Genomic DNA, 56,417 nt, shown 5'->3' on the forward strand with positions numbered 1-56,417 from the left:
CGTGGCTGGGGTGGGGTCCACCGTGGGGCTTCCTCCCTGCTGTGGGGCGGGTGTCGTGGGGTTGTGCTGGGCGGGGCCGTTCATCGCAGCGCCGCCCCGAGCCACTCGCGCAGTCGGCCGGGCGTCATGTCGGCGACTTCGCCGGCCGCCGCGGCCACGTCCTTGTCGCCTCCGTGGGCGATGAACTTCTCCCGGGTCAACTCGGCGTGGTGCGCGCGGGTGTGCGGGCCGGCGCCGCCGAGCGGGATCAGTCGTTCCGCGCTGCGGACGCGACCGTCGGCCAGCCGTACCGTCACCCGTGCGCCCGTGGCCTTGGTGGCGCCGCTGAAGTCGGGGGCCCGGTGCCCGGCGGCGGCTTCGGCCGCGACCGCGGCCAGCCGGGGCCCGGCGAAGTCACGCAGCCATGGCACGGCCGCCTCTCCGGCGTGCCGCACCGCTTCCCCGAACGGCGCCTGAGAGGCGAACAGGGCACGGGTGAACCCCTCGTCGTGCACGAGCCGTACCCGCTGCGCCACCTGCCAGCGGGCACGCTCCGCCACCCGGGGCCCGGTGAGGTCGGCGACCGTCAGACCGCCGGTGAGCAGGGCGGTGGCCACCGGGTACGGGGTGTGCAGCACGAGGGCGCCCAGCGGGGCGTCCGGGCCGGTGACATAGCGCTCGGCCGTGCGCGCGGCCAGCAACGTGTAGAGCGAGGTCTCCACGACGACCTCGGCGATGTCGTCGGGTCGGGGGGAGCCGAGTTCGTGGTGGAGGTCGGCGGCGCAGTCGACGGCGGCGTCGATACCAGGCCCGCCGGGATGCATCTTGAAGGAGAGCGTCTCGGTGTGCCAGCGGGTGCCGAGTGCGGCGTTCACCGCGGTGGGCAGCGGAACGGCCGCGAAGTGGGCCAGGAATCCGTCGGGGTGCTCCATGACGTCGGCGGGCCCGCTGAGGCCGGCTCGGGCGGCGTCGCAGGCGTCCATCGCCGTGCGCACCGGCGTGAGGGAGTTGAGCAGCCTTCCGTCGCTCGCCAGGAAGGCGCGCATCAGCGGCCGGTTCGGCATCGAGAAGGCCATGCTCAGGGCGGCGGTCCACAGGGTGCGGTCGGCGCCCTCGCAGTGCAGTCTGCCTGCCACCGCACCGGCCAGGTGGGTGTGCACGGCGCTGTGTCCGCGCAGGGGACCGAGGGTGGCGGCGGCGGTGATCCGGGCGGCGCACTCGTTGGCCGCCACCACGGCCGTCAGCAGTGCCGCTCCGGAGAGTCCCAGCGCGTACGCGAAGGCGACGGGTACGGCCGCGGTCGAGTTGGACAGGTGTCCGGCGTAGGCGGTGTCGTCGAGGTTCAGCCAGGATCCGAGTCCGGCGAGCACACAGGCCGAGTTCCGCGCGTCCGGCTGGAACGGCGGTCCGAAGGCGTCGGTCATCCGGCGGCCGAGCGGATGGGCCGCGCCCGCGCGGATGGAGGCGAGCTGGGACAGCAGCTGGCTGCCGGCCAGGGCCCGTACCCGCTCGGGAACGTCCTCGGCGCGCAGCCCCGCCGCCCAGTCGCACAGGTCCTCAAGAACGGTCGGCACGAACCCTCCAGGGGCCGTCCTCGTCCGCCTCGGGCGCGGACCAGGCGGGCAGCGCGTGCGGGAGGACCTCCAGCGTCATGCGGTCCCAGCGTTCCGGTTGGAGTTCGCCGTCGTGCTCGAACACCAGCGGCCGGCCGTCGAGGCGCTCCACGGTGACGCGCCGGCCGCGGCCGTAGTGGACACCCGGGTGGCCGAGGTGCGCTCCGTCACGGGTCAGCTCGGGCACGTTCGCGGGGGCCACCTCGTCGCCGATGACGCAGACGTCCAGCAGGCCGTCGTCGAGCTCTGACCGCGGGAGCAGCAGGTACTGGCCGCCGCGGTGGCGGCCGCCGCCCACGTTGGCGAGCACCGTGCCGCCCTCGTGCAGAACGGTTCCGTCCACGCTCACGCGTCCGGGGTACGGGACGTAGGACCGGGCGGTCTCGCGGTACGCGCGCCGGTATCGGGCGTGGCCGGTCAGCGGCAGGGTCCGGGCGGTCGCCAGGGCCTGAGCGACCAGGCCGGAGCAGGCGCCGAGCAGCACGAGCGCACCGGTCTGCTCCAGCCGGGCGAGGTCCAGGCGGCGCCTCATGGCGCGGTCCTCGCCGCCGGTGAGGACGGCTGACAGCGCCTCCTGCCAGGGGCGCCGGCCCCACAGGGCGCGATACCCCGAGTTGCCGGTGCCGAACGGGGCGATGAACAGGGCCGCCGACGGTACGCGTCCTGCCTCGGTCAGGCCCTCGACGACCTCGCGCACGGTGCCGTCGCCGCCGACGGCGACGACCAGATCGACGGCGGGGCCGGCGCCGGAGCCGTACAGGGCGTCGCGTACGACTTCGGTGGCCTCGCCCCGGCCGCCCGTCAACCGCAGTTCGACCGTGGCCAGTCGCTCTCGGCACAGCTCGGTGAGCTCCGTCAGTCGGGTGTCCTGGAAGGTGCCGGCGGTCGGGTTCGCGACGATGAGGGCACCGCGCGGCGGCCGGGCTCCGGACGTCGGCGCGGTCTTGGTCGGACTGTGGGTGGTCATGCCGTCCTCGCACTCAGCGGAAATGAGCAAGTGAAATCCGTCGGGACTGCAGGAATTGATTCCAGACCATAAAAGATGCCGGCCCCCGCGGAGTTCGACCGAGACTCGGTACGTTATTCCGCTGCAATTTGTCAGGACTCTGGTCCATGGCACGGCACGGCGGAGAGGGCAGGATTCGAACCTGCGTGGGCGTACACCCAACCATGAGCTGAGCTCAGGTTCCCGATAAGCCACTCCGGGCACCTCTCCTCGCTCCCGGCCCGGTCCCCCGAGCCGTTCACGGAAATGACTCTACAGGCCCTCCCTGATACACCCCTGACGCAGGACTGACGTTTCATCAAACCCTTTTGAAGCCCTTTCGTTCGGAGCTGCACCGGTGTTTTACTCATCGCGTCGCCGTCTCTCCGACAAGGGAGCGTGCATATGTCTGCACCCGCTGCCGACCATCCCGTTCTGAGCGCGGTCCGCACGCATTCGCTCGCGGAGAATCCGAGTTCCTTCCTGGCACTCAACGCAGGGAACGACGTCTTCGCGGCCCCGGACGCCGAGGGTGTGATCGTCTATCGGCGCACCGGACGCCATGTGGTCCAGTTCGGCGGGCCGTTCGCGAGCCCGGACTCCTACGGCACGCTGCTGGAACGGTTCGTCGAACACGTCAGAGACCGTGGCCTTCGGCTGGTCGGCGTGCAGTTGCAGCGCGCGGACGCGGAGCGCTACGCCGCGGCCGGCTTCACCGTCAACCAGATCGGGGCGTCGTGGGCGGTCGGACTTGCCGACTTCGCCCTGCGCGGCACCCGTTTCATGCAGCTGCGCAACAAGATCTCCCGCGCGCTGCGCAGCGGCCTGCAGGTCAAGGAAGTGACCGCCGACGACTGGTACGAGGCGCTGGCACGGATCGACGGGGCGTGGCTGGGATCCAAAGGGGAGCACGCCCGCCCGCTGGAATTCCTGGTGGGCGAGGTCGGTGGCCAGTTCCAGGCACACCGGCGCCTGTTCCTCGGCACCATCGACGGCTCGCCGGTCGCCTACATCTCGTACTCCCCGGTCTACGGCAGTAGGGCCGGCTGGATGCACGACCTGAGCCGACGCGTTCCGGACGGCTCACCGGGGCTCATGGAGGCCATCAATGCCCATGCCATCGAGCAGTTCCGGTCCGAGGGCGTCCAGTGGCTCCACTTCGGATTCACGCCCTTCACGGGGCTGGACTCCCGGCACGAACTCCCCGGGCACAGCCCTTCCTTCCAGTGGCTGATGCACTGTCTGTGGGCGCAGGGCGAGCAGCTGTATCCGGCGCGGTCCCAACTGGCCTACAAGCAGAAATGGGCTCCGGACCTGGCGATCCCCGAATACATCGCCTTCGACGGTCAGGCGTCCCTCGCCTCCTTCGCCCATGTCTTCCGTGCCTGCAACGCCTTTTGAGGAGACCTTCATGAACGAGGAAAGCACAGCGGATCAGGGCGGTGGCGACCTCGACGCGATGAGGCTGTCGCTGGTCGACTACCTGATGCGCATCATCCAGGCACCCGACGACGAAGGGCTCGCGCGGCAGGCGGACACCGCCCTGCGCGACCTGGACGCCCTACCGGACGTGCCGGCTCCGGCGTCGCACACCAGGTGAGGAGAGCAGCACAGATGTCTCAACAGTCCATGGGAGCGTCGGCCACCTTCACCGAACTGCTGAAGCGGGTGAAGGACGAGGGGCTGCTGGACCTCGATCCGCGGTACTACGCCGGCAGACTGGCGCTGAACACCGCGCTCCTGGTCGGCGGCCTGGTGGCCTTCTTCCTGATCGGCGACTCCTGGTGGCAGTTGCTCGTGGCGCTGTGGATGGGCCTGTGCGGCGGCCAGAGCGGATTCATGTGGCACGACGCGGGGCACAAGGCCATGTTCCGCAACAAGAAGGCCGCCTCGGCGGTGGGCTACCTCCACGCCAACCTCGTCAACGGGGTGAGCTACGGGTGGTGGGTCAACCACCACAACAAGCACCACAGCAATCCCAACCACCTGAGCCTCGACCCCGACATCGGCCGCCGGACGGCGATCTTCCATGTGAAGCAGTACGCCACCCGCCGGCGCGTGCAGCGTTTCATCGTGCGGCACCAGGCGGTGCTCTTCTTCGTGCTGCTGGTGCTGGAAGCCTTCAAGATGCAGAAGACGGCGGTGCGCTCGATCGCGGCGGGAAACAGCAAGCGGCCGGTGCTGGAGGCGGGGCTGATCCTCGCCCGTGCGGCCGTCTATCTGACCTGCGTCTTCATGGTGCTGTCGCCGCTGCTCGCGGTCTGCTTCATCCTGGTGCAGCAGATGTCGATGGGCGTCTACATCGGCCTGCTCTTCGCACCGAACCACAAGGGCATGGAGGTTCGTGACGGCGAGGCGGAGACCCTGGACTGGCTGGAACGCCAGGTGCTGACCTCCCGGAACATACGCCCCTCCTGGTACGTCGACTTCCTCTACGGCGGGCTCAACTACCAGGTGGAGCACCATCTGTTCCCGGCGATGCCGCAGAAGAACCTGCCGCGGGCACGGGAGTTGACCCGCGCGTACTGCGCAGAGCGCGGACTGCCCTACCACGAGGTCGGGTTCTGGGCCTCCTACCGGGAGGTGGCCTCGTATCTGCACGAGGTCAGCGAGCCGATCCGCCGCGGCCGGCTGGACCGGGCGGGGCACCCGACGGGCGCCTGACCCGGCGTGCCGGGGCGGCCGCCGGGTTCCGGCGCGGCGCCGGACCGCGGTGGGCTCAGGGGCGGGCCAGGGGGTTCGGCAGCGGCCGGTAGCGGGCGTCCGCCCCGTCGGCGTTCGTCCAGCGCAGGAGCAGGTTCGTCTTGCCGGGGAGGGTCGCGGCCGTGAGCAGCCCGGCGACCTCGGGCAGGTCGTGGCGGGCCAGTTCACGGCGTACGGCGGCCCACACGTCCACCGCAGGGTGGCGTTCGGCGAGGGCGCCGGCCATCTCCACGAGGTGGTTGACGACCAGGCAGTACACCAGCCGTTCCCAGCCGGCCGCCCGCTCCACGTCCGTCAGCAGCTTCACGCCCTCGGCGTCCCGGAACAGGGCCTGCACCGGCATGCCCTGGGCGTCCACGGCGACCAGGGTGTTCTGCAGGTGTGCTTCCAGCACGACGCCGTGCTCGGCGAAGGCCTCGAGGGCCGGCGGCACGACCTGGGCCAGGTACGCCTCCCACCACAGCGCCGGGTCCGCGGCGCCGTCGAGCGGGCTCCCGTCGAAGCCCTCGACCAGCCCCGCGGCGAGCAGCGGGGTCGCGCCCGGCAGCAGGTGGCCGCGCAGCCCGTCCCGGACCAGGACGGCGAGTTCCTCGAAGGCGAAGTCGGCGGTGCGATAGCCGCGGTCGCTCAGCCAGGCCGCGCGGCCGGCGGCGAAGGCCGCGGTGGCCGCCGCGTCGGTGCGGCGCACTTTCAGCAGGTCGTGGCGCCACAGCCGGCGGATGTCGTTCGTGATCCGCACATCGAGGCTGAACTTCAGGAACAGATCGCGCTCGGGGGCGTACAGCGTGCGGATCGCCGCCGTCGGCCAGGTGTCGAACCCGGTCGTGCCGAGCCGGATCAGCCGGCCGTCGGCGAAGGCCGGCGCGAGGTCGACGAGGCCGAGCTGCCAGGGGTGGGCCGGCAGCAGGCGGTAGCCGGGCGGGGCCTCGCCGAGGGTGTCCAGGGCGGCGGTGTCGCCCTCCTCGACGACCGCGTCCGCGCGCACGCCGAGCAGTGTCAGCGGGAAACGGGCGTGCGCCTCGGGGGCGTACGGCAGCCAGGCGGCGACCGGTCCGCCGCCGCGCGCCTTGGGGGCCGGGTGGTGGGGGTGGCCGGTGAGCAGGGACTGCTCGGAGCGCTGGTACGGGTCGTCCGGGACGGTGGCACGCGCGCGTGCCGTGAGCAGCGCCGCCACCGCGTCCCGGCTGTCGATCATCTCCGCGGGCAGTTCGAGGTTGGAGACACCGGTGTACCGGCGCAGCTCGTCGGCGACGAGTTTGATCAGATCCGGGTGGCCGACGCGCTGCCACGCACCGGCCACCCGCAACTCCGGCTCGGCCGGCCGCCGCTCCCCGAGGACCCGCAGCAGACGGCCGGAGCCCGACAGCCGGTAGACCCGCCGTCCGTCCGTGCCCGGCCGGGGTTCCGCCACCTCACGCAGGAAGCAGTTGAGCAGGGGCGCGACGGCGTGGGCGTCGGCACGGGCCACGACGTCCTGGTCCGGGTCGGCACAGGCGGCGGAAGGGGGGCTGAGGTGCACGCGATCCACTCGTTCTCTACTGTCCGTATCTGCGGGAGGGCGATCAGTATGTCTGTCGTCGGCACCTGCCCGACGCCCTACTCGTACCCGAGGAGTTCGCCCTTGCACCGTCACCCCAGCGCCGAGGCCGAGGTCGCCGCCGAACTGGCCGATGTCCGCCCCGACCTCGCGTCCCGGTACGCGGCCGAGCTTCCCGGGGCCCGGGCGGCCGTGCTGACCCGTCTGTGGCGTGCCCTCGCACACGAGCCGCTGCCCTGGATCGCCGGGCGTGCGCCGGGCCGGGAGGGTCTCACCCTGCGCCTGGCCGACGGCCGCCGGCTGCACGGCCCGCACGCCGACCCGTACGCCACCGCCGCGTACGTCGGGGCCGTCCGGCTCGACGAGGTGTCGTACGACGATCCGGCCGGGCTGCTGACCGACCTCGCCGTACCGCACGGCACGTCCTTCGCGGCCGAACTCGGCCACAGCGTGGCCTCGCTGGCGCTGGCCCGGGCGGCGCAGGACGCTCACCGGGCCGAGTGGCCGCTGCTCGACTGGGAGTGGGAGCAGCGCGTGGTCGACGGGCACCCCTTCCACCCCAACTGCCGCTCCCGACCCGGCTTCTCGGTCGCCGAGCAGCTGGCGTACGGGCCCGAGCACCGGCCGGTGGTCACGCTGGGAACCGTGCCGGTGCGGGCGGACGAGTGCCTGGTGACGGGTCGGTGGCCCGGTGAGCTGCGAGACGGGGAGCGGCTGCTGGTCCCGGTGCATCCGTGGCAGGCCGAGCATGTGCTCAAACGCCCGAACGACTCCTACGGCGGCACGGTCGCCGCACACCCGCTGATGTCCCTGCGGACGCTGGCCCTCCCCGAGGGGCCGCATGTCAAGACCGCGCTGAGCGCACGGCTGACGTCCTCGGTGCGGGACATCTCGGTGTACTCCGTCGGCCTGTCCGCCACGTTGTCGGAGTTCACCCAGACGCTGGCGGCCCGCATGGACGGGCTGCTGCACGTCACCCGCACGCTGGGGGCCGCCACGGCCCACTCCCCCGACCTCGCGGCGGTGCTGCGGGAGTCGCCGCAGGCGTACGCGGGTCCGGGGGAGCGCGTCGTGCCGGTGGCCGCGCTCGCCACCACCGAGCTGCCCGCATCCGCCGGCTGGCTGGCCGAGTTCACGCGTCTCGCCCTCACCGTGGGGCTGCGGCTGCTGGAGTTGGGGGTCGCGCTGGAGGCGCACGGCCAGAACCTGCTCGTGGTGCTGTCCGCGAGCGGCGCGCCGGTGCGCCTGGTCTACCGGGACCTCGCCGACATCCGCGTCAGCCCGGCACGGCTGGCCCGGCACGGCATCGCGGCGCCGGAGCTGACCGGCCGGATCGTCACGGACGATGTGACGGTTCTGCGCCGCAAGCTGTTCGGCTCCCTGGTGGCCGGGGCGCTGGCGGGTACGGCCGGTTCGGGGGCGGCGCTGCGCGGGGCGCTGGAGTCGGTCGTACGGGATCTGCCGGGCACCGCCGATCGAGCCGCTCTGTTCGGTGAGCCGCTGCCCACGAAGGCGTTGACGCTGATGCGGCTGTCGCCGGGCACACCTGGGGACCAGTGGGCGGAGCTGCCCCATCCGCTGCTGACCGAGGTGTTCTGACCTCGTTTTGAAGCGGGCCGCCTCTGATCAATAAGATCCGCCGATGATCAGAACACTACGGTCGGCGGCCCGGGTCTTCGCCCTGCTCGCCGCGCTCACGGCCGGGATGGTCTTCCCGGCCGGAGCGATGGCCGACGAGACCACCGCCACGGCCCCGAAGGTCGATCTCGTGATCGACGTCAGCGGTTCGATGCGGGCGAAGGACATCGACGGCCGGTCGCGGATGGCCGCGGCGAAGCAGGCGTTCAACGAGGTGCTGGACGCCACGCCCGAGGAGGTCCAGCTCGGGATCCGCACGCTGGGCGCCGACTACCCGGGCGACGACCGCAGGACCGGCTGCAAGGACACCGCTCAGCTGTACCCGGTCGGACCGCTGGACCGCACCGAGGCCAAGGCGGCGGTGGCCACCCTCGCGCCCACCGGCTGGACGCCGATCGGCCCGGCCCTGCTGAAGGCGGCCGAGGACCTGGACGGCGGCGAGGGCTCCAAGCGCATCGTGCTGATCAGCGACGGCGAGGACACCTGCGCTCCGCTCGACCCGTGCGAGGTGGCCCGGGAGATAGCCGCCAAGGGCATCGGCCTGACCATCGACACGCTCGGCCTGGTCCCCAACACGAAGATGCGGCAGCAGCTGAGTTGTATCGCCGAGGCGACGGGCGGCACCTTCACCTCCGTGGAGCACACCGACGAACTCGCCGACAAGGTGAACCAGTTGGTGGACCGGGCGGCCGATCCGGTGGCCGTTCCGCAGGCCGTGGAGGGCGCCGTCACCTGCGAGAAGGCGCCGGTGCTGAAGTCCGGTCTGTACACCGACCGCGAGGAGTTCGGGCAGCAGCGCTGGTACCGCGTGAACGTTCCGGACGGCCACGAGCTGCGTGCCTCGGTGAGCGTCGCGGCCGACCGCGCGGTCGACCCGTCGTACGGGCTGCTGCTGCGGGCGGTGACCGAGCGCGGGCGGGAGATCGTGCGCGGTGAGGCGGCGGGCAACGGCCGCACCGACGTGATCTCCACAGGGCTGCGCCACCCGAGTGCCGACCGGGAGGACGAGGACGGCGCGCTGCCGCCCGAACCGGTGTGCCTGCAGGTCACCCACTCCTTCTCACCGGCGGCCGGTGTGAAGAGCAGCCCCGGCCTGCCCCTGGAAGTGACCATCGACGTCGTGCCGGGACCGGACGAATCCAGCGACGTGGCCTCCTTCGGCCTCGGACGCGGCTGGTGGCTGCTGGGCGCGCTGATCCTCGCCGGCTTCCTGGCCGGTCTCGTCTGGGGCTGGCTGTCGCGCTGGCGGATCGCGGTCTGGAGGACCAACTGATGCGGATCACACGAGTGCTGAGCGCGTCCCTGCTGATGCTGGGGCTGGCGACGGGCCCCGCGGCGGCCGACTCCTCGCCGTCGCCGAGCGCGCCGCAGGACGGCGGCGCGCCGACCGAGGCGGGCACGTCCTTCCGTACGGCGACCGAGATCGAGCAGGAGCAGACGGCCACGGCGAGCGCGTCCACGGGTGACTACCTGTACTGGTCGTTCCCCGCCGACGCCGGACAGCGCCCCACCGTGAAGGCGACGGTGAAGCTGCCGGACACCCACGCCGCCGAGACCTGGCAGATCGACGTGTACGACGGCCTGCGGCGCCGCCAGGCCTGTCAGTACGGGGCGCAGACGCGCACCGCCGGGGCCGACGCGTCCTCCGTGGCGCTGACCTGCGTCCTGCGTACCGTCCGTGCCTGGTCGGAGCCGTGGGCCGATGATCCGCTGCCGGGCACGTACTACATCCGGCTGACGGTGGTGGACCTGCCGGCCTCCGACCGGGGGCTGCCGGTCGGCGCCGAGGTCCGGGTCGGCTCCGAGGACGTCGGCGGTGCGGCGGCGGTGGACGGGGCGCTGGCGCATCCGCTGGTGCCGGGGGCCGGGGCCATCTCCGAGGGTGACGAGGAGGAGTCGACCAAGCAGGCCCTGCTCGCGAGTCTCGAACCCGACGGTGGGTGGGCGTCCGGCTGGTGGTCCGACCGATGGGTGTGGACGGGGATCGGCGGCGTGCTGGCCGCGCTCGCCGGAGTCGGCGGGTACGCCCTGACGCGCGGATCGGGACGGCCCGCGCGGGTTCCGCCGGGAGCCTGACGGCTTCTCGAACCGTCAGCGATGCCCGCCGTACCACCCGTACGGCGGGCATCGCCCCGCCCCGCCTCACCCAGCGACCGCGGCCCGTCAGCTCTCCCGCAACGCCTTGGCCAACGCCCCGTCCCCCATCACCTCGACCCGCCCGTCCCGCACGGCGTCCACGACCCCCGACTCCCCCCGGGCGAGCGCCTCGCACGTCCCCGAGTCCAGCACCAGACGCACATCGGGCTCCTCCGGAGCGGGGCCGTCCCCGTAGACCGGCCCGTCCTCGGCGCCGAGGTGCAGGTGGAAATCGCCCCCCTCCAGCCGGACTTCGACCAGGCCGGCCCCCGCGTACGCGTCCCGCAGCGACCGCAGCAGGGGCAGCGCGAACCAGTGTGCGCGCACGGCGTCGGTGGGGCGCCGTGCGCCGAGTTCGCTCTGCCCCCACTCCCCCAACGCCTGGAGCACCGGCAGCAACTGCCGTCCTCGCGGTGTGAGTTCGTAGACGTAGGCGGCCCCTGGCGGCGGCAGCCGGCGTCGGGTGCCGAGGCCGTCGCGCTCCATGTCCTTCAGCCGAGAGGCGAGTACGTCCGTGCTGACGCCCGGCAGGTCGGCGTGCAGGTCGGTGTAGCGCCGCGGACCGGCCAGCAGCTCCCGGACGATCAGCAGGGTCCAGCGGTCGCCGACCAGGTCGAGCGCGCGGGCGGCGGAACAGTACTGGTCGTAGCTTCGGCGAGGTGGCATGTGACGCAGTGTAGACAACTTGTTGGACTTTCCAAGCTCGAACTTGGTAAAACCAAGTAACACACGAAACCGGAGGGGCGAGCGCGCATGGAGTTCCGGCAGTCGAGCAAGCTGAGCGAGGTCTGCTACGAGATCCGCGGTCCGGTGATCGAGCACGCGAACGCACTGGAGGAGGCGGGCCACAGCGTGCTGCGCCTGAACACGGGCAACCCCGCGCTGTTCGGCTTCGAGGCGCCGGAGGAGATCCTCCAGGACATGATCCGGATGCTGCCCCGGGCGCACGGCTACACCGACTCCCGCGGCGTTCTCTCCGCCCGCCGGGCCGTGGCCCAGCGGTACCAGACGCTGGGCCTGGAGGTCGACGTCGACGACGTCTTCCTCGGCAACGGCGTGTCCGAGCTGGTCTCCATGGCCGTCCAGGCACTGGTCGAGGACGGCGACGAAGTCCTCATCCCCGCCCCGGACTTCCCGCTGTGGACGGCGGTGACCACCCTCGCCGGCGGCAAGGCCGTGCACTACCTCTGCGACGAGCAGGCCGACTGGTACCCGGACCTGGACGACATGGCGTCGAAGATCACGGACCGGACCAGGGCCGTGGTCATCATCAACCCGAACAACCCCACCGGCGCGGTCTACCCCCGGGAGATCGTCGAGGGCATCCTCGACCTGGCCCGCCGGCACGGCCTGATGGTGTTCGCCGACGAGATCTACGACCAGATCCTCTACGACGACGCCGTGCACCACTCGGCCGCCTCCCTCGCCCCCGACCTGGTCGTCCTGACCTTCTGCGGCCTGTCGAAGACGTACCGGGTGGCGGGCTTCCGCTCCGGCTGGCTGGTCGTCACCGGCCCGAAGCAGCACGCCAAGGACTACCTGGAGGGCCTGACGATGCTGGCCTCCATGCGGCTGTGCGCCAACGCGCCCGCGCAGTACGCCATCCAGGCCGCCCTGGGCGGGCGCCAGTCCATCGCCGACCTCACCGCACCGGGCGGCAGGCTGCACGACCAGCGCGACGTGGCCTGGGAGAAGCTCAACGAGATCCCCGGCGTGTCGTGCGTGAAGCCGAAGGGCGCGCTGTACGCGTTCCCGCGTCTGGATCCCAAGGTGCACCGGATCCACGACGACGAGAAGTTCGTCCTGGACCTGCTGCTGCGGGAGAAGATCCAGGTGGTGCAGGGCACGGGCTTCAACTGGCCGGCCCCCGACCACTTCCGGATCCTGACCCTGCCGTACGCGGACGACCTGGAGGCTGCCATCGGGCGGATCGGACGGTTCCTCAGCTCGTACCGGCAGTAGCTCCCGGCCCGCTGGGCCGAGCCCGCGATGTTCGCTGATTCAGGATCACGGAGACAGGGGATGCCGTAGAGTGCGGCCACTGATCTCTGGGGTCGGGGATGGGGGAACCGGCAGGTGTTCTTGTCTCTTCGGAGTGAGTCCGGCTCGCCACCACACTTACGCGCCCGTGTCACCGTCCTGCTCCTGCTCGTCCTCGCCGGAGGCAGCCCGTGGGCGCAGCGGCGGGTCTGGGACTTCTACATCGAGAAGTTCTACGTCGAGATGTCCGGTGGCGAGACCCTCCGCACGCTCGTCGAAGCGGCGTTGATCCCCGGCTGGGAGTACTCCGCCGACAGGTACGCCGACACGACCTTCCTGGTCATCGACGACGTCTGTGTCGCGGCGCTCCTCGCCGGACTCGCCCTCTTCGCCTGGCTCCTGCTGCGCCGCGGCGCGGGCTGGACGCGCTGCCTCGCCGTGGGCGTGCTGGCGGCCGAGTGCGAGGCCGTGCTGCGGTGGGTCCTGCTCGAAAGCTTCGCCTCCGACGCGGGATTCGTGTCCACCGACACCCTGCTGAAGGACCTCACGCTCTCGGCACTCGTCTTCGGACTCGCGGTCGGCGCGCTCCTCGCGCTGCTGACCGTCGGACTGCCCGGTCTGCGGGTCCGGAGATCCGTCGCCGCCCCCAGGACGTCACCGGCCAGGAGGAACAAGGGAGGACTCGGCATGACGATCGGGCAGGTACGCATGCCGGTCGGGCGCACACCGGGTGACGTCACCCGCTATCTGTGTGCCGCGGCCTATGTGGACGAACGTTTCGCCGACCGGGTGGTGGAGGAGGTCCTGGCCGACGAGGCCAGTGCCGTGGCCCCCTCCCCCGACGTCGACCTGGTCGCGGTGGCACGCCACTGCCTGACGGCACAGGACCTGCGCCACCGGCGTGATCTGCGACTGGCCGGGGCGTTCGCCGCCCTCGCCCTGATCGCACCGCTGTGGCTGCTGTACGTCGTGGTGCTCCTGTCGTTCACGGGGCGCCCCGCCGCCCAACCGAGCCTGGCCACGCGGGGCCATCACCAGCCCGGCAGAGGGGTGCTGGTAGGCACCGCCGTCACGGGCGCGGTCGTGGTGCTCCTCGGGTTCTACTTCGGCTTCCTGTTCTCGGCGCTGCCCGCACCCGGCTTCGTCGCCTGGCTGCTCGGCGCCTACCTGGGCGGGGTGCCGGCCGTGCTCGCGTCCCTCGCCGCGGTGGCGTTCGCCTACGCCACGGTGGTGCGGCACGACCTCGACATCGACCGGTTGCTGCGCACCACCATGACCCGGGACACCTTCGCCGGGCAGCCCCGTCCCTCCGTCCCGCGGCGCAAGTGGATGGCCGAGCGTCTGGCGGCTCTCCAGGAGGCGCAGACCGGCAACGTCACCGTCTACAGCGGATACACCCCGTTCGTCGGCTATGCGGACACCAGCTCCAAGTGGTCGCTCGCGGTGCCTCTCCTGCCCGCCGAGGACCATGTCGGAGGGCGCTCGCGGCCCGCCGAGCCGGAGGCCTTCACGGTCGCCGAACTCGTCGACCATGTCCGGGCACGGCTGCGGGCGGTCGCCGCGCGCGGTGTCACCGACGGGGCCGCGGAACCGGGCGAGGAGGCTCTCGGCTCCCTCCTCATCGAGGACCGGGTGTTCGCGAGCGGCACGACGATCGGTGACGACGAGCGGTTCATCAAGGCCCGCAGCATCACTCCGGCCGCACGGCTGTCGCCCGAAGAGGTCGAACGGATCATGGTCCGTCCGACCGGTACCGTCCGCCACTATCTGGCGGTCCACGTGCCGATGTGGGGCGGGGACGTGGTGCCGAGCGTGTTCCTGCACTTCTCGACCACGGGCAGGACACTGCACCTGCACTGCGACAACCATGTGCTCGGCCCGGTGGCCGCGGGCTACCACGTCGTGGACCGGCTGCGCGGCCCCCTCGGTCCCGACGCCAGACGCGGCCTGCTGCTGGCCGCCCTCGCCCGCACCGGCGGGGCGTTCCTCACCGCGCCGTTCCGGGCGCTGCGCCACGCCCGCTCCGAGACCCGGCACAGCAGACGCATGGTGGACGAACTGAAGGCCATGGAGCAGGACCCCCTCTACGACTACGGCGCCCGGGTGAGCATCCGGGAGATGGCGCTGAGCCCCGACTACCACAACTACTTCCAGGTCGTGGACGCCGGCCGGATCACCTCCCTGGTGGAGCGCCACACCCTCGCCGCCATCCGGGAGTTCCTCGACGAACACGGCTACGACATCACCGACTTCCGCACCCAGCAGCAGACCATCCTCAACCAGGGGCTCATCCAGCAGGGCGGCATGAGCATCATCGGCAACCAGGCGATCGGCTCGGGCGCGACCGCCCACCAGAACTTCCCGCAGCAGTCCGGCTCCTCCGCGCTCAGCGCCGCCGGCGGCTCCGACAAGTAGAGGACTTCTCATGCGCGACGACGACGGGCGCCAGGACCCTCCCGTCAACAAGGGCGTCATGATCAGCGGCGGCACCCACTACGTGGGCAACCAGGCCGTGGGAGACGGTGCCCGGGCGTTCTCCGGCTCGGTCTCCTTCCAGCCGCAGGACCCCGAGCAGGCCGCACGCACCGCCGAGCTCCTGACCGTCGTCGAACGGTTGCTGGAGGAGCACCGCGCGGCGCTCGCCGACCCGGACGCCACCACCAGGGAACTGCGCCGCCTGCGCGAGGAACTCCAGGAGGAGGAACCGCAGCCGACCGTCCTGCGGCGCGCGCTCGACCGGCTGAACGAGTTCGTCCAGCCGGTCGCCCCGCTCGTCGTCGCCGTCGGCCAGCTCGCGGCGTCGGTGCAGGGCCTTCCTGGGGGCTGAGGCGGGGCGGGGCGGGCCGGCACGCCGGGACCGGGCGCTGACGACGCCGGGCCGGGAGCGAGACCGTCCGGCGGACCCACCATCGATCGGGGCCGGCGGCGGAAGGCTGGGCATCCGACGCCGTGGATCCACCCGCGCCGACCCCAGGACCGCCTTCGTCCTGGCGTCCCGAAGCACCCGGACTGCCGAACGGTCGGCCTGGCACACGGCGACCACGACCACCGAGAGCCGGCGCGAGCGGTGCGCCGGCGCACGGGTTGACGGTGCAGGCCGCACTCGTGCCCCGAGCATCCCCGGGGACAGGGGCGAGGAGGTCCGGGTGCGCGCCGGGGGCTGTTGGGTCCCCGTGGGGACGGGCGGCGGGGCTGCTGGGTATTCGTAGGGGCGGGCGCCGGGGTCTGCGGGGTACGCCGTGGTCTGCTGGGTCCCCCTGGGTACGCCGGGGTCTGCTGGGTCCCCGTGGGAACGCCGGGGCCTGCTGGGTCCCCGTAGGGGCGGGCGCCGCGCACGAGGGGTGTCGTGGGGCCGGCCGCGCCCAGGGGCACCCCGTCCCGCGGGAGCACCGAGCAAGGGCCGCCGGCGCTCGCCGGAGGGATTGTCAGAGCCGCGTCGTAGCCTTCCGGGCTAAGAGGGCGAGTGTCCGAGCGCCCGGGGAGGAGCACGCCGTGACCAGGCCACCGACCGCAGCACAGCGGCGTGTCATCGACGCCGCCGACCCCGTCACCGGACGTCTCAGGGGTACGGAGGCGCAGCTCGCGGCGCTGGTGAGGCGGGGGCTCGCCTTCCGGCACCCACGGCCGCCGCACGATCACTTCCTGACGCCGGCGGGGCACCGGATACGGGAGGCGGCGCCGCGGGGCCCCGAGCCCGCCGAGGCGGCTTCCACCAGCGCCGCCGCCGGGGTGTTCGCCGCGCGCGTCGGCGGCGAGCAGGACGCGCCGGCCGCGGGGGCCGCCCGTATCCGCGAGGTGCACAGCGCCTGGCAGGGCCTGCTGGAGCTGCGCCGGATGACCCATGCGGACGGGGCTCAGGACCGGCCGTGCGGCTGGGAGCGTACGCATCTGGTGCAGGCCGCGGCGCTGGCCCTGGAGGCGGCCGGGCACCCTCCGGCCGGGCGGGACCCCGCGGAGGGCTACCGGGTGCGGGCCACCCCGCAACCGGAGGCGGTCGCCGTGTACGACCCGGACGGCACCCGTCTGCGGGCCTGCGCCAGCACGCTGGAAGGGGCCGGGTGGCAGGTCGGTGAACACACCGACCCTCGTACACGAGAGCGATACCTGCTGGCATCCCCGCGACGGATGTAGAGGGCACATGTCAGGATCGGACCGACCGTGAAAGCCAGTACGAAGGGGAAGTCGTGACCGAGCCGTTCTCCGTTCCGGTGACCGTCCGTGGCTACGAGACGGATGTGCAGGGGCACCTCAACCAGGCGGTGTACCTGAACTACGCCGAACACGCCCGCTGGGCGCTGCTCCAGACGGCCGGGATCAGCCAGACCGGTCTGATCTCCAAGGGCGTGGGGCCGGTGGCCCTGGAGACGACGATCCGCTATCGGCGGGAGCTGCTCGCGGGCGACGAGGTCGAGGTGACGTGCGCCTTCGTCTGGGGCGGCGGCAAGACGTTCAGCATCGAGCAGACCATCCGCAAGGCCGACGGCACGGTGGCGGCCGAGATCACCGCGGTGGGTGGGATCCTCGACCTCAAGGAGCGCAAGCTGGTCGACCACCCCGACGAGATCTTCAAGGAACTGGCGTCGGATCCGGCCCTGTTCGGGCTCTAGTCAGCCAACTGCCGTGCGTGACTGCGGTCGTGGGCCGGGCGACTCGGCGACTCAGCGGGCGGCCTCGGCGGCGAGCGTCCAACTCGCCTTCCAGGTAGGGACGTTGATCGCTGCCGGGATCCTGGTGCCGAGACGGCGGTGTTGAGGAAGCGACAGAACCGAGCACAACCATTCGCATACCCCGCGGGTCACACCATGCAGGAGCAACCAACTCCAATACGCACCAGGGGGAAATATGCGATACGCGCGCTCTGTCCTGTCCACTGCCGCGTTGGCGGCCCTGACGGTGGGGACCACGGCCGCCCTGACGGCGCCCGCCTCCGCAGCGCCCAACACCACGCCGCAGAAGGTCTGCGGCAGCGCCTACAAGACGGTGAACTCGGTGCCCGTCGGCACGCTCGGCACCGTGTACCTGACGTACAACGCCGCCAACGGCAAGAACTGCGTGGCGACCATCCGCAACAACCCCGGCACCGCGGTGGAGATGTCCGCGTGGGTCGGCGTCCCCGAGACCGACGAGTACGACGACGACTACGGGCGCTTCACCTCGTACGCCGGACCGACCTACGTCTACGGCAAGGGCCACTGCGTGGACTGGGGCGGCCACATCAACAACCACTACGTGCACGTGTCGGGCTCCAACTGCGGAGCCCTCAAGGAGCACCGGGTGACCTTCACCCGCTGATCCAGCCACAGTGACACCGTGCGCCCCGGCAGAACCGCGACCTCCTGCCGGGGCGCACGCGCGGGTCACCGAGTGGTCGGGCCGCCTCGCACCGGAAGGCCGTGAGTCGACCGGGGCAGCAGCCCAAGGGGAATTCGGATGCGGGAGGCCCGGCCACCTGGAAGGCTCCGGGGCCATGGCCGCACGACGCATCAGACCCAGCCTCTACATCTCCGTCGACATCGAGGCCGACGGCCCGATCCCGGGGCCGTACTCCATGCTGAGCCTCGGGGCGGCGGTCGCCGGGATGCAGGACGCGGACGGGTTCGCCGCGGCCGACCCCGAGCGGCAGACCTTCTACCGGGAACTGCGCCCCATCAGCGAGGAGTTCGTGCCGCAGGCGCTGGCCGTCAGCGGGCTCGACCGCGATCGCCTCGGGAGGGAGGGCCTCGACCCCGCCCTGGCTCTCGCGCAGTTCACGCGCTGGGTGCGCGAGGTCTGCGGCGACGCGCAGCCGGTGATGTGCGGCTATCCGGCGTCGTACGACTGGACCTTCCTGTACTGGTACTTGATCCGTTTCACCGGCGAGAGTCCCTTCGGGCACTCGGGCTGCCTGGACATGAAGACGCTGTACGCCACGAAGGCGGGCCTGCCGCTGCGCGCGGTGGCGAAGGGCACGATGCCGCGCGAACTGCTGTCGAGGCGCCGTCACACGCACCATGCCCTGGACGACGCCGTCGAGCAGGCCGAGTTGTTCGCCCACCTCATGGAGTGGCGGGGGCCCGGGGCGTCGTCCCGGTGAGCTCCTCCCCCGCCTCCATCGGGTGGGTCACGTCGTGGGCGTCCCGGCCGCCGGTGCCCAGGTGGTTGAAGACCAGGTTCAGCAGGACCGCCGCCACGCAGCCGGTCGAGATGCCCGAGTCCAGGACGATCCTCGCCGTCTCCGGGAAGGCGTGGTAGAACTCCGGCGCGGTGATCGGGACGATGCCGACGGCCAGGGAGACCGCCACGATCAGCACGTTGTTGTCCTTGTCCAGGCCGGCCCGGACGAGGGTCTGGATGCCGCTCGCCGCGACCGAGCCGAACAGCACGACACCCGCGCCGCCGAGGACCGGACGCGGTACGACCGCGATCAGCGAGGCGGCCATCGGGCACAGGCCCATCAGCACCAGGAAGCCGCCGCCGACGGCGACGACGTACCGGCTGCGGATCCTCGTCATCGCCACCAGGCCGATGTTCTGCGCGAAGGCGCTGCACATGAAGCCGTTGAAGAGGGGGCTGATCGCCGAGCCGAGGGTGTCGGCGCGCAGGCCGGCGGCGATGGTCTTCTCGTCGGCGGGGCGGTCGACGATCTCACCCAGCGCCAGCATGTCGGCGGTCGACTCGGTCATCGACACCACCATCACCACGCACAGCGAGATGATCGCGGCGAGCTGGAACTGCGGGGCGCCGAAGTGGAACGGGGTCGGGAAGCCGATGACGTCCGCGTCCGCCACCGGGCCGAAGTCCGTGACACCGAACGGGATCGCGATCAGGGTGCCGGCGACCAGGCCGAGCAGGACGGCGATCTGCTTGACGAAGCCCCTGGTGAACCGGCGCAGGAGCAGGACGATCAGCAGGGTCACGGCCGCCAGGCCCAGGTTGGTCGCCGAACCGTAGTCGTCGGCCGAGGGGTTCGGGCCCTGTGCCCAGCCGAAGGCGACCGGCAGGAGGGAGATGCCGATGAGCGTGATGACCGTGCCCGTCACCACCGGCGGGAAGAAGCGGACCGCCTTGCTGAAGAAGGGGGCGGCGAGGAAGCCGAGGAGGCCGGCGACGATGACTGCGCCGAAGATGATCGGCAGCGCGTCGGACTTGTCCTCGGTGGAGGCGACGATCGCGGTCATGGGGGCGACACCCGCGAAGGTGACGCCGTTGACGAAGGGCAGACGGGCGCCGATCTTCCAGACGCCGAGGGTCTGGAGGAAGGTCGCGAGGCCCGCGGTGAACAGGCATGCGCCGGTCAGGAAGGTCAGGTCGGCGGCGCTCAGGCCTATGGCCGCGCCGACGATCAGGGGTGGGGCGACGACTCCCGCGTACATGGCGGCCACGTGCTGCAGGCCGGTGGTCGCCATTTTCAGGGCGGGGAGTTTCTCGTCAACGGGGTGGTCGGCCACGGCGGCGTCCCTCCGGTCGGTTACACGGCTCGCCGCATGGCTGCCGTGGGTTTCAGGGAGGTGGTGCGGGTGGTCGTGCGGGACCGGACGTGCGGTGACGGGTGACCGTTCCGGGGCGCGCGCGTGAACGCACGCGCCCCGGCGACGGCCGCCATGGACCCCGCTCGGGTCCACGGCTGCCGGCCGGGAGCCGTCCCTCCCGGCCGGTGATCAGGGGCCGTACCGCCCTCAGCGGTCGGCGAACGGGGTTACCGCGCGGCGATCCGCGCCAGCCGCCGCGCCTCGTCCCGCGTCGAGCGGGCGATGGCGTCCTCGTCGGCCGTGAGCAGCCGCCCGTTCTCGACGATCTGCCGGCCGTCGACGAACGACGCGGTGACCGGGGCCGCCGCGCCGAAGACCAGCGCGGTCACCGGGTCGGCGATGGAGGCGTGGGCGAGGGTGTCCAGCTTCCACAGCACGAGGTCGGCCAGCTTGCCCGGTTCCAGCGAGCCGATCTCGGCGGCGCGGCCGAGGACCTGCGCTCCGCCGTACGTCCCGAGCCGCAGGGCCTGCCGGGCGTTCAGGGCGGCCTCGCGGTGGGCGCCGAGGCGGTTGATGAGCAGCGCGTTGCGCAGTTCGGTGTGCAGTTCGCCGGACTCGTTGGAGGCGGTGCCGTCGACGCCGAGGCCGACCGGGACGCCGGCCGCCAGCATGTCGGGGACGCGGGCGATACCGGCCGCGAGGCGGGCGTTGGAGGACGGGCAGTGGGCGACACCCGTCTTCGTGCGGGCGAAGGCGGCGATGTCGGAGTCGTTCATGTGGACGCAGTGCGCCATCCACACGTCCTCGCCGAGCCAGCCGGTGGACTCGAAGTAGTCGGTCGGGCCCATGCCGAACAGCTCGTGGCAGAACTTCTCCTCCTCCACGGTCTCCGACCCGTGGGTGTGCATGCGCACGCCGAGCCGGCGAGCCAGCTCACCGCCCTGCTTGAGCAGTTCGGTGGAGATGGAGAACGGGGAGCACGGGGCGACGGCGACCTGGGTCATCGCGTCGAAGGAGGCGTCGTGGTACCGCTTGACGGTCTCCTCGGTCGCGGCGAGCGCGCCTTCGAGGGTCTCGACGGCGAAGTCCGGCGGCAGTCCGCCGTCCTTCTCGCTGCGGTCCATGGAGCCACGGGCGAGGGTGAAGCGGACGCCCATGTCGCGGGCGGCGCCGATGATGGCGCCGGACAGGTCGCCGGAGTTCCGCGGGTAGACGTAGTGGTGGTCCATGGCGGTGGTCACGCCGCCGCGGGCCATCATCGCGAGCGAGCCCTGCGCGGCCGAGCGCACCATCTGCTCGTCGATGCGCGCCCAGGTCGGGTAGAGGGCGACGAGCCAGTCGAAGAGGTTGTGGTCGGTGGCCAGGCCCCGGGTGATCCACTGGTAGAAGTGGTGGTGGGTGTTGATCAGGCCAGGGGTGACCAGATGCCCGGTGGCGTCGATGCGGCGCACGACGTTCTGCAGGCCGTCCGGGGCGCTGCCCGCGCCGAGCGACTCGATGCGGTTGTCCGTGACGACGAGGTGGCCGGTGGCGTACTCGGTGTCGTTCGCGTCCACCGTCGCGATCGAACAGTTCTCGATGACGATGCGCTGGGCTGCTGCCATGATTCGTCCTTTGCGCTGAAGTGGAGAGGGCACGGCAGGACCCTGGGGGATTTGAGTACCGCGGCCGGGAAGCCCTCGGAGCCCGGCTCTCCGGCCGCGGGTGCCGAAATTTCCGTTGTCGCTTACAGGTTGGTGAGGTCCACGGGGATCCGCGCCTCGCAACCGTCCCGCAGGATGGTGGCCTCGATCAGGCCGTAGGGGCGGTCGGCGGCGTAGTACACCTCGTTGTCGTTCTTCAGCCCGAACGGCTCCAGGTCCACCAGGAAGTGGTGCTTGTTCGGGAGGGAGAAGCGGACCTCGTCGATCTCGCTGCGGTGGTTGATGATGCGCGAACCCATCTGGTACAGGGTCTGCTGGAGCGAGAGCGAGTACGTCTCGGCGAAGGCCTGGAGCATGTGCTTCCTGGTCTGCTCGTAGGACTTCTCCCAGTTGGGCATCCGCTGCTCGTCGTCGGTCCAGTTGAACCGCCAGCGGCCGGAGACCTGGGTGGCCAGGATGCGGTCGTACGCCTCCTTCAGCGTCGTGTACTTGTCCTTGACGTAGCCCCAGAACTCGGAGTTCGTGGAGTTCATCACGACCAGGTCCTTCAGACCGGACACGACCTCCCACTGCTCACCGTCGTACGTGATCTGCGTGAGCCGTGTCTCCTGGCCCTTGCGGACGAAGGAGTGCTTGACCTCGTCGGCGCCGATGAACTGCGAGTTGGCGTCGGAGGCCTCGATCCGCTCCCAGGCGTACTCCTCGATGCGGATCCGGGCCGTCTTGATCGGCTCCTGGCTGGTCACGAAGTGCCGGGCGAGGTGGATGCCGAACTGCTCGGCGGACTCGATGCCGTACTCCTTGGCGAACGCGTACACCGTGTTCTTGGTGGTGTCGGTCGGCAGGACGTTGGCGTTGGAGCCGGAGTAGTGGACCTCTTCCATGTCGCCGGAGAGGGCGACGGAGACGTTCAGGTCCTTGATGTGGTGGGTGGCGCCGTCCCGCGTGATCTTCACGACTCGGTTCTCGGCCTTGCCGTACTGGTTCTGTCCCAGGATCACAGGTCGGCCAGGGCGGGAATTGACGGTCATTTAGCTAGCTCCCTCGGTAAACGGAGTAGCCGAACGGGTTGAGCAGCAGCGGTACGTGGTAGTGCTCCCCGGGCTTCACGGCGAAGGTGATCGCCACCTCGGGGAAGAACACGGCACCGCTGTCCCGATTCGCGGGGGCGTCCTGCTGCGCATCGGCTTGCTTCTTCTCGAAGTACGCCTCGACCGCGAAGTCGAGCCGTACGTGGGTGGTCCCCTCCGGCGGCAGCGGGAGGTCCTTGCACCGACCGTCCGCGTCGGTCGTGGAGCCGCCGAGTGCGCGCCAGTCGGTGTCCCGGCCCGAGCGGGCCGAGAGGTGGACGGCGACGCCCTCGGCGGGGCGGCCGATGCTGGTGTCCAGGATGTGCGTGGACACGGAGGCGGTGGTGCTGGTGCTCATGGTCTGCGTCCTCTTCAGGATTCTTCGACGAGGCGGGCGAGCCGGATACGGTTGATCTTGCCCAGCTCGGCGCGGACGATCTCCCGCTCCTGCTCCGGCGAGTTGCCGATCCGCTCCTTGACCGCGTCGCGCATCTGCTCGCCCGTCCGGCCGGTGGCGCAGATCAGGAAGACATGGCCGAACCTGTCCTGGTAGGCAAGGTTGAGTTCGAGCATCTCCGCCTTGAGGTCCTCGGAGGCGCCGGCCATGCCGCGCTGCTCCCGAGCCGAGGTCGGGTCGCCCGGCTTGGGGCGGCCGATCGGCGGATGCCCGGCCATCGCCTCCTGGAGGTCCTCGGTGGTCAGCTCCGCCATGGCGGCGTCGCTCGCGCTGTAGAGGTCGTCGGCGGTGGCGTAGGGGCGGGCGGCGAGCAGTCTTGCCGCCCATGCCGTGGAGGCGCACGCCTCGTGGAGAGCGGCGTGGGCCGCGTGCTCCTCCAGGGCGTTGAACCGGGCCAGGCCCGGGGGCGTGGAATTCGACGTCACGGGAGCCTCCGTGGCCGCGCAGGGCCTTCGTACTGAACGGGCGTGCCGCTAGCTAACGCCCTACGACGACGAGACGTCAACACTTTGTTGAAAATTCGCGGTAACGAAACCGAGCGGACGCCGTCAGGGGTTCTTGTCCCGATTCAGGTAGTTGTAGACCGTGAACCGGCTCACCCCGAGCGCGCTCGCCACGGTCTCCACGCCGTGCCGCACGGAGAAGGCACCGCGCGCCTCCAGTATCCGCACGACCTCCTGCTTGGCCTTGCGGTCCAGGTCGGCCAGGGGCTTGCCCTTCCTGCGCTCCATGGCGGCCAGGATGTGATCGAGGGAGTCGGCGAGCTGGGGCAGGCGCACGGCCACCACATCGACCCCCTCCCAGGCGAGCACGACATCCTCGGGGCCGGCCTCGTCCGGCGGGAGGATCTCGCCGCCCATGGCGTCGACCAGCGGCTTCACCGCCGCGATGAAGGGCTCGTCCCCGGTTCCGCTCATGCCTCGCCCTCCCCGACCACATTGAGCTGGAGCGAGATCCGGGTGGCACCGGCCTCCAGGGTCCGGCGCAGCAGGGCGTCCACGGCGGCGAGCACGGCGTCGGCGCCCCCCTCCGCCGTATTACCGAAGGGGCCGACGTCCACCGCGTCGAGCTCGGCAGCCTCGACCACCTCGCGGGCCACGACCGCGTGCGCGGGCGCCTCGTCGAGGTCGAAGGGCTCGGTCGTGAACTCCACTCTCAATCGCACGCGCTCAACCTAACGCGCGGTGCGGCCATCCGCCGAGCCCTCTTGACAAGCTTCGACACACAACGGCAATCTTCCAGTACGCAGAAACTAACTTCCGCAATATGGAATCTCGACACGGAAGGGAGCGCCGGCGATGGGATTCGCAGAGCAGCGCTTCAACGTCAACCTGTCGATCCTCTTCACGGAACTCCCGCTCCTGGAGCGCCCCGCGGCCGCCGCCGCGGCCGGCTTCACCGCGGTCGAGCTGTGGTGGCCGTGGATCGACTCCCCCGACCCCGGACAGTCCGAGCTCGACGCCCTCAAGAAGGCGATCGAGGACGCGGGCGTCCAGCTCACCGGGCTGAACTTCTACGCGGGCCGGCTGCCCGGTCCCGACCGCGGCGCCCTGTCGGTGCCGGGCGAGGAGTCGGAGAGGTTCCGCGCCAACGTCGACGTCGCGGCGGACTTCGCGAAGTCCCTCGGCTGCGGGGCGCTCAACGCCCTGTACGGCAACCGCGTCGAGGGCGTGGACCCGGCCGAGCAGGACGCGCTCGCGCTGGAGAACCTGGCGCTCGCCGCGCGGGCGGCCGACCGGATCGGCGCGATCCTGCTGATCGAGGCCCTGAACAAGCCCGAGTCGCCGCTGTACCCGCTGGTGTCCGCACCGGCCGCCGTCGGCGTCGTCGACAAGGTCAACGCGGCGACGGGACTGGGCAACGCCCGCTTCCTCATGGACCTCTACCACCTGTCCATGAACGGCGAGGACCTGCCCTCGGTGATCGAGCGGTACGCCCCGAAGACCGGCCATGTGCAGATCGCCGACAACCCGGGACGCGGCGCGCCCGGCACGGGCACGCTCCCGCTGGAGGAACTGCTCGACCGGCTGGGCAAGGCGGGCTACGAGGGCTGGGTCGGCCTGGAGTACAAGCCGGGCGACCGTCCGAGCGCGGAGGCCTTCGGCTGGCTGCCCGTCGAACAGCGCTCCGTGCGCTGACGGCACGCCCCCGGTCCCGTCGCGGCCTCGTCCCGGCACCCGTCACGACCGCGTCGCGGCACCCGTCACGACCCTGTCGCGGCACCCGTCACGGTCCCGTCGCGGGCCGCGAAAAGGCCTCGCCCACCGACTCCGGACAGGCCGACGGTCGCCGACCGGCGCACTCATTCGTTCACGCACCACAGCAGTACAGAGAGGCACCCCCATCATGAGCAATCTCCCCAAGATCGCGTGGATAGGCCTCGGCATCATGGGCTCCCCCATGTCCGAGAACCTGATCAAGGCGGGTTACCAGGTCACCGGCTTCACGCTGGAGCAGGACAAGCTGGACCGCCTGGCCGCCGCGGGCGGCACGGCCGCCGCCTCGATCGCCGAGGCCGTGCAGGACGCCGACGTCGTCATCACGATGGTCCCGGCCTCCCCACAGGTCGAGGCCATCTGCTACGGCCCCGACGGCATCCTGGAGAACGCGAGGTCCGGCGCGCTGCTGATCGACATGTCCTCGATCACCCCGCAGACCTCGGTCGACCTCGCGAAGGCCGCCGAGGACAAGGGCATCCGGGTCCTGGACGCCCCCGTGTCCGGCGGCGAGGCCGGTGCCGTCGAGGCGGTACTGTCGATCATGGTCGGCGGTGAGCAGGCCGACTTCGACGCGGCGAAGCCGATCCTCGAAGCCCTCGGCAAGACCATCGTGCTGTGCGGTCCGCACGGCTCGGGCCAGACCGTGAAGGCGGCCAACCAGCTGATCGTCGCCGTGAACATCCAGGCGTGCGCCGAGGCCGTGGTCTTCCTGGAGAAGTCCGGCGTGGACCTCAAGGCGGCGCTGGACGTCCTGAACGGCGGTCTCGCGGGCTCCACCGTGCTGACGCGGAAGAAGGACAACTTCCTGAACCGCGACTTCAAGCCCGGCTTCCGTATCGACCTGCACCACAAGGACATGGGCATCGTCACGGACGCCGCCCGCAATGTCGGCGCCGCCCTGCCGGTCGGTGCCGTGGTCGCCCAGCTGGTCGCGTCCCTGCGCGCGCAGGGCGACGGCGGCCTGGACCACTCCGCGCTGCTGCGCGCGGTCGAGCGCCTCTCCGGCGCCCAGGTCTGACCCACCCCGAGACTTCCGGGCGGCGCCTTCGCCGACACCTGTCCTGTCGCGCCCAGGCGGGGGCGTCGCCCGGAACCGACTTCAACAAACTGTTGACGCTCAGTTTCTCCCACTTCTAGGCTCCATCAAGCGGAAAGATTTTTCCGCTGCCACCCGCACGGAAGTGCTCCCGCACGGAAGGTCCACGATGTCGAAGCGCGTGCTCACGACCGAGGCCGGCGCCCCGGTCGCCGACAACCAGAACTCCGCCTCCGCCGGCGTCGGCGGCCCGCTCCTGCTCCAGGACCAGCACCTCCTGGAGAAGCTGGCGCGCTTCAACCGCGAGCGCATCCCGGAGCGGGTGGTGCACGCACGGGGCTCCGGCGCGTACGGCCACTTCGAGGTGACCGATGACGTCACCGGCTTCACCCACGCCGACTTCCTCAGCGAGGTCGGCAAGCGGACCGAGGTGTTCCTGCGCTTCTCGACCGTGGCCGACAGCCTCGGCGGCGCGGACGCGGTGCGCGACCCGCGCGGCTTCGCGGTCAAGTTCTACACGGCGGAGGGCAACTACGACCTCGTCGGGAACAACACCCCGGTGTTCTTCATCAAGGACCCGATCAAGTTCCCGGACTTCATCCACTCGCAGAAGCGCGACCCGTTCACGGGCCGTCAGGAGCCGGACAACGTCTGGGACTTCTGGGCGCACGCCCCCGAGGCCACGCACCAGGTGACCTGGCTGATGGGCGACCGCGGCATCCCGGCGTCGTACCGCCACATGAACGGCTACGGCTCGCACACCTACCAGTGGACGAACGCCGAAGGGGAGGCGTTCTTCGTCAAGTACCACTTCAAGACCAACCAGGGCGTCCGCTGCCTGAGCAGCGAGCAGGCCGCCGAGCTCGCGGGCAAGGACCCCAACTCGCACCAGACGGACCTGCTCCAGGCCATCGAGCGCGGGGTGCACCCGTCCTGGACGCTGTACGTCCAGCTCATGCCGGCGGCCGAGGCGGCGGACTACCGCTTCAACCCGTTCGACCTCACCAAGGTGTGGCCGCACAAGGACTACCCGCTCCAGCGCGTGGGCCGGCTGGTCCTCGACCGCAACCCCGACAACGTCTTCGCCGAGGTCGAGCAGGCCGCGTTCTCGCCCAACAACTTCGTGCCGGGCATCGGCCCCTCCCCCGACAAGATGCTCCAGGGCCGCCTGTTCGCCTACGCGGACGCCCACCGCTACCGCCTCGGCGTCAACCACACACAGCTGGCGGTCAACGCCCCGAAGGCGGTGCCGGGCGGCGCCGCCAACTACGGTCGCGACGGCTTCATGGCCTCCAACGCCCAGGGCCGGGGCGCCAAGAACTACGAGCCGAACTCCTACGACGGCCCGGTGGAGACCGGCCGCCCGCTGTCGGCCCCGCTCGCGGTGACCGGCCACACCGGCACCCACGTGGCGCCCCTGCACACCAAGGACGACGACTTCTTCCAGGCCGGCGAGCTGTACCGGCTGATGTCCGCCGAGGAGAAGTCCCGACTGGTCGCGAACATCGCCGGTGGCCTCTCCCAGGTCTCCCGCGACGACGTGATCGAGAAGAACCTGGCCCACTTCCACGCCGCCGACCCGGACTACGGCAAGCGCGTGGAGGAGGCGGTCCGCGCCCTGCGCGAGGACTGAACCGCAAGGCCGCGCCCGGTTCCTGACGGGAGGTCATGAACCGGGCGCATCGCCCGCGCCCCGCCACCGGCCGACCCGGATGAGGGGTGGTCGCCCGGGAGGGGCGCGGGCAACGTGAGGACCGCGGCGGTGTGCGAGCCAGTGCGGTGGTGAAGGTCCGGCCTCCTTCTTCGACCTGAGGGAAGGAGCCCCCGGTTCCGTCGCATCCGCCGCGGTCCCGAACCCTCTCAAGGCCCCGTCCGGCGGCGCGAACGTCCTGTCGCGCCCAGCCTCGCACCGTCGGACGGCCACAACCCGATACCTCACCGGCTGAAGAGCGCCGGGTACGGACGGTCCCGTACCCGGCGCTCTTCGGCGTGCCGCTGCGCCCCGCACGCGACCCCGACGGGCGCGTACACCACGGGTCGTACGTCGCCTACGCAACCCTCAGATCAACCTCTGAACCGGCGCCAAAAGGCTTCAACCACCCCCGTCGCAGGGCACATTCTCCTCACACGGGGCCCGCCGGCACGGGGGCGGCGGGTTCCGTGAACGGGGGTACACCGCACGGGGGACAGCACGGGGGAGCGACACGGGGGAACACAAAGGGGGCGGTCCGACCTCTCGGTCGGACCGCCCCTTGCTGACGGGAGGCGTCAGGACCTCCCGCGTCAGACCTTCAGCGTCCTGATGGACGTCGGCGCGTGTCCCGGCTCCGTGGCGAGCTCCTCGAACTCCACGACGTTGCCGATGTCGTTCGTGGTCGACATGGAGATGTTGGTGACGCGCTCCAGGATCGCCTCGACGACCACCGGGACCTGGTACTCCTGCGCGAGCTTCTTGGCCTGCTCGAAGGCGGCGCCCAGCTCGCTCGGGTCCGTCACCCGGATCGCCTTGCAGCCGAGGCCCTCGGCGACCTTGACGTGGTCGACGCCGTAGACGCCCAGCTCGGGCGAGTTGATGTTCTCGAACTCCAGCTTGACCTGGAAGTCGATGTCGAACGCCCGCTGCGCCTGACGGATCAGGCCCAGGTAGGAGTTGTTCACCAGGACATGGACGTACGGGATCTTGTGCTGCGCCCCGACCGCCAGCTCCTCGATCATGAACTGGAAGTCGTAGTCCCCGGACAGGGCGACGACCTGCGCCTGCGGGTCGGCCTTGGCGACACCCAGCGCGGCCGGGATCGTCCAGCCGAGCGGGCCGGCCTGGCCGCAGTTGATCCAGTGCCGCGGCCTGAAGACGTGCAGCATCTGGGCGCCCGCGATCTGCGAGAGGCCGATCGTGGAGACGTACCGGGTCTCCGGCCCGAAGGCCTTGTTCATCTCCTCGTAGACGCGCTGCGGCTTGATCGGGATGTCGTCGAAGTGCGTACGGCGCTGGAGGGTCGCCTTGCGCTCCTGGGCGGAGGCCGCCCACGCGGAGCGGTCGGGCAGCCTGCCCGCGGCCTTCAACTCCCGTGCCACCTCCACGAACAGCTCCAGGGCCGCCTTCGCGTCGGAGGCGATGCCGTAGTCCGGGGCGAAGATCCTGCCGATCTGGGTGGGCTCGACGTCGACGTGGACGAACTTCCGTCCGGCCGTGTAGACGTCCAGCCTGCCGGTGTGGCGGTTGGCCCAGCGGTTGCCGATGCCGAGGACGAAGTCGGACTCCAGGAAGGTCGCGTTGCCGTAGCGGTGCGAAGTCTGCAGGCCCACCATGCCGGCGTTCAGCTCGTGGTCGTCGGGCAGCAGACCCCAGCCCATCAGGGTCGGGACGACCGGAGTGCCGGTCAGCTCGGCGAACTCGACGAGGAGGTCGGCGGCGTCGGCGTTGATGACACCACCGCCCGCGACGATCAGGGGGCGCTCGGACGCGTTCAGCATCCCGATCGCCTTCTCGATCTGGGCGCGGGTCGCGGCGGGCTTGTAGACCGGGAGCGGCTCGTACGTCTCCGGGTCGAACTCGATCTCCGTCAGCTGCACGTCGATCGGCAGGTCGATGAGGACCGGGCCCGGACGGCCGGAGCGCATCAGGTGGAACGCCTGCTGGAAGACGCCGGGGACCTGCGCGGCCTCCAGGACGGTCACCGCCATCTTCGTGACCGGCTTGGCGATCGAGGCGATGTCGACGGCCTGGAAGTCCTCTTTGTGGATCACCGCGGTCGGGGCCTGGCCGGTGATGCACAGGATCGGGATCGAGTCCCCGATCGCGGAGTACAGGCCGGTGATCATGTCGGTGCCGGCCGGGCCCGAGGTGCCGATGCAGACACCGATGTTGCCCGGGTGGGTACGCGTGTAGCCCTCGGCCATGTGCGAGGCGCCCTCGACGTGACGGGCGAGCGTGTGGTTGATCCCGCCGGATGCCTTGAGCGCCGCGTAGAAGGGGTTGATCGCCGCTCCCGGCACACCGAACGCGTTGCTGACGCCCTCGCGCTTGAGGATCTCGACTGCCGCTCGGGCAGCGGTCATACGAGCCATTGAGTACTCCTGCTTCGGCTGTCGGATTCGCACTCCCGTCGCGCCCCGCGGTGAGCAATTCCGTGTCGATGGCATCTCCACTGCTGCTATTTCGCATAGCGGAAATACTTTTCTACTATCTGGAAGCAATGTAGGTGGGCCCGTGAGGAGCGTCAAGGGGCGGACAACCGGCCGCGCGGTGGAGGACCATGGGGCTGTCCGGTGCGAGGTCGACCTGGAGGGGCCATGTCCGAGAGCGTGTCGGTGCGCTGCCCGGCCTGCCGGCGCGAGCATCTCTACACGGCACCCGCCTATCCCTGTGCGTGCGGGACGCCCGTCACGCCCGCGCTCGACCCCGACGGGACCGCGACCGCCGTCACCCGGCGCAGTTGGGACGACGAGTGGGTCGGCGTGCGCTGCGGGGCGTGCGGCCGTACCACCGAGTGGCCCCGCCCGGAGGTGGGCTGCCCCTGCGGGACGGTGCTGTGCGTCCCGCTGGCCGGAGCGGACACTGAGGCGGCACCGCCGAAGGCACCCGCCGCGCGCCGCCCCTTCCAGCCCGTGACGATCCGTTCCGCGCGCGACGCGGTGACCGCGGCCGCCGTCTATCTGCGCTGGCTCGGCTACCAGGGCATCCGCCGCGCCGACCAGCGTCCCCCGACCGGCATCGGCATCGCCGCGCACGGCCTGCTCGCCCAGGTCGACCCGACCGTCGGGCCGGCGTCCCTGCGGGACGTGGAGTGCCTGTGGCTGACGGCCATGACGGAGTCCGCGGCCTGCGTCTACTTCTCCCTCGCCGGTTACGCTCCCGACGCCCGCGCCCGCGCGGACACGCTGGGCGTGCCCCTGTTCGTCCTCGACCTCACGGGTACGCCCCAGCCGGTCAACAGCCTCGCCGACGAACTGGACGCGACGGGCGCGCGATAACTCGCTCGCGCCGCACCCCACCGACGACCGACACTCGACTCATGCGTATCCGCCCCGCGACGTCCGACGACCTGCCTGGCCTCCAGGACATCGAGCGCGCCGCGGGAGCCGCCTTCCGCGACGTCGGCATGGCGGCGATCGCCGACGACGAGCCGCCCACCCTGGACGTCCTGGACCGCTACCGCCGGGCGGGCCGCGCCTGGGTCGCCCGCGACGCCGATGAATGCCCGGTCGGTTACCTGATCTGCGAGCCCGTCGACGGTGCCCTGCACATCGAGCAGGTCTCGGTCCACCCGGACGCCGCCCGCCGGGGCGTCGGCCGCGCCCTCCTCGCGTACGCCGCCGACCGCGCACGCGAGCAGGACCTCGCCGCACTCACCCTGACCACCTTCACCGAGGTCCCGTGGAACGCGCCGTACTACACCCGCCTGGGCTTTCGCGTACTGGACCGGGCCGAGCTCACCTCCGGGCTTCGGGAGATCCGCGCCCACGAGGCGGAGCTCGGCCTCGACCGATGGCCGCGCGTGTGCATGCGCCGCGACCTGGACAGCCGGTAGCACGACCGGGTGTGCATGCGCCGCGACCTGGAGCCGTCAACACGACCGCGTGGACACCGCCGTACTCGAACAGCTCCTGGACGGCGTCGTCGACCAGGCCGTCGTGCACACCCGTTCGTCTTCGTCAGGGACCGAGCGGTCAGTCCCGGCTCTCCGCGTACCTCTCCCGCAGCTCCACCTTGCGCACCTTCCCGGAGACGGTCATCGGGAAGGAGTCGAGGACCCGCAACCGGCTCGGAACCTTGTAGTGCGCCAGCCGCCCGTCGCAGAAGGCCCGCAGTTCCGCCAGCGTCAGCGGGTCGTCGGGGTCACGCGGGATGACGCACGCCAGCACCTCCTCGCCGTACCGCTCGTGCGGCACCCCGACGACCTGGACGTCCGCGATCTTGGGGTGGGCGTACAGGAACTCCTCGATCTCGCGCGGGTAGATGTTCTCGCCGCCACGGATGATCATGTCCTTGATGCGGCCGACGATCTCGACATAGCCGTCCTCCCGCATCGTCGCCAGGTCACCGGTGTGCATCCAGCGCCCCGCGTCGACGGACTCGGCGGTCTTCTCGGGCTCGTTCCAGTAGCCGAGCATCACGCTGTAGCCGCGGGTGCACAACTCGCCCGCCGTGCCGCGGGGCAGGGTCACTCCCGTCACCGGATCGACGATCTTCACCTCGATGTGCGGCAGCACGCGGCCGACCGTGCCGGTGCGGTGTTCGAGGTCGTCGTCGCGCCGGGTCTGGGTGGAGACGGGCGAGGTCTCCGTCATGCCGTAGCAGATCGACACCTCGGCCATGTGCATCTCCGAGACCACCCGCTTCATCACCTCCACCGGGCAGGGCGAGCCCGCCATGATGCCGGTGCGCAAGGAGGTCAGGTCGTACGAGGCGAAGTCGGGGTGGTTCAACTCCGCGATGAACATGGTCGGCACGCCGTACAGGGAGGTGCAGCGCTCCCGCTGGACGGCCTCCAGCGTGGCCTTCGGGTCGAAGGAGGGGGCCGGGATCACCATGCAGGCGCCGTGGGAGGTGGCGGCCAGGTTGCCCATGACCATGCCGAAGCAGTGGTAGAAGGGCACGGGGATGCACACCCGGTCCTGCTCGCTGTAGGCGATCATCTCGCCCACGAAGTAGCCGTTGTTCAGGATGTTGTGGTGGGAGAGGGTGGCCCCCTTGGGGAAGCCCGTCGTCCCCGACGTGTACTGGATGTTGATCGGGTCGTCGCAGGACAGGTCCTCGAAGGGCACCGGCGTTCCGCGCGCGAGGAGCGCCTCCCAGCTCGGGTCACCGATGAACACGGTCTCCCGCAACCGCGGGCAGCGGCCCCGCACCTGGTCGACCATCGCCCGGTAGTCACTGGTCTTGTGGCTGAGGGAGGCGAACAGCAGTGAGACACCGGCCTGGTTGAGGACGTACTCGACCTCGTGGGTGCGGTAGGCCGGGTTGATGTTCACCATGATCGCGCCGATCCGCGCGGTGGCGTACTGGACCAGGACCCACTCGGGACAGTTGATCGCCCAGATGCCCACCCGGTCGCCCTTGCCGATCCCGCTCGCGAGCAGCGCGTACGCCAGCTGGTCGACGTCGGCCGCGAACCGGGCGTACGTCCAGCGCCGCCCGGACGGCACGTCGACCAGTGCCTCCCGCTCCGGCCAGGCCGCCACGGCCCGGTCCAGGTTGGCCCCGATCGTGTCCCCCAGCAGGGCCGTCCCGCTCGTCCCGTGCGTGTACGACAGCTCGGACGTCACCGGAAGTCCTCCTCGCGGTACTCGGCGTCCGACCCGGCCGCCGTGGCCTCGCGCAGTTCGATGCGCCGGATCTTGCCGGAGACGGTCTTGGGCAGCGGCGCGAACTCCAGGCGGCGGACGCGCTTGTACGGAGCCAGGACCTCCCGTGAGTGCTCGAAGAGCACCTTCGCCGTGTCGGGGCCCGGCTCCCAGCCCTCCGCGAGCACGACGTACGCCTTCGGCACCGCGAGCCGCAGTTCGTCCGGCGCCGGCACCACGGCCGCCTCGGCCACCGCCTCGTGCTCCAGAAGGGCGCTCTCCAGCTCGAAGGGGGAGATCTTGTAGTCGCTCGCCTTGAAGACGTCGTCCGCCCGGCCCACGTAGGTGATGTAGCCCTCGGCGTCGCGGGAGCCGATGTCACCGGTGCGGTAGTAGCCGCCCGCCATCGCCTCCGCCGTGCGGTCCGCGTCGCCGTGGTAGCCGGTCATCACACCGACCGGCCGCGCCGAGAGGTCGAGCGCGATCTCGCCCTCCTCGGCGCCGGGCGCGCCGGTCACCGGGTCGAGGAGCTCGACGCGGAAGCCGGGGCTGGGCCGCCCCATGGAGCCTGTCTTCAGGGGCTGGCCGGGGCTGTTGGAGACCTGGACGGCTGTCTCGGTCTGCCCGAAGCCGTCCCGGATCGTCACGCCCCAGGCCTCGCGGACCCTTTCGATGACCTCGGGGTTGAGCGGCTCACCGGCGGCGACGGCCTCACGGGGCCGGTTGCGCAGGGCGCTCAGGTCGGCCTGGATGAGCATGCGCCAGACGGTCGGCGGGGCGCAGAAGGTGGTGACACCCGCGCGGTCCATCTCGGCCATCAGCCGGGCCGCGTCGAAGCGGGTGTAGTTGTGGATGAAGACGGTCGCCTCCGCGTTCCAGGGCGCGAACAGGTTGGACCAGGCGTGCTTGGCCCAGCCGGGCGAGGAGATGTTCAGGTGCACGTCGCCGGGCCTGAGGCCGATCCAGTACATCGTGGCCAGGTGCCCGATCGGGTACGAGGTGTGGGTGTGCTCGACCAGCTTGGGGCGGGCCGTGGTGCCGGAGGTGAAGTAGAGCATCAGCGGGTCGTCGGCCGCGGTCGGCCCGTCGGGCGTGAACGCGGCGGAGGCGTCGTACGCGTCCTCGTACGTCTGCCACCCCTCGCGCGCCCCGCCGACGGTGACGCGTGTGTAGCTCCCGGGCACCTCGTCGAACTTGCCGGTGTCCTCGGCGCGCACCAGCACATGGCGGACCCGGCCCCGCTCGACCCGGTCGCGCAGATCGGCGGGGCCGAGCAGCGGGGTGGCCGGGATGACGACGGCGCGCAGCTTCATCGCGGCGAGCGCCGTCTCCCACAGCTCGACCTGGTTGCCGAGCATCACGAGGACGCGGTCCTCGGCCCGCACCCCGCGCTCGCGCAGCCAGCCCGCGACGCGCGCGGAGCGCTCGGCCATCTCGGCGAAGGACACCCGGACCTCGGTGCCGTCCTCCTCGACGATGTGCAGCGCGGTGCGGTCGTTCCCGTCCGCGATGACGTCGAACCAGTCGAGCGCCCAGTTGAACCGCTCGGGCCGGGGCCAGGCGAAGCCCTCGTAGGCCGCGGTGTAGTCCTCGCGGTGTTCGAGCAGGAAGTCCCGCGCGCTGCGGAACAGTTCCGTCCCCGTCTTCATCTGTCCTCCTGGTTACCGGACCTTGCCGGGCGGCTCTCTGTCATCGTCTAATCCGTGACGTGGGTCTCACTACCCCCGAACGGGGGTGTGCGCTCCGGGGAAGCCGCAGCGAAAGGGCGAGTACGTGGCAGTGGACGCGGCCGCAACGGTGGAGATGAGGGGCGCGTTGGCGCGCCTGCGCCGCACCACGGGCCTCCCGGTCGCCTTCGGCGGCCTGATGGAGTCCGGGTGCCGCCAGATGCGCCTCAGCGAGCTGAACGGCACGGCGACCGAGTCCCTGAGCGGACTCGCCGTGACCGCCGGCCACGGGCTGGGCGGCAAGGCGGCGGCGCTGGCCCGCCCCTGCGCGGTCACGGACTACTCCCGCTCGCGGCAGATCAGCCACGAGTACGACGCCGCCGTCGCCCGCGAGGGCCTGTGCTCGGTGGTGGCGGTTCCGGTCGTGGTACGGCGCCGGGTGCGCGGTGTCCTGTACGGCGCCCTGCGCACGGCCCAGCCGCTCGGTGACCGCACGCTGACGGCGGCCGTCGCGGCGGCACGGGACGTGGAGCAGGCGCTGGTGGTGCGGGACGAGGTGCGGGAGCTGCTGGATGCGGCGGCACGGCCGGGGCAGGCGCCGGTCGAGGCGGGCGCCGACCGGGAGCAGGTGCGCGAGGCCCACGCGGCGCTGCGGGCCCTGGCACCGCGCATCACCGACCCCGCGCTGCGCTCGGAGCTCCTCGCGGCCTGCGCCCTGCTGACGGCGGAGCGGCCCGCCAGCGCGGTGACGCTGGCCCCGCGTGAGCTGGACGTGCTCGCCTGTGTCGCCGCCGGCGCCACGAACGCGGTGGCCGCCGAGCGGCTCGGGCTGCGGGCCGAGACGGTCAAGGGCTACCTGCGCTCGGCCATGCGCAAGCTGGGCACGCGCACCCGGGGAGAGGCGGTGGTGGCGGCACGCCGGGCCGGGTTGCTGCCGTAGACGCCGGGGTGGTGCGTCCGTGGGGGGGGGTGGGGCGGTGCGCGGGTGGTGCGTCGGTGGTGGGGCCGCGATGGGGCCGTGGTGTCCGCCGGGGGTCCGGGGGTGGACCGGCAGCCGGAGCGCAGTGGGCCGGCATCGGGTCGTCATGGTGGTCCAGCCCACCTCGACGACCCTCCATTCATTCGGCGGGCCTTTGAATTTGCCCATGCCTCGCGGCTGTAATTTGCCTCACCACGTCGTCGGTCCGAATTTCAAAGATCTGTTGCCTAATATTGGCCCGAACACGACACACGGAGGGGAGCGGTGACCGTGCGACGGGACTTCAAGGAGCCTGCGAGATGCCGCCCCGACCAGGTCATCGGCAGGGAGGAGCTGTTCGGCGCGGCGCGTGAGCAGCTGGAGCGGGGCGGCAGCGTGCTGCTCCACGGGCCTGCCGGAATTGGGAAGTCCACGGTCCTGCGGGCATTGGCCGCGGAATACGGCCACGAGGCCCGCACCGTGTTGCGCTGCTCACCCACGGAGACCGAATCCCATCTCCCCTTCCTCGCCCTGGCCGACCTCCTCGGTCTGGTCCTGGACGAGGTGTCCGACCGGCTCCCCGCCGCCCAGCGCACCGCCCTGGAGGCGGCGCTCACCGGCCGCGGCGAGTCCACCCTGCAACGCGACGGCCTGGCGCTGCGTCTGGCCGTGCTGTCGGCCCTGCGCGCCCTCGCCGAGGCCGGGCCCGTCCTCGTCGTCGCCGACGACCTCCAGTGGCTCGACCCCGCCAGTGCCGAACTCCTGGGCTTCGCCGCCCGCCGCCTGGGCGACACGCCCGTGCGGATGCTGTGCGCGGTACGCACCGAGGACCAGGAGTACGACCGTCATCTGCGGGCGGCGCCGCCGGACACCCTCGCCGTACGGCTGGGTCCGCTGACGCGCGCCCAGATGTCCGCACTTCTCGACCACCGCGGCTTCACGGGCCTGCCGCGCTCCACGGTCCGGGACATCCACCGCACCAGCGGGGGCAACGCCCTGTTCGCCCTCGAACTGGGCCGCGCCCTCGCCGAGAACCCCACCCCGCCCCGGGCCGGCGAACCCCTGCCGGTGCCCACCTCGCTGCGCGCCCTGGTGCTCAACCGCCTGGAGATGCTGTCGCAGGAGGCCCGCCGCACCCTGCTGGTCGCGAGTGCCGGCGCCCGCCCCACGCTGGCCCTGCTGCACGCGGCAGGCCGGCACAACGCCGAGGCCGAGACCGCGCAGGCCGCCGAGCTCGGGCTGCTGGCGACCGAGCCCGAGGGCCCCGCCCTGCGGTTCGCGCACCCGATGATCTCCGCCGCGCTGTACGCGGAGGCACCGGCGCAGGAACGTCGCGCCGCGCACACCGCGCTGTCCACCGCGGCGTCCGACCCCATCGAGCGCGCCCGGCACCTGGCCCTGGCGACCTCCGGCACGGACCCCGAGGTCGCGGCCCGGTTGGCCGAGGCCGCCGCCCTGGCACGCGACCGCGGAGCGCCCTCGGTGGCCGCGCAGCTCTCCCTGCTGGCCGCCCGGCACACCCCCGCGGACGGTCCGCCGCGTCCGGAGGTGCTGCGGCTGGACGCCGCCGAGGACGCGGTCACGGCCGGGGAGCTGGACCTCGCGCGGGACATCGCCCGCGAGGTGCTCACCCGGGCGACGGTTCCCGCGGACCGGGTGCGGGCCTGGATCATCGTGATCGACACGGCGGGTCACGCGATGACCGAGGTCGACGCGGTCTTCCCGCAGGCCCTGGCCGACGCGGGCGAGGACCCGAGGCTGCTGGCGCTCGTCCACTACCAGCTGACCTGGCGCGCGGTACTCGTCAAGGGCGACTTCGACGAGGCCCGGGAGGAGGCGGCGTACGCCGCGGCGCTGGCCGCACGCGCGGACGACCGGTACACCGAGCTGATGGCGCTCGCCTTCCAGGCCCAGATCGAGACCCTGATGGGGCACCCGGACGCCCCGGCGACCATCCGGCGGGCGCTGCAGGAGCCTCAGGACCCGAGGGTGGCCTGCCATCACAACGGGGCCGGCTACTCCCGTTTCCGCTGGCTGATCATGAGCGACCAGTTGCCCGAGGCCCGTACCGCGGTCACCACCCTGCTGCGCGAGGTGCGCAGGCACGGGTGGGTGGAGAGCGAGGTGCACTTCCTGCGCGGAGTCGCCGAGACCGAGCTGCACTCCGGCCATTGCGGGCACGCCCTCGACCTCGCCCGCGAGAGCCTGCGGCTGGCCCGCGACACCGGGATCGGCGAGGTGGCCTCCGCCGTGCTCACCTCGCTCGCGGAGGCCGCGGGCGGCGAGGTGGACCGGGCGCTGGCGCTGGCGCGTGAGGCCCTGGAGCACGCCGAGCGGGACGGCGACCAGATGTACTGCTCGCGCGCCCTGGCCGCTCTCGGCCACGCCCAGCTGGTGGCCGGGGACACCTCCGCCGCCGTCGGCTCGCTGCGCCGGGTGCGGGAGGTGGAGCAGAGCCTCGGCATCACCGACCCCGCCCGCGGCCGCTGGCACGGCGACCTCGCCGAGGCCCTGGTGCGCGGCGGGGAGTTGGCGGAGGCGCAGGACGTCATCGACGTCACGCGCGAGCAGGCGCTGCGGCTGAACCGCGGGAGCGTTCTGGCCGTCCTCGACCGGGCCGAGGCACTGGTCCGAGCGGCACGCGGCGAGCAGGAGGCCGCCGTGGCCCAGGCGACGTCGGCGCAGGACCGGCTCGGCAGACTGGGCTACGGCCTGGAGGAGGCCCGGGCCGCCTTCGCCCTGGCCCAGCTGCGTACGAGCGCTCCGGGTCCGACGTCGTACGACGAGGCGACCCGGCTGTTCCGCCGTTGCCGGGCCCTGCCCTGGCTGCGGCGGGTGGAGGCGGCCACCGAGGCGCGCCGTGCGCAGGCGGTCCCCACCCCCGCCTCCGCGCCGAACGGTCGGGACGGCGTGGACGGCCTGGACGGGCTCGCCTCGATGGAGCGTCAGGTCGCCGCCCTCGTGATGGAGGGCGCGACCAACCGGGAGATCGCCACGCGACTGTTCATCAGCGTCAAAACGGTCGAAGCGACCCTTACCCGTGTCTACCGCAAGCTCGGTATCCGATCGCGGGTCGACATCGTGAGGCTGGCGGCGGGCCGCCGCACGACCTGAGTCGGAGCCGAGTGTCGCGAATTCACCCGTCCTGGTCGGTCGGTCGAGGTTTGACCTGACACGACCGAGGGTTTTCCCTGCCCAACTCCCCTAGGGGGTTCCCTCATTGGGAAGGGATGTCGCGCGACCTAATTTGGGGGGCGTGCCGCTCGCCGGGCACACGGGGGCGGTCCCGCGGCCCCCGTGCACACCCCCCACATCCGCGCTTCCCCCCACCGGCGATCCCCAAGAGGAGTCTCATGTTCGGGCTCACCCGTGCCAGAAAGACCGCCGCCGTCGCGGCGACCGCTGCCGCCGCCGCGGCGGCGTTGCTCAGCGCCCCCACCGCTGAGGCCGCCTCCACGCGCATCGTGGGGGGCACGACGACCACGACGACCGCGTACCCGTTCATGATGCAGATCACGGACGCCTCGCAGAGCCAGTTCTGCGGCGGCACGCTCGTCTCCGCCACCAAGGTCGTCACCGCGGCGCACTGCCTGGCCGGCGAGACCACCAGCAGCCTCCGTGTCGTCGGTGGCCGCACCTACCGCAACGGGACGAACGGCACCGTCAGCCGGGTCAGCAAGATCTGGGTCCACCCGGACTACACGACCGCCACCGAGGGCAACGACGTGGCCGTGCTGACCCTTTCGACCTCGATGCCGTACACGGCGGCCAAGTACGTCGGCGCCGCGGACACCGGCGTGTACGCCGCCGGCACCACGGCCCGCATCATCGGCTGGGGCACCACCTCCTCGGGCGGCAGTTCCTCCAACCAGCTGCGGACGGCGACCGTGCCGGTCGTCGCCGACTCCAGTTGCGCGACTTCCTACGGCTCGGACTTCGTCCGGTCCGACATGGTCTGCGCCGGACCCACCTCCGGCGGCGTCGACACCTGCCAGGGCGACAGCGGCGGTCCCCTGATCATCGGGGGCGTCCTGGCAGGGATAACGTCCTGGGGCGAAGGCTGCGCCCAGGCCGGTTTCCCGGGTGTCTACACCCGGCTGACCACCTTCTCGGCGGAGGTGACCGCACAGGTGCGGTCATAGCCGGGAACGGCGCCCTGAAGGCTTCCCGAGTACCTCTCGGGTGAAAGACCAGGGGGCGTTGCGGGCCTCCACGAGCGGCCCGCAACGCCCCCTGTCCATGTCCCGTCCGGATCCGCGTCGTCGTCCGCGTCCAGGTCCATTGTCGGTGCGCCCTGTTTCAATGGGTCCCGGATGGGGGTGATGGGCATGGTGTCCGCAGACCGGTTCCTGGCCTTCGCGGCGATGTCGGTCCTGGTGATCGTGATCCCGGGACCGAGCGTGCTGTTCGTCATCGGCCGTGCCCTGGCCCACGGCCGCCGCACCGCCGTGGCGACCGTGCTCGGCAATGTCATCGGCTCGTACCTGCTGGTGGTCGCCGTCGCGGTGGGAATCGGCTCACTGGTGGAGCGGTCCGCGACCGTCTATCTGACGGTGAAGCTGGCCGGCGCCGCGTATCTCGTGTATTTGGGCATCCAGGCGTTCCGGCACCGCAAGGAGCTGAAGGCGTCGGCGATACGGACGCAGTCCGCGGGACCGCCGCGCGGTGACCTGCGCACGGTCCTCGACGGCGTCCTCGTCGGCGTCACCAACCCCAAGGGCGTCGTGTTCTTCGCCGCCGTCCTGCCCCAGTTCGTGGACCACTCGGCCGGCGGTGTGCCGCTGCAGATGCTGCTGCTGGGACTGATCCCGATCACCATCGGCCTGGTCACGGACACGTTGTGGGGCCTGACCGCGTCGGCGGCCCGCGCCTGGTTCGCCCGCTCCGACCGCCGGCTGTCGCTGATAGGCGGAGCCGGCGGGTGCACGATGATCGGACTCGGGGTGACGGTCGCGGTGACCGGGCGGGCGGACTGACGATCAGGTGCCGCGGCCCGGCGACGGACGCCAGGGGGTCTCGCCGAAGTCCCGCGCAGCACCCCCTAGGAGATAACGGTTCCGAAGCGGACGTCGTACGGCGTCCCCGAGTGCACCACCCGCAGCACCCGCTCCGCCTCCTCGCTCACCTCTTCGCGCTGGGCCTTGGTCAGCTCCGTGAACGGCTCGATGACGAGGGCGTCGCCCAGGATCCGCCACACCCCCGCGAGGAAGCCGTCGACGAGGAGCGGGCAGTAGAAGGTGTTGGCCTGCCAGGTGCGGCCGCGGTTCGCGGGCGGGATGACCCGCGTGCGGTCTGCATGGGAGAGGAGGAGGTTGTCGAACTCGGGCAGGAAGCGGGGCGGGGCCGGGGTGTCCGGATCGGGCCGCGGGGCGTCGGGGAGGTCGAAGAGTTCGACGCCGTTCTCGTCCCGGAAGGTGGCCAGCTCGGGGCGGAGCCGTTCGAAGGCGTCGCGCATCCTGGTCAGTCCGGACCAGGTCTGCATGTCCTTCACGGAGGCCGGCCCGAAGGCGGCCAGGTAGCGCAGGACCGCGTCCTCGGCGGAGGCGGCCGGTTGCGCGGGGCGGTCGAGCCAGTGCTCGGCGGTCGTGAGGGTGACCTGGGCACTGCGGCCCCACATTCCACGCGGGGTCACCTGGACCAGCGGGAGCTTGCAGCGGGCCGCGACGGCCAGCGACTGCGGGTCGGCGTCCGGCCACTCGGCGCCGAGGGCCTCGCGCAGCTGCTTCATGGTGCGGGGCTCGGCCTCGACGAGTTCACGGGCGAGCACGGCGAGGCGGTCCAGGTCGACGCCGACGAGGCCCTTGCGGAAGTAGTTGATCTCGCGGTCCCGGGCGGGTTGCACCAGCGGACGCAGAGTGAGGCTGTCGTCCGCGGTGTGCATGTGGATCGTCGAGCGCATGGTGACGATGCGTACGACCGCGCGGTCGGCGAGCAGTCCGGAGAGCTCCTCGGTCGTGAAGCCGTCGAGGCGGGCGGCGAGCGCGTAGTACGGCGGCTTGACCTCCTGGGCCTGGAGGCCGACCAGATGCTCCACGGCCGCCAGGGCGGACAGCGGCGACCGGCGCAGCAGCAACTGCCGGTCGAGGGTGGCCCGGTTGAGGGCGCGTGCGCTGAGGACGGTGCCGGTCGCCGCCGTCGCCCTGCCGGCGCCGCGGCTCGTCGTGGTGCGCTGGTTCGTGGTCCGCTTCGTCATACCACTCACGCTAACCAGGCTTGCGGACATCTTCTGTCCTCAATCCCATCCGGCCCCGACCGACTCCCCCTCGCGCTCGCGACATTCGCCCCGTATATCCTGCTCCGTGATCACGCACGCACTCGTCGTCCCGACCGGGAGGCAGCCGCGATGTCCGAGCGACGCGCCCGACCCGTCTCCAAGAACCCCATGAAGTCAGTCTGGCGCCGAGCCCTCGCTTCGCCGAGGTCACCGGAAGCACCGACCTCGGCCACCGCCCAGCCGGAGGCCGAGGCCTCGGAGACCGCCGAGGTGGCGAGCGTCGTGGAGGCGGCGCTGTACCAGGACGGCGTACGCGTCTCCTCCCCCACCGGCCTCGCCGACACCTACCGCGAGCTGCGCGAACAGCCGTCCGGCATGGCCTGGATCGGGCTGGCCCGCCCCACCGAGTCCGAACTGCTCTCGCTCGCGGCCGAGTTCGACCTGCACCCGCTCGCCGTCGAGGACGCGATGGAGGCACACCAGCGCCCCAAGCTGGAGCGCTACGGCGACACCCTCTTCGTCGTCCTGCGCGCGGCCCGCTACCTGGACGCGCCCGAGGAGGTCGACTTCGGCGAGCTCCACGTCTTCGTCGGCCCGGACTTCGTGATCACGGTCCGCCATGGCGCGGCCCCCGATCTGTCGGCGGTCCGGCGGCGCATGGAGGAGTCGCCGGAACTGCTCAAACTCGGCCCGGAGGCGGTCCTCTACGCGATACTCGACGCGGTGGTCGACGGCTACGCACCGGTGGTGGCGGGCGTCCAGAACGACATCGACGAGATCGAGACCGAGGTCTTCCGCGGCGACCCGGAGGTCTCCCGCCGCATCTACGAACTCTCCCGCGAGATGGTCGAGTTCCAGCGCGCCACGCGCCCCCTGGTCGGCATGCTGCACGGCCTCATGGCCGGCTTCTCCAAGTACGACACGGACGAGGAACTGCAGCGCTATCTCCGCGACGTCGCCGACCACGTGACGCACACCAGCGAACGCGTCGACGGCTTCCGCCAGGCCCTCACCGAGATCCTCACGGTGAACGCGACGCTGGTGACGCAGCAGCAGAACGCGGAGATGCGGGCGTTGGCGGAGGCGGGGTTCGAGCAGAACGAGGAGATCAAGAAGATCTCGTCGTGGGCGGCGATCCTGTTCGCCCCGACGCTCGTCGGGACGGTTTACGGCATGAACTTCGAACACATGCCGGAGTTGCACTGGGGATTCGGATACCCCTTTGCCATCGCCCTGATGGCTGCGGTTTGCACCAGTCTGTACGTCATCTTCAAGCGGCGGGACTGGCTCTGAGCAAGCACGGCTGAGCGCAGCGGCCCCACCGCCAGGTCACCGCAGGACGGGCCTCACCCTGGTCGAGACCGCCCCAGCGTCACCATCGACGTCGGCCGGGCCCGCGCGGACCGGTGCCGTTGCACGTGTGGACCGCCTGCGCGCACCCGCTGGAACTCGGACGCCCTCGCTCTTCCGTTCCTCCGAAGGGCGATCAGCCGGCGCTGGTGACTTCTGTGGCTCCGGTGGCCCCCCGCGGCCCGCACACGGAGGCCAGAATGTGCGGGGCCGCCTCGCTCAGACTGGCGAAGTGGCGGTGCACACCCTCCACGGGGACGGCGGCGTTCACGCCCCACACCGTCATCCCGGCCCGGGTCCCGGAGCGCACTCCGGACGGGGCGTCCTCGATGACCAGGCAGTCTCCGGGGTCGGCCCCCAGGTGCGCGGCGGCTTGGAGGTACGGGACGGGGGACGGCTTGCCCTCCTCGACAGCGGCGGCGTCCACGATCACGTCCGGGACCGGCAAGCCCGTCCGCTCGAACCGGCCGCGTACCCGGTGCTCGTAGTTCGAGGTGACCAGCGCCCAGGACCCCGGCGGCAGGGCACGCAGCAGCTCCGCGGCGCCGTCGAAGGCCGTGTAGCTGCCCGAGCGGACGTCCTCGTCCTCCAACTCGTGCAGCACGGCCAGGCATTCGTCGGGGTCACGGCCCGCGGCGACCTGCGCGAACGTCTCCATCGGCCGGGTCCGCAGAGCCACCCGGTAGACCTCGTCGGCGTCCAGCCCGTACCGCTCCGCCCAAGTGGCCCAGACCGTGCGCTGATTGCTCAGCGCGTCGATCAACGTGCCGTCGACATCGAACAGTACGTACTTCATGCGGCTCGGCTGCGCCGTTTCACTGATCACGGAGCGATCATGCCAGGCGACCGCTCGCGACGGCGCACGGACCGGCCCCCGCATCGCTGCCCGTTCGTGGGTATGGGCTCACGGGCAGAGGCGGCCCCACACTCCACCAAAGGTGCGGAACAGGACATCCCGGCGGCACGGTCGTCGTTGAGCCAGGCATGAAGAAGACGATCACTTCCCTCACCCTCGCCGGCGCGGCCCTCCTCGCGGCCCCGGTGCCCGCCTCGGCGGACGACGGCCCCATCGACTTCGGCATCCTCCAGGGCGTCAACGACACCAAGGGTTCAACCTCCACGGACCGCAGCCCGACCTTGGGGCAGAGCGGCGGCTGGGGGGACGAGACCGTCCCGAAGTCGGCCGTGGTCCAACTGCTGGAGAACCTGACGGCGCCCGGCGGGCAGTGAGCGTCATGCACTCGATGCCGTAGGACCGGCTGCATGACACCGTCGTCCGCTCGCTGTGCCTGAGCACCGGCGAGGCGGGCGACGACGCACCGCCGACACCCGGTCCGCCCCCACCACGAGCCGAGACGACGACGGAAGGGCTCCCGCGGGTCCACGCCCAGGAAGAGCCCTTCCGTCATGTCCGGCGACGCGCTAGCCCGTCACGGCGCGAGCAGCAGGCTGTCGCCGCGCTCCTTGGCGGCGGCGTAGCGCCTGGCCACGTCCTGCCAGTTGACGACCTGCCACATGGCCTCGATGAAGTCGACCTTCTGGTTCCTGTACTGCAGGTAGAAGGCGTGCTCCCAGGCGTCGAAGACCAGGATCGGGGTCGAGCCCTGGCCGACGTTGCCCTGGTGGTCGTAGACCTGCTCGACGATCAGACGACCGCTCAGCGGCTCATACGCGAGCACACCCCAGCCCGAACCCTGGGTCGTGGCCGACGCCTTGGACAGCTGGGCCTTGAAGGCCGCGAAGGAGCCGAAGGACTCGGCGATCGCGTCCGCCAGCTCGCCAACGCCGTCCTTCTCCAGCGGCTCGCCGCCGCCGTCGCCGGTCATGTTGTGCCAGTAGATCGAGTGCAGGATGTGGCCGGAGAGGTGGAAGGCCAGGTTCTTCTCCAGGCCGTTGATCGAGCCCCACGACTCCTTGTCCCGCGCCTCGGCAAGCTGCTCCAGGGTGTCGTTGGCGCCCTTGACGTACGCGGCGTGGTGCTTGTCGTGGTGCAGCTCGATGATCTCGGGGCTGATCACGGGCGCGAGAGCCGCGTAGTCGTACGGAAGCTCCGGGAGCGTGTAAACCGCCATGTCCAACGTCCTCCGACGTTATTGCGAATGGTGTGCAGCTGCACGCTAACAGCAGGAGCGACACCTTATCGATCAGGCGTTGGACCTAGGACCTCCGCCGTGTCGCGGAGGTCCTGGCGGCACGCTCGCCCACGGCCCTCAGTCCTCGCCCCCTTCGAGGTTCCCCTCCGTCTCCAGGTACACCTGGCGCAGGGCGTCCAGCACCGCCGGGTCGGGCTTCTCCCACATCCCGCGGGACTCGGCCTCCAGCAGCCGCTCGGCGATGCCGTGCAGGGCCCAGGGGTTGGCCTGCTGGAGGAACTCGCGGTTGGCCGGGTCCAGGACGTAGGTCTCGGTGAGCTTGTCGTACATCCAGTCGGCGACCACGCCGGTGGTGGCGTCGTAGCCGAAGAGGTAGTCGACCGTGGCGGCGAGTTCGAAGGCGCCCTTGTAGCCGTGGCGGCGCATCGCCTCGATCCACTTGGGGTTGACGACCCGCGCGCGGAAGACGCGGGAGGTCTCCTCGACCAGGGTGCGGGTGCGGACCGTCTCGGGGCGGGTGGAGTCGCCGATGTACGCCTCGGGGGCGGTGCCGCGCAGGGCGCGGACGGTCGCCACCATGCCGCCGTGGTACTGGAAGTAGTCGTCCGAGTCGGCGATGTCGTGTTCGCGGGTGTCGGTGTTCTTCGCTGCGACGGCGATCCTCTTGTACGCCGTCTCCATCTCGTCCCGGGCCGGACGGCCGTCCAGTTCGCGGCCGTAGGCGTAGCCGCCCCAGACCGTGTAGACCTCGGCGAGGTCGGCGTCGGTGCGCCAGTCGCGGGAGTCGATGAGCTGGAGCAGGCCGGCGCCGTAGGTGCCGGGGCGGGAGCCGAAGATACGGGTGGTGGCGCGGCGTTCGTCGCCGTGGGCGGCCAGGTCGGCCTGGACGTGGGCGCGTACGTGGTTGGCCTCCGCCGGTTCGTCGAGGGAGGCGGCCAGGCGTACGGCGTCGTCCAGCAGGCCGATCGTGTGCGGGAACGCGTCGCGGAAGAAGCCCGAGATGCGCAGGGTCACGTCGATGCGCGGGCGGCCCAGTTCCTCGTACGGGATCGGCTCCAGGCCCGTCACCCGACGGGAGGCGTCGTCCCAGACCGGGCGGACGCCGAGGAGGGCGAGGGCCTCGGCCACGTCGTCGCCCGCCGTGCGCATCGCGCTCGTGCCCCACAGGGACAGACCCACGGAGGTGGGCCATTCACCGTTGTCGGCGCGGTAGCGCTCCAGCAGCGAGTCCGCGAGGGCCTGGCCGGTCTCCCAGGCGAGGCGGGAGGGGACGGCCTTGGGGTCGACGGAGTAGAAGTTGCGGCCGGTCGGAAGGACGTTCACCAAGCCGCGGAGCGGGGATCCGGAGGGGCCGGCCGGGACGAAACCGCCGGCCAGGGCGTGGACCGCGTGGTCGAGTTCGGCCGTCGTGGCCGACAGGCGCGGGACGACCTCGCGGGCCGCGAACTCCAGGACGGCCGCCACCTGTTCGCCGTGCTCGGTGGGGACGGCGGCCGGGTCCCAGTCCGCGTCCTCCATCGCCTGGACGAGGGCACGGGCCTTGCCCTCGGCCTCGTCGGCCGTGGTGCGGGTCGCGGCGGACTCGTCCAGGCCGAGGGCCTCGCGCAGGCCGGGCAGGGCCGTCGTACCGCCCCAGATCTGGCGGGCGCGGAGGATGGCCAGGACGAGGTTGACGCGGTCCTCCCCCGCCGGCGGGTTGCCCAGGACGTGCAGGCCGTCGCGGATCTGGGCGTCCTTGACCTCGCAGAGCCAGCCGTCGACGTGCAGCAGGAAGTCGTCGAAGCCGTCGTCGTCGGGGCGGTCCTCCAGGCCGAGGTCGTGGTCGAGCCTCGCGGCCTGGATGAGGGTCCAGATCTGGGCGCGGATCGCCGGGAGCTTCGCCGGGTCCATGGAGGAGATCTGGGCGTACTCGTCGAGCAGTTGCTCCAGGCGCGCGATGTCGCCGTAGGAGTCGGCGCGGGCCATGGGCGGCACGAGGTGGTCGACGAGGGTGGCGTGCACCCGGCGCTTGGCCTGGGTGCCCTCACCGGGGTCGTTGACGAGGAAGGGGTAGATCAGGGGGAGGTCACCGAGGGCCGCGTCGGGGCCGCAGGCGGCGGACAGGCCGGCGTTCTTGCCGGGCAGCCACTCCAGGTTGCCGTGCTTGCCCAGGTGGATCATCGCGTCGGCGCCGAAGCCGCCGTCCTCGGCACGGGCGGCGATCCAGCGGTAGGCGGCCAGGTAGTGGTGGGAGGGCGGCAGATCCGGGTCGTGGTAGATGGCGATCGGGTTCTCACCGAAACCGCGCGGCGGCTGGATCAGGATCAGCAGGTTCCCGAAGCGGAGGGCGGCGAGCACGATGTCGCCCTCCTTGTTGCGGCTGCGGTCGACGAACATCTCGCCGGGCGGCGGGCCCCAGTGCTCCTCTACGGCCGACCGCAGCTCCTCGGGGAGCGTGGCGAACCAGCGGCGGTAGTCGGCCGCTGGGATCCGGACCGGGTTGCGGGCGAGCTGCTCCTCGGTGAGCCAGTCCTGGTCGTGGCCGCCGGCCTCGATCAGCGCGCGGATCAGTTCGTCGCCGTCGCCCGAGACGAGCCCCGGGACGTCGTCGAAGCTGTAGCCCTCCGCCTTCAGCCTGCGCAGCAGCGCGACCGCGCTGGCGGGGGTGTCGAGGCCCACCGCGTTGCCGATGCGGGAGTGCTTGGTCGGGTAGGCGGACAGCACGAGCGCGAGACGCTTGTCGGCGGCCGGGATGTGCCGAAGACGGGCGTGGCGTACGGCGATCCCGGCGACGCGGGCCGCGCGCTCGGGGTCGGCGACGTACGCGGGCAGCCCGTCCTCGTCGATCTCCTTGAAGGAGAACGGGACGGTGATGAGGCGGCCGTCGAACTCGGGTACGGCGATCTGGCTGGCCGCGTCCAGCGGGGAGACGCCCTCGTCGTTCTCCTCCCAGTCGGCCCGCGAGCCGGTCAGGCACAGGGCCTGCAGGATCGGCACGTCCAGGGTGGTGAGGGCGCCGGCGTCCCAGGACTCGTCGTCGCCGCCCGCGGACGCCTCGGCGGGCTTGGTGCCGCCGGCGGCGAGGACGGTGGTGACGAGGGCGTCGGCGGCGCGGAGTTCCTCGATCAGCTCGGGTTCGGGAGCGCGCAGCGACGCCACGTACAGCGGGAGCGCACGGCCGCCCGCGTCCTCGATCGCACCGCACAGGGCGTCCACGAAGGCGGTGTTGCCGCTCATGTGGTGGGCGCGGTAGTAGAGCACGGCCACCGTCGGGCCGTCCGTCGCACGGGAGTCGCGTTCCAGCGGGCCCCAACTCGGCGCGGGCGCCGGGGCCTCGAAGCCGTGCCCGGTCAGCAGGACCGTGTCGGACAGGAAGCGGGCCAGCTGCTCCAGGTTGGCGGGGCCGCCGTGGGCGAGGTAGGCGTGGGCCTCGGCGGCGATGCCGACCGGCACCGTGGAGGCGGCCATCAGCTGGGCGTCCGGGGCCTGTTCGCCGGTCAGGACGACGACCGGGCGGCCGTCGGCGAGGAGCAGGTCGAGGCCGTCCTGCCAGGCGCGGATGCCGCCGAGAAGGCGTACGACGACGAGGTCGACGCCGTCGAGGAGGCCGGGCAGGTCGTCGAGCGGGAGGCGCGCGGGGTTGGCGAAGCGGTAGGGCACCGGGCCGCCGGCCGCGCGGGCGCTGAGCAGGTCGGTGTCGGACGTCGACAGGAGCAGGATGCGGGGGTGCGGGGAGCGACCCCCGGAAGAATGCAGCATGCGGCGTCGGCCTTCCTCGGGGTGTCCGCGCCCCGGGCGGTGTCGGGTTGGGGTCTCCCCTGCTCGTACGCAGCCGAGCGCTCGGGGAAGGGAGTTCCTGGCTCACCCGCCTTGCGGGGCGGGCTCACAGTGGCGGGACCGCGCCGGATTCGCACCGGGCTTCCTCCCTGCTCGCCGTCTTGGCGATGGCGGACCGGATGGTCCGCCGAGGAGCATAGTAAGGGTCGCCTGAAAAGGGCGGGGCGTACCGCTCCTACGGCGGTCGGTATGCTCGCCGCCATGTCCACGCCTGCCGTCCCCTCATCGCCCCAGGCCACAGCGGTCTCACGGGGCCGCGGCGACGCCTGCCCGGGGACGCTGCGGCTGCATACGGCGGACGACGGCGCCCTGGCGCGGGTCCGGATTCCGGGCGGAGTGCTGACCGTCGCGCAGGCCGAGGCGCTCGCGGACGCGGCCGAACGGCTGGGCGATGGTGATCTTCATCTCACCTCGCGGGGCAATGTGCAGCTGCGCGGACTTCGTCAGTCGTGCGGTGCGGAGCTCACCGAGGTGCTCGACGCGGCGGGCCTGTTGCCCTCGCACGAGCACGAACGGGTCCGCAACATCGTCGCCTCGCCGCTGTCCGGCCTCGACGGACGCGGTGTGCGCGATGTACGGCCGTGGCTGTCGGCGCTCGACGAGGCGCTGTGCGCGAGCCCGGCGGCACGGGCGCTGTCGGGGCGGTTCCTGTTCGCGCTGGACGACGGGCGCGCAGACGTGGCCGGGCTCGGCGCCGACGTGACCGTGCGGGCCGTCGCGGACGGGGGCGCGCTGCTCGGCCTGGGCTCGGCCGGCGAGTGCCTGTACGTGTCCGGCGAGGACGCGCCACGTGCCGCCCTGGTGGCGGCGAAGACGTTCCTCGCGCTGGCCCGGGACCGCGGGGCACGCGTCTGGCGGATCAGTGAACTCCCCTTCTCCCAGGACGAGTTGGTGCAGGAGGTCCGGCGCGCGCTGGCCGCCGACGGCATCCGCGCCGCGCTGCGGGCTTCGGTCGGCGCGGACGTGACGCAGGGGCCGCCTCCGGGGATCGTCGGGGCCGCCCTGTGCGTACACGTTCCGCTCGGCCGGCTCACACCGCGGCAGTGGCGGGAGTTGAGGCGGGCCGCGGTGGACGAGCTGCGGCTGACTCCCTGGCGCGGTGTCGTCGTCCCCGTCCCGGGAGTGGGCCCGGACGACGCCGCGGGCGCGCTCGCCCGGCTCGCCGCCGCCGGTCTCGTCACCGACCCCGCCTCCCCCTGGCTGCGGGTCGGCGCCTGCATCGGCCGGCCCGGCTGCGCCAAGTCCCTGGCCGACGTACGAGCCGACGCAGAACGTGGCCTGGCCGCCGCGGGCGGTGCGCCGGTGCCGCTGTACTGGTCCGGATGCGAGCGGCGCTGCGGACATCCCCGGGGCGACCGGATCGACGTGGTGGCCACCCCGGAGGGCGGCTACCAGCTCACCGCCGTCACGGCGGGACGACAGCCGCGCGCGGCCTTACTGGACGACAGCCGCGACCTCGCCGCCGCCCTGGCGGCGATCACTTCATGAGCCGGATCACGACCGAGAGCAGCGAGAAGAACACCGTGACCACGTACGACTACGAGAAGGACGGCGCGGCCATCTACCGCCAGTCCTTCGCCACGATCCGCGCGGAGGCGGACCTCGCGGGCCTGCCCGCCGACGTCAGCCAGGTCGCGGTCCGGATGATTCACGCCTGCGGGATGGTCGACCTGGTACGGGACCTGGCCTACACCCCCGCGGTCGTGTCCCGGGCCCGTGCGGCCCTGCGCGCCGGCGCGCCCATCTTCACCGACGTGCAGATGGTGGCCAGCGGCGTGACCCGCAAGCGGCTGCCCGCCGGCAACGACGTGCTGTGCACCCTGTCCGACCCGGCCGTCCCGGAGCTCGCGGCGAGGCTCGGCACCACCCGCAGCGCCGCCGCGCTGGAGCTGTGGCGGGACCGGTTGGAGGGCTCGGTCGTCGCGGTGGGCAACGCGCCCACCGCCCTGTTCCGGCTGCTGGAGATGATCGAGGAGGGTGCGCCCCGCCCCGCCGCGGTCATAGGCGTGCCGGTCGGTTTCATCGGCGCCGCCGAGTCCAAGGAGGCCCTGGCCGATCACCCGTCGGGCCTGGAGCACCTGGTCGTACGGGGCCGTCGTGGGGGCAGCGCCATCGCCGCCGCCGCGCTCAACGCGATCGCGAGTGAGGAAGAGTGAGCGGGAAGCTGTACGGCGTCGGGCTCGGCCCCGGCGATCCGTCCCTGATGACCGTGCGGGCCGTCGAGGTCATCGCCGAGGCGGACGTGGTCGCGTACCACAGCGCCCGGCACGGCCGGTCCATCGCCCGCTCCATCGCGGCGAAGCACATCCGGGCCGACCACATCGAGGAGCGGCTGGTCTACCCCGTCACCACGGAGACCACGGACCATCCCGGCGGCTACAAGGGCGCCATGGAGGAGTTCTACGCCGAGGCGTCGGCGAGACTGGCCGTGCACCTGGACGCCGGCCGGACGGTCGCCGTCCTCGCGGAGGGCGACCCGCTCTTCTACGGCTCCTACATGCACATGCACAAGCGGCTCGCCGACCGCTACGACACCGAGGTCATCCCCGGTGTCACCTCGGTGTCCGCGGCGGCGGCCCGGCTGGGCACCCCGCTGGCCGAGGGCGAGGAGGTGCTCACCATCCTGCCGGGCACCCTCCCCGAGGAGGAGCTGACCGCGCGACTCGCCGCGACCGACGCGGCGGTGGTGATGAAGCTGGGCCGTACCTTCAGCAAGGTGCGTGGCGCCCTGGCGAGTTCGGGGCGGCTGGACGAGGCTCGGTACGTCGAGCGGGCCACCATGGCCGGGGAGCGCCTCGCCGAACTGGCCGACGTGGACGCGGAGTCGGTGCCGTACTTCTCGGTGGCCGTGCTGCCCAGCCGGGTCGACGCCGAGCCCCCGGTGCGGGAGCGGGGGGAGGTGGTGGTGGTCGGCACCGGGCCCGCCGGCCCGCTGTGGCTGACGCCTCAGACGCGGGGCGCGCTGGCCGCCGCGGACGATCTCGTCGGTTACACGACGTACCTGGACCGGGTGCCGGTCCGTCCCGGTCAGCACCGGCACGGTTCCGACAACCGGGTGGAGGCCGAGCGCGCCGAGTTCGCGCTGCAACTCGCCCAGCGGGGGCGGCGGGTGGCCGTCGTCTCCGGCGGCGATCCGGGGGTCTTCGCGATGGCCACGGCCGTGCTGGAGGTCGCCTCGCAGAAGGAGTACGCGGACGTTCCCGTACGGGTACTGCCCGGGGTGACCGCGGCCAACGCCGCCGCCGCGCGCGCCGGTGCCCCGCTCGGGCACGACTACGCCACCCTCTCGCTGTCCGACCGGCTCAAGCCCTGGGAGGTCATCGCCGAACGGCTGCGCGCCGCCGCCTCGGCGGACCTGGTGCTGGCCCTGTACAACCCCGGCTCGCGCAGCCGCACCTGGCAGGTGGGCAAGGCCCGCGAACTGCTGCTGGAGCACCGGGCGCCGGACACGCCGGTCGTCGTCGCGCGGGACGTCGGCGGATCCGGTGAGCGGGTGCGGATCGTACGGCTGGCGGACCTCGACCCGGCCGAGGTCGACATGCGCACCATCCTGCTGGTCGGTTCCTCTCAGTCGCGGGTCGTGCGGCGCGGGGACGGCGAGGAGGTCGTCTGGACGCCACGCCGCTATCCGGAGGTCTGAGAGCGACGGGCGTGCGCCGGCGCGCCAGGTGCGGGAGGCGTTCGCGCAGCCGTCGGCGGCACGGCGGGTGGACGCCCCTCGTCACCGGCCTGCGGGCGCTACCGCCGCGCGATCCACTCGGCGGCCCGCTCGGGATCGGCCACCACCCGCACCCCCTCGGGCACCGGCGGTCTGCGCACCACGACCACGGGCAGCCCGGCCTCGCGGGCAGCGGTCAGCTTCGGCGCGGTGGCCGCTCCCCCGCTGTCCTTGGTCACCACGACGTCGACGCGGTGCCGGCGCAGCAGCTCGCGTTCACCGTCGAGGGTGAACGGGCCCCTGTCGAGCAGCACCTCCATCCTGGGCGGGTGCGGCGGTTCGGGCGCGTCGACGGAGCGTACGAGGAACCACAGGTCGTCCAGGGCCGCGAAGGCCGCCAGGCCCATGCGTCCGGTGGTCAGGAACACGCGTCGGCCGAGTGCGGGCAGCAGTCCGGCCGCCTCTTCCAGTGAGCCGGCCTCGTGCCACTGGTCGCCCTCCACCGGGACCCAGCCGGGACGCCGTAGCGCGAGCAGGGGAACATGGGCGGTGGCGGCGGCCCGCGCCGCGTTGAAACTGATCGTCCGAGCGAAGGGGTGGGTGGCGTCGATGAGTGCGTCCACCTCGTGCTCCCGCAGCCACGCGGCCAGCCCCTCGGCCCCGCCGAAGCCGCCCACTCGTACCTCGCCGGGCGGCAGCCGGGGCGCGGTCACGCGTCCGGCCAGGGAGTTCGTCACCCTCAGCTCGGGCCGGGCGGCGGCCGCCAGGAGTTCGGCCAGGCGACGGGCCTCGGTGGTTCCGCCCAGGATCAGTACGTGCACGAAGTCCGGTTTCCTTCCGAAGAGTTCCTGTATTTCCCAGAGTTCCGAAGATTTCCGAGACGCCCCCAAGAGTGAGGCATGAGCAGCGAGGCCAAGGGCGGCCGTGGCGCCCAACTGAAGCACACCGGGCTGCGGCACGGCTGGACCACGGGTGCCTGCGCGACCGCGGCGACGACGGCCGCGTACACGGCGTTGCTCACCGGCGAGTTTCCCGATCCGGTGACGATCACGCTGCCCAAGGGCCACACGCCGTCCTTCGCGCTGGCGGTCGAGGAACGCGCGGACGGGTCCGCGACGGCCGGGATCGTGAAGGACGCCGGCGACGATCCGGACGTCACCCACGGCGCGCTGGTGCGGGTCACCGTGCGGGCGCTGCCCGCCGGAGCCGGCGTCGTCTTCAGGGCGGGCCCCGGCGTGGGCACCGTCACCCGCCCCGGACTACCGCTGGCCGTCGGCGAACCGGCCGTGAACCCGGTGCCGCGGCAGCTGATGCGCGACCATGTCGCCCTGGTCGCGGGGCGGTACGGCGGCAGCGGCGACGTCGAGATCACCGTCGGCGTCGACCACGGCGAGGAGATCGCCCGCTCCACCTGGAACCCCCGCCTCGGCATCCTGGGCGGGCTGTCCATTTTGGGCACGACGGGCATCGTGGTGCCGTACTCGTGCTCGGCGTGGATCGACTCCATCCGGCGCGGGGTGGACGTGGCACGGGCCGCCGGGCGGACGCATGTGGCCGGCTGCACCGGCTCCACCTCGGAGAAGACCGTCGTGGCCACGTACGGGCTGCCCGAGGACGCCCTGCTCGACATGGGCGACTTCGCGGGCGCGGTCCTGAAGTACGTACGCCGCCATCCGGTCGACCGCCTCACGATCTGCGGCGGCTTCGCCAAGCTGTCGAAGCTCGCCGCGGGCCACTTGGACCTGCACTCCGCCCGTTCCCAGGTGGACAAGGGCTTCCTGGCCGAGCTGGCCCGCCGGGGCGGTGCCGACGAGGCCCTGGTCACCGAGGTCGCGCGCGCCAACACCGGCCTGGCCGCCCTCCAGTCGTGCGCGGCGGCCGGCGTGCCGCTGGGCGATCTCGTGGCGGTCACCGCCCGCGACGAGGCCCTGGCCGTGCTGCGGGGCGCCCCCGTCGCGGTCGACGTGATCTGCATCGACCGGGCGGGGACGATCGTGGGCCGCAGCGCGGTGCGGTAGGCGGGGGTCAGGACAGCGCGAACCACAGGTCGGGGCGCTCCCAGGTGACCGCCGGCGGCGACGGTGCGATCGCGCCGACCCGCTGGGCGCCGGTCCGCCGGTGGAACCCCCGGGTGGGACAAGCGGGGGTGGCCCGGTGGCCGGCGAGGATCGAGGCGTACGACCCCTGGTGGGCGCCGGACTCCCGGACCATCGCCGTGAGGCGCTCCGCGTCCCCCGCCGCGGCCCGCCGCCGGATCAGGGGGTCAGCAGACATGCCGCTCCCGCTCCGGCGAGTACAGGTGGCTGTCGCGGAACTGCTCCGCGCCCAGCGTCCGACCGACCATGATCACGGCGGTGCGCAGGACACCGGCCTCCTTCACCTGCCCGGCGATGTCGTCGAGCGTGCCGCGGATGATCAGTTCGTCGGGGCGGGAGGCGTAGGCGACGACGGCGGCCGGGCAGTCGGCGCCGTAGTGCGGGAGCAGTTCCTCGACCACCCGGTCCACGTACTTGGCCGCCAGGTGCAGCACGATCAGCGCCCCGCTGCGTCCGAGGGTGGCCAGGTCCTCGCCCTCGGGCATGGCGGTGGCGCGGTTGGCGACGCGGGTGAGGATGACGCTCTGGCCGACCGTCGGCACGGTCAGCTCCCGCTTCAGGGATGCCGCGGCGGCGGCGAAGGCGGGCACGCCGGGCACCACCTCGTACGGCACCCCGGCCGCGTCCAGCCGCCGCATCTGCTCGGCGACCGCGCTGAACACCGAGGGGTCCCCGGAGTGCAGCCGGGCCACGTCGTGCCCCTCCTCGTGCGCGCGCAGCAACTCGGCGGTGATCTCGTCGAGGTTGAGCTGCGCGGTGTCCACCAGCCGTGCGTCCGGCGGGCATTCGGCCAGCAGCTCGCGCGGCACCAGGCTGCCCGCGTACAGGCAGACC

At 71.8% G+C, this 56,417-nt stretch carries 50 protein-coding genes, 1 pseudogene and 1 riboswitch (2 of these 52 only partly in view); of the genes and pseudogenes, 28 read left to right on the plus strand and 23 right to left on the minus strand.

The genetic code is table 11. From position 1 onward, the window contains the following. The 4 genes and pseudogenes from ACFYNL_RS29655 to ACFYNL_RS29670 all read right to left on the minus strand — a co-directional run. Positions 1-21: the start of an aldehyde dehydrogenase family protein gene (locus ACFYNL_RS29655; protein WP_388808416.1), read on the minus strand. The gene continues 1,614 nt to the left of window position 1, outside the view; the window shows 21 of its 1,635 coding nt (coding positions 1-21); the start codon lies at positions 19-21; its stop codon lies beyond the left edge, outside the window. A 59-nt stretch (positions 22-80) separates the two neighbouring features. Then, positions 81-1,553 carry an MmgE/PrpD family protein gene (locus tag ACFYNL_RS29660; RefSeq protein WP_388808419.1) on the minus strand — a complete coding sequence of 491 codons (1,473 nt, stop codon included), beginning with the start codon at positions 1,551-1,553 and terminating at the stop codon, positions 81-83. Further along, positions 1,537-2,559, minus strand: a complete 1,023-nt coding sequence (locus ACFYNL_RS29665; RefSeq protein ID WP_388808422.1) for a diacylglycerol/lipid kinase family protein — start codon at positions 2,557-2,559, stop codon at positions 1,537-1,539. Before ACFYNL_RS29665 ends, ACFYNL_RS29660 begins: the two co-directional genes overlap by 17 nt. A 160-nt stretch (positions 2,560-2,719) precedes the next feature. Beyond that, a pseudogene (locus tag ACFYNL_RS29670) lies at positions 2,720-2,808 on the minus strand. A gap of 174 nt (positions 2,809-2,982) precedes the next feature. Between ACFYNL_RS29670 and ACFYNL_RS29675 the strand changes: the two are divergent. Genes ACFYNL_RS29675 through ACFYNL_RS29685 form a run of 3 tightly spaced genes read left to right on the plus strand, consistent with a single transcriptional unit; the run spans position 2,983 to position 5,241 of the window. Continuing rightward, positions 2,983-3,978 (plus strand): DUF2156 domain-containing protein, encoded by a 996-nt coding sequence (locus ACFYNL_RS29675; RefSeq protein WP_388808425.1) that lies wholly within the window; start codon positions 2,983-2,985, stop codon positions 3,976-3,978. Between the two features lie 10 nt (positions 3,979-3,988). Beyond that, on the plus strand, positions 3,989-4,177 hold the full coding sequence (locus tag ACFYNL_RS29680) for a hypothetical protein (protein WP_388808428.1): 189 nt from the start codon (positions 3,989-3,991) through the stop codon (positions 4,175-4,177). Positions 4,178-4,191: 14 nt separating this feature from the next. After that, the gene (locus ACFYNL_RS29685; RefSeq protein WP_388808430.1) at positions 4,192-5,241 is read left to right on the plus strand and encodes a fatty acid desaturase family protein; all 1,050 of its coding nucleotides are present in this window, start codon (positions 4,192-4,194) and stop codon (positions 5,239-5,241) included. Positions 5,242-5,296: 55 nt separating this feature from the next. Here ACFYNL_RS29685 and ACFYNL_RS29690 read toward each other — a convergent pair whose 3' ends face one another. Then, positions 5,297-6,808, minus strand: a complete 1,512-nt coding sequence (locus ACFYNL_RS29690; RefSeq protein WP_388808432.1) for an IucA/IucC family protein — start codon at positions 6,806-6,808, stop codon at positions 5,297-5,299. 93 nt (positions 6,809-6,901) lie between these two features. Here ACFYNL_RS29690 and ACFYNL_RS29695 point away from each other — a divergent pair, with 93 nt between their 5' ends. The 3 genes from ACFYNL_RS29695 to ACFYNL_RS29705 are packed head-to-tail and all read left to right on the plus strand — an operon-like array spanning position 6,902 to position 10,531. Continuing rightward, positions 6,902-8,416: an IucA/IucC family protein gene (locus tag ACFYNL_RS29695; RefSeq protein WP_388808435.1), complete on the plus strand. Its 1,515-nt coding sequence runs from the start codon at positions 6,902-6,904 to the stop codon at positions 8,414-8,416. Positions 8,417-8,459: 43 nt separating this feature from the next. After that, complete coding sequence (locus ACFYNL_RS29700) at positions 8,460-9,728, plus strand: VWA domain-containing protein (RefSeq protein WP_388808438.1); 1,269 nt, start codon at positions 8,460-8,462, stop codon at positions 9,726-9,728. Next, entirely contained in the window at positions 9,728-10,531 is an 804-nt protein-coding gene (locus tag ACFYNL_RS29705) for a hypothetical protein (RefSeq protein ID WP_388808440.1), read from the plus strand. The genes ACFYNL_RS29700 and ACFYNL_RS29705 overlap by 1 nt, the downstream gene beginning before the upstream one ends. Positions 10,532-10,618: 87 nt before the next feature. Here ACFYNL_RS29705 and ACFYNL_RS29710 read toward each other — a convergent pair whose 3' ends face one another. Next, positions 10,619-11,257: a winged helix-turn-helix transcriptional regulator gene (locus tag ACFYNL_RS29710; RefSeq protein WP_388808442.1), complete on the minus strand. Its 639-nt coding sequence runs from the start codon at positions 11,255-11,257 to the stop codon at positions 10,619-10,621. Positions 11,258-11,344: 87 nt separating this feature from the next. On the opposite strand from ACFYNL_RS29710, the gene ACFYNL_RS29715 reads away from it, so the two are divergent. The 7 genes from ACFYNL_RS29715 (at position 11,345) to ACFYNL_RS29745 (ending at position 18,644) form a co-directional block, all read left to right on the plus strand. Continuing rightward, complete coding sequence (locus tag ACFYNL_RS29715; RefSeq protein WP_388808444.1) at positions 11,345-12,553, plus strand: pyridoxal phosphate-dependent aminotransferase; 1,209 nt, start codon at positions 11,345-11,347, stop codon at positions 12,551-12,553. Positions 12,554-12,667: 114 nt separating this feature from the next. After that, positions 12,668-14,986, plus strand: coding sequence for a hypothetical protein (locus tag ACFYNL_RS29720; RefSeq protein ID WP_388808447.1), 2,319 nt, complete (start codon positions 12,668-12,670; stop codon positions 14,984-14,986). 10 nt (positions 14,987-14,996) lie between these two features. After that, positions 14,997-15,398 carry a DUF5955 family protein gene (locus ACFYNL_RS29725; RefSeq protein WP_388808450.1) on the plus strand — a complete coding sequence of 134 codons (402 nt, stop codon included), beginning with the start codon at positions 14,997-14,999 and terminating at the stop codon, positions 15,396-15,398. A 665-nt stretch (positions 15,399-16,063) separates the two neighbouring features. Continuing rightward, a complete protein-coding gene (locus ACFYNL_RS29730) occupies positions 16,064-16,702 on the plus strand; it encodes a hypothetical protein (RefSeq protein WP_388808452.1) in 639 nt (212 codons plus the stop codon). Between the two features lie 53 nt (positions 16,703-16,755). After that, on the plus strand, positions 16,756-17,178 hold the full coding sequence (locus ACFYNL_RS29735) for an acyl-CoA thioesterase (protein WP_388808454.1): 423 nt from the start codon (positions 16,756-16,758) through the stop codon (positions 17,176-17,178). A gap of 235 nt (positions 17,179-17,413) precedes the next feature. Beyond that, the gene (locus ACFYNL_RS29740; RefSeq protein WP_388808457.1) at positions 17,414-17,863 is read left to right on the plus strand and encodes a spore-associated protein; all 450 of its coding nucleotides are present in this window, start codon (positions 17,414-17,416) and stop codon (positions 17,861-17,863) included. 175 nt (positions 17,864-18,038) lie between these two features. Next, positions 18,039-18,644 carry a 3'-5' exoribonuclease domain-containing protein gene (locus ACFYNL_RS29745; protein ID WP_388808459.1) on the plus strand — a complete coding sequence of 202 codons (606 nt, stop codon included), beginning with the start codon at positions 18,039-18,041 and terminating at the stop codon, positions 18,642-18,644. Here ACFYNL_RS29745 and ACFYNL_RS29750 read toward each other — a convergent pair. From ACFYNL_RS29750 to ACFYNL_RS29780, 7 genes are all read right to left on the minus strand, one after another. Next, positions 18,607-19,998, minus strand: a complete 1,392-nt coding sequence (locus tag ACFYNL_RS29750) for a nucleobase:cation symporter-2 family protein (RefSeq protein WP_388808461.1) — start codon at positions 19,996-19,998, stop codon at positions 18,607-18,609. The two genes, ACFYNL_RS29745 and ACFYNL_RS29750, sit on opposite strands and share 38 nt — an antisense overlap. Positions 19,999-20,246: 248 nt before the next feature. Continuing rightward, positions 20,247-21,623, minus strand: coding sequence for an 8-oxoguanine deaminase (locus ACFYNL_RS29755; RefSeq protein ID WP_388808464.1), 1,377 nt, complete (start codon positions 21,621-21,623; stop codon positions 20,247-20,249). 122 nt (positions 21,624-21,745) lie between these two features. Continuing rightward, entirely contained in the window at positions 21,746-22,693 is a 948-nt protein-coding gene (gene pucL, locus ACFYNL_RS29760; protein ID WP_388808466.1) for a factor-independent urate hydroxylase, read from the minus strand. A gap of 4 nt (positions 22,694-22,697) precedes the next feature. After that, complete coding sequence (gene uraH / locus ACFYNL_RS29765) at positions 22,698-23,090, minus strand: hydroxyisourate hydrolase (RefSeq protein WP_388808469.1); 393 nt, start codon at positions 23,088-23,090, stop codon at positions 22,698-22,700. Between the two features lie 14 nt (positions 23,091-23,104). Next, a complete protein-coding gene (gene uraD, locus ACFYNL_RS29770; RefSeq protein ID WP_388808471.1) occupies positions 23,105-23,614 on the minus strand; it encodes a 2-oxo-4-hydroxy-4-carboxy-5-ureidoimidazoline decarboxylase in 510 nt (169 codons plus the stop codon). Positions 23,615-23,737: 123 nt separating this feature from the next. Continuing rightward, positions 23,738-24,106 carry a helix-turn-helix domain-containing protein gene (locus tag ACFYNL_RS29775; protein ID WP_388808473.1) on the minus strand — a complete coding sequence of 123 codons (369 nt, stop codon included), beginning with the start codon at positions 24,104-24,106 and terminating at the stop codon, positions 23,738-23,740. After that, entirely contained in the window at positions 24,103-24,354 is a 252-nt protein-coding gene (locus tag ACFYNL_RS29780; protein ID WP_388808475.1) for a hypothetical protein, read from the minus strand. The genes ACFYNL_RS29775 and ACFYNL_RS29780 overlap by 4 nt, the downstream gene beginning before the upstream one ends. A gap of 133 nt (positions 24,355-24,487) precedes the next feature. Between ACFYNL_RS29780 and ACFYNL_RS29785 the strand changes: the two genes are divergently transcribed. The 3 genes from ACFYNL_RS29785 (at position 24,488) to ACFYNL_RS29795 (ending at position 28,077) form a co-directional block, all read left to right on the plus strand. After that, on the plus strand, positions 24,488-25,327 hold the full coding sequence (locus tag ACFYNL_RS29785; RefSeq protein WP_388808478.1) for a TIM barrel protein: 840 nt from the start codon (positions 24,488-24,490) through the stop codon (positions 25,325-25,327). 208 nt (positions 25,328-25,535) lie between these two features. Then, a complete protein-coding gene (locus tag ACFYNL_RS29790) occupies positions 25,536-26,426 on the plus strand; it encodes a 2-hydroxy-3-oxopropionate reductase (protein WP_388808480.1) in 891 nt (296 codons plus the stop codon). 187 nt (positions 26,427-26,613) lie between these two features. After that, positions 26,614-28,077 (plus strand): catalase, encoded by a 1,464-nt coding sequence (locus tag ACFYNL_RS29795; RefSeq protein WP_388808483.1) that lies wholly within the window; start codon positions 26,614-26,616, stop codon positions 28,075-28,077. 650 nt (positions 28,078-28,727) lie between these two features. Here the strand turns inward: ACFYNL_RS29795 and gcl are convergent. Next, a complete protein-coding gene (gene gcl, locus ACFYNL_RS29800; protein WP_388808486.1) occupies positions 28,728-30,512 on the minus strand; it encodes a glyoxylate carboligase in 1,785 nt (594 codons plus the stop codon). A 225-nt stretch (positions 30,513-30,737) separates the two neighbouring features. On the opposite strand from gcl, the gene ACFYNL_RS29805 reads away from it, so the two are divergent. Beyond that, positions 30,738-31,418: a hypothetical protein gene (locus ACFYNL_RS29805; protein WP_388808488.1), complete on the plus strand. Its 681-nt coding sequence runs from the start codon at positions 30,738-30,740 to the stop codon at positions 31,416-31,418. A gap of 41 nt (positions 31,419-31,459) precedes the next feature. Beyond that, a complete protein-coding gene (locus ACFYNL_RS29810; protein WP_388808490.1) occupies positions 31,460-31,975 on the plus strand; it encodes a GNAT family N-acetyltransferase in 516 nt (171 codons plus the stop codon). A 139-nt stretch (positions 31,976-32,114) separates the two neighbouring features. Here the strand turns inward: ACFYNL_RS29810 and ACFYNL_RS29815 are convergent, their stop codons facing one another. Next, a complete protein-coding gene (locus ACFYNL_RS29815) occupies positions 32,115-33,713 on the minus strand; it encodes an AMP-binding protein (RefSeq protein ID WP_388808493.1) in 1,599 nt (532 codons plus the stop codon). Further along, positions 33,710-35,380: an AMP-binding protein gene (locus ACFYNL_RS29820; protein WP_388808496.1), complete on the minus strand. Its 1,671-nt coding sequence runs from the start codon at positions 35,378-35,380 to the stop codon at positions 33,710-33,712. The genes ACFYNL_RS29815 and ACFYNL_RS29820 overlap by 4 nt, the downstream gene beginning before the upstream one ends. 124 nt (positions 35,381-35,504) lie before the next feature. Between ACFYNL_RS29820 and ACFYNL_RS29825 the strand changes: the two genes are divergently transcribed. The 4 genes from ACFYNL_RS29825 (at position 35,505) to ACFYNL_RS29840 (ending at position 41,332) form a co-directional block, all read left to right on the plus strand. Further along, positions 35,505-36,338 carry a response regulator transcription factor gene (locus ACFYNL_RS29825; protein WP_388808498.1) on the plus strand — a complete coding sequence of 278 codons (834 nt, stop codon included), beginning with the start codon at positions 35,505-35,507 and terminating at the stop codon, positions 36,336-36,338. 303 nt (positions 36,339-36,641) lie between these two features. Then, positions 36,642-39,470, plus strand: a complete 2,829-nt coding sequence (locus ACFYNL_RS29830) for an AAA family ATPase (protein WP_388808501.1) — start codon at positions 36,642-36,644, stop codon at positions 39,468-39,470. A gap of 239 nt (positions 39,471-39,709) precedes the next feature. Next, the gene (locus ACFYNL_RS29835) at positions 39,710-40,498 is read left to right on the plus strand and encodes a S1 family peptidase (protein ID WP_388808502.1); all 789 of its coding nucleotides are present in this window, start codon (positions 39,710-39,712) and stop codon (positions 40,496-40,498) included. Between the two features lie 186 nt (positions 40,499-40,684). Then, positions 40,685-41,332, plus strand: coding sequence for a LysE family translocator (locus ACFYNL_RS29840; RefSeq protein WP_388808504.1), 648 nt, complete (start codon positions 40,685-40,687; stop codon positions 41,330-41,332). Positions 41,333-41,397: 65 nt separating this feature from the next. On the opposite strand, the gene ACFYNL_RS29845 is transcribed toward ACFYNL_RS29840, so the two are convergent. Next, positions 41,398-42,549, minus strand: coding sequence for a winged helix DNA-binding domain-containing protein (locus tag ACFYNL_RS29845; RefSeq protein WP_388808506.1), 1,152 nt, complete (start codon positions 42,547-42,549; stop codon positions 41,398-41,400). Between the two features lie 150 nt (positions 42,550-42,699). On the opposite strand from ACFYNL_RS29845, the gene ACFYNL_RS29850 reads away from it, so the two are divergent. Further along, positions 42,700-43,863, plus strand: coding sequence for a magnesium and cobalt transport protein CorA (locus ACFYNL_RS29850; protein WP_388808509.1), 1,164 nt, complete (start codon positions 42,700-42,702; stop codon positions 43,861-43,863). 193 nt (positions 43,864-44,056) lie between these two features. On the opposite strand, the gene ACFYNL_RS29855 is transcribed toward ACFYNL_RS29850, so the two are convergent. After that, positions 44,057-44,746, minus strand: coding sequence for an HAD family hydrolase (locus ACFYNL_RS29855; protein WP_388808512.1), 690 nt, complete (start codon positions 44,744-44,746; stop codon positions 44,057-44,059). Positions 44,747-44,904: 158 nt separating this feature from the next. On the opposite strand from ACFYNL_RS29855, the gene ACFYNL_RS29860 reads away from it, so the two are divergent. Next, positions 44,905-45,150, plus strand: coding sequence for a hypothetical protein (locus ACFYNL_RS29860; RefSeq protein ID WP_388808514.1), 246 nt, complete (start codon positions 44,905-44,907; stop codon positions 45,148-45,150). Between the two features lie 200 nt (positions 45,151-45,350). Here the strand turns inward: ACFYNL_RS29860 and ACFYNL_RS29865 are convergent, their stop codons facing one another. Beyond that, positions 45,351-45,992 (minus strand): superoxide dismutase, encoded by a 642-nt coding sequence (locus ACFYNL_RS29865; RefSeq protein ID WP_388808517.1) that lies wholly within the window; start codon positions 45,990-45,992, stop codon positions 45,351-45,353. Between the two features lie 138 nt (positions 45,993-46,130). Then, positions 46,131-49,751, minus strand: coding sequence for a cobaltochelatase subunit CobN (gene cobN, locus ACFYNL_RS29870; RefSeq protein WP_388808519.1), 3,621 nt, complete (start codon positions 49,749-49,751; stop codon positions 46,131-46,133). A 91-nt stretch (positions 49,752-49,842) separates the two neighbouring features. Further along, positions 49,843-49,917: riboswitch (cobalamin riboswitch) on the minus strand. Between the two features lie 101 nt (positions 49,918-50,018). Between cobN and cobG the strand changes: the two genes are divergently transcribed. Genes cobG through ACFYNL_RS29885 form a run of 3 tightly spaced genes read left to right on the plus strand, consistent with a single transcriptional unit; the run spans position 50,019 to position 53,469 of the window. Continuing rightward, positions 50,019-51,317, plus strand: coding sequence for a precorrin-3B synthase (cobG, locus tag ACFYNL_RS29875; protein WP_388808521.1), 1,299 nt, complete (start codon positions 50,019-50,021; stop codon positions 51,315-51,317). After that, positions 51,314-51,985, plus strand: a complete 672-nt coding sequence (locus ACFYNL_RS29880) for a precorrin-8X methylmutase (RefSeq protein ID WP_388808522.1) — start codon at positions 51,314-51,316, stop codon at positions 51,983-51,985. Before cobG ends, ACFYNL_RS29880 begins: the two co-directional genes overlap by 4 nt. Further along, complete coding sequence (locus ACFYNL_RS29885) at positions 51,982-53,469, plus strand: precorrin-2 C(20)-methyltransferase (RefSeq protein WP_388808525.1); 1,488 nt, start codon at positions 51,982-51,984, stop codon at positions 53,467-53,469. Before ACFYNL_RS29880 ends, ACFYNL_RS29885 begins: the two co-directional genes overlap by 4 nt. Positions 53,470-53,567: 98 nt before the next feature. Here ACFYNL_RS29885 and ACFYNL_RS29890 read toward each other — a convergent pair whose 3' ends face one another. After that, positions 53,568-54,308, minus strand: coding sequence for a cobalt-precorrin-6A reductase (locus ACFYNL_RS29890; RefSeq protein ID WP_388808527.1), 741 nt, complete (start codon positions 54,306-54,308; stop codon positions 53,568-53,570). A 78-nt stretch (positions 54,309-54,386) separates the two neighbouring features. Here ACFYNL_RS29890 and ACFYNL_RS29895 point away from each other — a divergent pair, with 78 nt between their 5' ends. Next, positions 54,387-55,505 carry a cobalt-precorrin-5B (C(1))-methyltransferase gene (locus ACFYNL_RS29895; protein ID WP_388808529.1) on the plus strand — a complete coding sequence of 373 codons (1,119 nt, stop codon included), beginning with the start codon at positions 54,387-54,389 and terminating at the stop codon, positions 55,503-55,505. A 7-nt stretch (positions 55,506-55,512) separates the two neighbouring features. Here ACFYNL_RS29895 and ACFYNL_RS29900 read toward each other — a convergent pair whose 3' ends face one another. Both ACFYNL_RS29900 and cobM read right to left on the minus strand, forming a co-directional pair. Next, on the minus strand, positions 55,513-55,761 hold the full coding sequence (locus ACFYNL_RS29900) for a hypothetical protein (RefSeq protein ID WP_388808532.1): 249 nt from the start codon (positions 55,759-55,761) through the stop codon (positions 55,513-55,515). Further along, positions 55,751-56,417, minus strand: the 3' portion of a protein-coding gene (gene cobM / locus ACFYNL_RS29905; RefSeq protein ID WP_388808534.1) for a precorrin-4 C(11)-methyltransferase. It continues 83 nt past the right edge of the window; the window shows 667 of its 750 coding nt (coding positions 84-750); its start codon lies off the right edge, out of view — the gene reads right to left on this strand; the stop codon is at positions 55,751-55,753. The genes ACFYNL_RS29900 and cobM overlap by 11 nt, the downstream gene beginning before the upstream one ends.

It is taken from the genome of Streptomyces sp. NPDC007808 (genome assembly GCF_042868655.1).
Lineage (GTDB): Bacteria > Actinomycetota > Actinomycetes > Streptomycetales > Streptomycetaceae > Streptomyces.

Bases quoted from the DNA above. Each gene is read 5' to 3' on its own strand.
- ACFYNL_RS29715 (WP_388808444.1), top strand. From the start codon at position 11,345: ATGGAGTTCCGGCAGTCGAGCAAGCTGAGCGAGGTCTGCTACGAGATC.
- ACFYNL_RS29725 (WP_388808450.1), top strand. From the start codon at position 14,997: ATGCGCGACGACGACGGGCGCCAGGACCCTCCCGTCAACAAGGGCGTC.
- ACFYNL_RS29790 (WP_388808480.1), top strand. From the start codon at position 25,536: ATGAGCAATCTCCCCAAGATCGCGTGGATAGGCCTCGGCATCATGGGC.
- ACFYNL_RS29865 (WP_388808517.1), bottom strand. From the start codon at position 45,992: ATGGCGGTTTACACGCTCCCGGAGCTTCCGTACGACTACGCGGCTCTC.
- ACFYNL_RS29685 (WP_388808430.1), top strand. From the start codon at position 4,192: ATGTCTCAACAGTCCATGGGAGCGTCGGCCACCTTCACCGAACTGCTG.
- ACFYNL_RS29705 (WP_388808440.1), top strand. From the start codon at position 9,728: ATGCGGATCACACGAGTGCTGAGCGCGTCCCTGCTGATGCTGGGGCTG.
- ACFYNL_RS29795 (WP_388808483.1), top strand. From the start codon at position 26,614: ATGTCGAAGCGCGTGCTCACGACCGAGGCCGGCGCCCCGGTCGCCGAC.
- ACFYNL_RS29850 (WP_388808509.1), top strand. From the start codon at position 42,700: ATGTCCGAGCGACGCGCCCGACCCGTCTCCAAGAACCCCATGAAGTCA.
- ACFYNL_RS29880 (WP_388808522.1), top strand. From the start codon at position 51,314: ATGAGCCGGATCACGACCGAGAGCAGCGAGAAGAACACCGTGACCACG.
- ACFYNL_RS29895 (WP_388808529.1), top strand. From the start codon at position 54,387: ATGAGCAGCGAGGCCAAGGGCGGCCGTGGCGCCCAACTGAAGCACACC.
- cobN (WP_388808519.1), bottom strand. From the start codon at position 49,751: ATGCTGCATTCTTCCGGGGGTCGCTCCCCGCACCCCCGCATCCTGCTC.
- ACFYNL_RS29845 (WP_388808506.1), bottom strand. From the start codon at position 42,549: ATGACGAAGCGGACCACGAACCAGCGCACCACGACGAGCCGCGGCGCC.
- ACFYNL_RS29810 (WP_388808490.1), top strand. From the start codon at position 31,460: ATGCGTATCCGCCCCGCGACGTCCGACGACCTGCCTGGCCTCCAGGAC.
- uraH (WP_388808469.1), bottom strand. From the start codon at position 23,090: ATGAGCACCAGCACCACCGCCTCCGTGTCCACGCACATCCTGGACACC.
- ACFYNL_RS29860 (WP_388808514.1), top strand. From the start codon at position 44,905: ATGAAGAAGACGATCACTTCCCTCACCCTCGCCGGCGCGGCCCTCCTC.
- ACFYNL_RS29820 (WP_388808496.1), bottom strand. From the start codon at position 35,380: ATGAAGACGGGGACGGAACTGTTCCGCAGCGCGCGGGACTTCCTGCTC.
- pucL (WP_388808466.1), bottom strand. From the start codon at position 22,693: ATGACCGTCAATTCCCGCCCTGGCCGACCTGTGATCCTGGGACAGAAC.
- ACFYNL_RS29840 (WP_388808504.1), top strand. From the start codon at position 40,685: ATGGTGTCCGCAGACCGGTTCCTGGCCTTCGCGGCGATGTCGGTCCTG.
- ACFYNL_RS29835 (WP_388808502.1), top strand. From the start codon at position 39,710: ATGTTCGGGCTCACCCGTGCCAGAAAGACCGCCGCCGTCGCGGCGACC.
- ACFYNL_RS29755 (WP_388808464.1), bottom strand. From the start codon at position 21,623: ATGGCAGCAGCCCAGCGCATCGTCATCGAGAACTGTTCGATCGCGACG.
- ACFYNL_RS29900 (WP_388808532.1), bottom strand. From the start codon at position 55,761: ATGTCTGCTGACCCCCTGATCCGGCGGCGGGCCGCGGCGGGGGACGCG.
- ACFYNL_RS29665 (WP_388808422.1), bottom strand. From the start codon at position 2,559: ATGACCACCCACAGTCCGACCAAGACCGCGCCGACGTCCGGAGCCCGG.
- ACFYNL_RS29805 (WP_388808488.1), top strand. From the start codon at position 30,738: ATGTCCGAGAGCGTGTCGGTGCGCTGCCCGGCCTGCCGGCGCGAGCAT.
- ACFYNL_RS29785 (WP_388808478.1), top strand. From the start codon at position 24,488: ATGGGATTCGCAGAGCAGCGCTTCAACGTCAACCTGTCGATCCTCTTC.
- ACFYNL_RS29675 (WP_388808425.1), top strand. From the start codon at position 2,983: ATGTCTGCACCCGCTGCCGACCATCCCGTTCTGAGCGCGGTCCGCACG.
- ACFYNL_RS29680 (WP_388808428.1), top strand. From the start codon at position 3,989: ATGAACGAGGAAAGCACAGCGGATCAGGGCGGTGGCGACCTCGACGCG.
- cobG (WP_388808521.1), top strand. From the start codon at position 50,019: ATGCTCGCCGCCATGTCCACGCCTGCCGTCCCCTCATCGCCCCAGGCC.
- ACFYNL_RS29745 (WP_388808459.1), top strand. From the start codon at position 18,039: ATGGCCGCACGACGCATCAGACCCAGCCTCTACATCTCCGTCGACATC.
- ACFYNL_RS29710 (WP_388808442.1), bottom strand. From the start codon at position 11,257: ATGCCACCTCGCCGAAGCTACGACCAGTACTGTTCCGCCGCCCGCGCG.
- ACFYNL_RS29775 (WP_388808473.1), bottom strand. From the start codon at position 24,106: ATGAGCGGAACCGGGGACGAGCCCTTCATCGCGGCGGTGAAGCCGCTG.
- gcl (WP_388808486.1), bottom strand. From the start codon at position 30,512: ATGGCTCGTATGACCGCTGCCCGAGCGGCAGTCGAGATCCTCAAGCGC.
- ACFYNL_RS29740 (WP_388808457.1), top strand. From the start codon at position 17,414: ATGCGATACGCGCGCTCTGTCCTGTCCACTGCCGCGTTGGCGGCCCTG.
- ACFYNL_RS29700 (WP_388808438.1), top strand. From the start codon at position 8,460: ATGATCAGAACACTACGGTCGGCGGCCCGGGTCTTCGCCCTGCTCGCC.